Here is a 57,671-nt window from a genome sequence, read left to right as displayed (position 1 = left end):
CGTCAGGTGAAACAGAATATGACAACAAAGGAAATGTAAAGCGGGTTTATCAGCCCTATTTTCTGAATGATTGGCGTTATGTTTCGGAAAGCTCATCTCAGCTTAATCGTTTTGCTGATACTCACTACTATGACGCATTGGGTCGTTTATATCAGGTTATTACTGCCAAAGGTTATCAGCGTAATACCCTTGTGACACCTTGGTTTATTGTGCAGGAAGATGAAAATGACACTTTAACATAAGGTGATGAAATGCGGGTTATTGACTTCTCTCTCTCTAACCCGCTTAACGTAGGAATTTTATTATGCTGGTCTCAATCCCATCTGAAAGTGATGCACTCGCTTGGATGATTATCGGTGGATTTTCAGCCTGGGGAGGTATCGTGAGGTATTTAATGGAAATAAAACAGAAACAAATAAAGTGGTCTTGGTGTGGAATTACAAGCCAAGTGGTTATCTCAGTTTTTACTGGACTATTAGGGGGCTTGTTAAGTTTTGAAAGTGGTGCAAGCCGTTATATGTCTTACATGATTGCAGGACTTTTTGGCTCAATGGGGAGTACAACACTGATTTGGTTGTGGCACCGTATTTTGGGTGTGAACAACCTTAAGGAGCCGAAATGAATACCTATACATTGAGTCAACGAAGCCAAAATAACCTAAAGGATGTACATCAAGATCTTGTCCGCGTTGTCCATTTGGCACTGACATTCAGTCCATATGATTTTGTGGTTATTGAAGGCGTGCGTTCATTAGAACGTCAAAAAGCACTCATAAAAGAGGGCAAAAGCAAAACACTGAATAGTCGCCATTTAACGGGTCATGCAGTTGATATTGTGCCATTAGTAAATGGTGCGATCCCTTGGCAAGATTGGTCTGCATTTGAATCAGTATCAAAAGCCATGAAACAAGCATCTTCCCAATTAGGTGTTTCAATTAATTGGGGGGGAAATTGGGTTTCATTTCGCGATGGGCCCCATTACGAGTTATGCCGTGAGGCATACCCATGAATATAAGCACTTTTTTACGTTTGGGGGTTAAGTGGGGGGGAGCGCTCATTGTTGTTGTTACATTGCTGGTTATTCGTTATCAACATAACCAAATAAATCGACTTTCTGAGCAAAATAGTCAGCTTGAATATCAACAACGCACGTTGCAATCACAATTAGTGCAATGGCATCAACAAGCAGAAAAAGTTTCGGAAACATTAACGCGCCAACAAAAGGAGCAACACTATTTAGAGGAAGAAAATCATGCGATACGCCAAGAGTTACGGCAAATTTTGGCTCAAGCGCCTTGTGCTAATGAGTCTGTGCCTGACGCTGTTATCCAGTTGCAGCAAAACACCCTTAACCGTCGTTAAAGCGCCAGATAAGTTTGTGCCCTCACATTTGTTACAGCCCTGTTCAGCGCCGTTTTTTAATGTGCAATTGTGGGGGGATTACCCTGATTATGTGGCGCGTTTGATGTTTGTATTAGAGAAATGCAATACCGATAAAAAAGCGGTGGCAGAAATATTGGCAACAAAAAGTTAGCTCGGTACCAATGCGCTAGATAATAAAAAACATGCAAACTAAGGAATTATAGAAATATGCCAAATCAACAATTACACATAAGAACGCCAACGGTGGTGGTGCTTGATAATCGCGGATCAACAATCCGTGAAATAAACTATTGTCGTCATCCTGATACGGTTAACCAAACCGATGAGCGTATTACTCGTCACCATTATCATGCTCGCGGTTATTTAGAACGCAGCATTGATGCAAGACTGTATGACTCACAACAGTTAGACGCCAGCATTCAGCCTAATATTCAACAAACGGTGAGTTTAGGGAGGGCATTATCACTTTCACAAGGTGTTGATAATGGGAATAGCTTTAATTTGAATGATATTGAAGGCACAGTTGCACAGCAGATTAATGCAAAAGGAACAGTCACAGCTTATGAATACAGTGATAAACAATTTGAACGTTATTTAGAACAAGTAAAAGAGGGAAAACTGGATGAAGGCAGTATTGCCGTAGTACAAAAATTTAAATGGGGACAAGGAAACGCGAGTGAGTTAATCGATACCAACCAAGTTGGAAAATGTATTGAACATTTTGATACTGCGGGTAAAAAAACGTATCGCCGTTATTCGTTACACGGCGCAGTGATATCAGAAACACAACAGTTTGTGACAGATAATCATATTGATTGGGCTCCAAGTCGTGAAGCCAGTATTGAACACACCGAAAAATACACGACGGAATATCGTTATGATGCCACAGGTACGGTATTAACAGAAACCGACAGTACAGGCCATCAACGCCGTTTTGCTTATGACGTCGCCGGTTTTGTTAAACAATCTTGGCTAACCTTAAAAGGGCAAGCAGAACACGCTATTTTACGTTCACTCACCTATTCAGCCGCGGGGCAAAAACTGCGNAAAAGGGCAAGCAGAACACGCTATTTTACGTTCACTCACCTATTCAGCCGCGGGGCAAAAACTGCGTGAAGAGCAGGGTAATGGTTTAGTCACCACCTATGAATATGAGCCTGAAACCCAACGTTTGTTGCAGGTTAAAACAGAGCGCCCTCAAGGCCACGCTTTAGGGGCGAAGATCATGCAAGATCTGCGTTATGAGTACGATCCGGTCGGCAATATTATCTGTCTGAAAAATGATGCTGAAGCAACGCGTTACTGGCGTAATCAAAAAATTGTGCCTGAAAATCGTTATGTGTATGACTCGCTGTATCAATTAGTGAGTGCAACGGGTCGTGAATCTGCCAATCAACAAACACCCGCTTCAATGCAATCTCAGCCAATTACTACGTTAGTGAAAGATACACAAAGCTATACCAATTACTCCCGCTTATACGCTTACGATAGAGGCGGTAATTTAACGCAAATTCGCCATAATTCATCGATTGCACGGCAAAGTTTTACTCAAGATATTACCGTTTCAAATAAAAACAATCGCGCCTTATTAAAGTCACAATGTTCAGATCCAAAAAACGTGGATAGCTATTTTGATGAGAGTGGTAATTTAACCCAACTTCTTAATGGGGATGCGATTATTTGGGATAGCCGTAATCATCTGAAAGCCACTAAAGAGATAATGGAAAGTGGGCATCTGTCTGAGGGCGAAACCTATCAATATAACAGTGCGAGCCAACGTGTGACGAAAATACGCGGGCGCAAAGTTGCTGACGGTGATTTAGAAAAGGTCACTACGCACTATTTACCGAATATTGAACAATGGGAAGTGAGCACAAGTTCTGTGACAGAGAAATATACCGTTGTACAAATTCAAGCAGGCACGAGTGCAAAAGTCAGGGCGCTGTGTTGGGAGATTGGCTCACCGAAAGGGATTGAAAATAACTCACTGCGTTATAGCTATGATGATGGTATTGGCAACAGCGGATTAGAAACCGATGGTCGAGGGCAATTAGTTAGCTATGAAGAGTATTACCCTTATGGGGGTACAGCCATTTGGTCCAGCGAAAATGCGGTAGAGGCGGATTACAAAACCATTCGTTATTCAGGAAAAGAAAAAGATTCTACAGGACTTTATTACTACGGTTACCGTTATTATCAACCGTGGATTGGTCGTTGGCTAAGTGCCGATCCCGCAGGGACGATTGACGGACTTAATTTATATCGAATGGTGCGTAATAACCCAGTGACATTGCATGATCCGGATGGACGAGCGCCCACACCTTCAACCGCATCGACTTCTGCAACAACAAGTGAGCATTTTATCAATCGATTACCGACTTCATTTCATGAAATAAAAACAAATGATCGGGGGGAGAAGACTATTAAAAAGGCTGAGGCTTGGAATCAAAAAAATTCACGAGATTTTAAAAGAGAGACTCACTATACCGCCAGTAAGTTAGGTTCGTATTTTACGCTCTATTCAACCCCGGATTCTCCATCAAAACAACTTATTGTTACTGCCGATGGCGGTTTTACCTTAAACCGCGGCGCCGTTCCAATACCCGATGGGGTGACATTAAAATTCTTAAATCCACACAGGACTAACTTAAAGGACCCGAGTATTAAGAACCTCGCAATAAATAAGAAGTATACGTTATTTTCCATTTCCAATCATCGTCTAGATTTTCATAATCAATTCGCGGTTGAGCAAATGGAATTGTTGGGAATAAGGACAGTAACAGGCGCGTATAACGATACAATTTGGAAAGAAATTGAACCGTATAATAAAATGCATTGGGAAGCAGCAGAAAACGATAAGAATAGTGTAATTAATATTACAAATTATATATTAACCAAATATGCGGACGATACACCCGATAGAATAAGTGATGCATTGGCTGTCAATCGGGCGATTACACAAACAGTTCAAGATCAAACAGTAAAAACGGATATTGTCGCCGTAAATAACCGGACTCTTTTTGATGGGTTCACTATACCTTCAATAACGTCAATAGGAGCGCTTTTCAAGGAGTTAAAGAAAAATAATATTCACTATGACAATATTGTCTGCTCATTTTGTCGTGGCGAAGTTTGTAGATCCAATATGAATTATAATCCTAAACTGCAGAGACTAGAATAATCTTATTGTAACTCGATTAATAATGATTAGAGGCTAAGGACTAAGTGTGGTTAATTTAATCACAAGGTATTTAACCTATAAATAAATTAATAATATATCTTAATAAACAAAGGTATTTATTCCCCGTTAATGACGAATAAAATAATTATTAACGATAAAGAGAAAACCACAAGGAATTAAAAAGATGTCAAATCAATTATTACACACCCGAACCCCCAGCGTGGTGGTTTATGATAATCGCGGATCATCCATTCGTGAGATTAGTTATTGTCGTCATCCTGATTCACTGGATAAAACCGATGAACGCATTACGCGCCATCAGTATCATGCGCGTGGTTATTTAGAACGCAGCATTGATGCAAGACTGTATGACGCACAACAGTCAGACACCTCTATTCAACCTAATATTCAACAAACCATAAGCTTAGGTGGCGCCATTACTTTATCTCAAGGGGTTGATAATGGTACAAGCTTTAGTCTTAATGATATTGAGGGTACCGTTTCACAACAGATTAATGCACAAGGCACAGTGACAACGTACGAATATTCCAAGCAAAGCATTGAACGATATTTAGAGCAAGTAAAAGAAGGAAAACTCGGTGAAAGCAGAACTGCCGTAGTACAAAAATTTAAATGGGGACAAGGAAACGCGAGTGAGTTAATCGATACCAACCAAGTGGGAAAATGTATTGAACATTTTGATACTGCGGGTAAAAAAACGTATCGCCGTTATTCGTTACACGGCGCAGTGATATCAGAAACACAACAGTTTGTGACAGATAATCATATTGATTGGGCTCCAAGTCGTGAAGCCAGTATTGAACACACCGAAAAATACACGACGGAATATCGTTATGATGCCACAGGTACGGTATTAACAGAAACCGACAGTACAGGCCATCAACGCCGTTTTGCTTATGACGTCGCCGGTTTTGTTAAACAATCTTGGCTAACCTTAAAAGGGCAAGCAGAACACGCTATTTTACGTTCACTCACCTATTCAGCCGCGGGGCAAAAACTGCGTGAAGAGCAGGGTAATGGTTTAGTCACCACCTATGAATATGAGCCTGAAACCCAACGTTTGTTGCAGGTTAAAACAGAGCGTCCTCAAGGTCATGCATTAGGTGCGAAGCTTATGCAAGATCTGCGTTATGAGTACGATCAGGTCGGCAATATTATCTGTCTGAAAAATGATGCTGAAGCAACGCGTTACTGGCGCAATCAGAAAGTGGTGCCTGAAAATCGCTATATTTATGATTCACTGTATCAATTGGTCAGTGCAACAGGGCGTGAATCCGCCAATCAACAAACGCCTGCTTCAATGCAATCTCAGCCTGTGACAACGTTAGTCAAAGATACGCAAAGCTATACCAATTACACCCGTTTCTATACCTATGATAGAGGCGGTAATTTAACGCAAATTCGCCACACTTCTTCGATTGCACAACAAAGCTTTACTCAAGATATTATCGTTTCAAATAAAACTAATCGGGCTTTATTAAAATCCCAATGTTCAGATCCAAAAAACGTGGATAGCTATTTTGATGAGAGTGGTAATTTAACCCAGCTTCTCAATGGTGATGCCATTATTTGGGATAGCCGTAATCATCTGAAAGCCACTAAAGAGATAATGGAAAGTGGGCATCTGTCTGAGGGCGAAACCTATCAATATAACAGTGTGAGCCAACGTGTGACGAAAATACGCGGGCGCAAAGTTGCTGACGGTGATTTAGAAAAAGTCACTACGCACTATTTACCGAATATTGAACAATGGGAAGTGAGCACAAGTTCTGTGACAGAGAAATATACCGTTGTACAAATTCAAGCAGGCACCAGTGCAAAAGTCAGGGCATTGTGTTGGGAGATTGGCTCACCGAAAGGGATTGAAAATAACTCACTGCGTTATAGCTATGATGATGGTATTGGTAACAGTGGATTAGAAACGGACGGTCAAGGGAAATTAGTCAGTTATGAGGAATATTACCCTTATGGGGGTACAGCCATTTGGTCCAGCGAAAATGCGGTAGAGGCGGATTACAAAACCATTCGTTATTCAGGGAAAGAAAAAGATTCTACAGGAATGTATTACTACGGTTACCGTTATTATCAGCCGTGGATTGGTCGTTGGCTAAGTGCTGATCCCGCCGGTACGATTGACGGGCTGAATTTATATCGAATGGTGCGCAATAACCCCGTAACACTTCATGATCCTGATGGGCGAGCACCAACTATTAGCTCCATACCAAATGATACACCTTTGACAGAAATATTTCAGTGGGGGGATATTCTTTATGGCTTAGATGAGCCTCTAGAGAGCTTTGTATCTGTGTTGAACTCTTCCGGCTTTAAAAGAAAAGAAGCAATTAAACCATCTACTAATAATATTTTTAAATTAATTAGACGATTTTTCCGGAAAGCGAAAGAGAAAACTAATATTTTCATTCAAAGTGATGTCACTAATGCTGTCTGGGATATTAACAAACCTACGGAGTATTCTGATGACAAAAGGACAAATAAACGGTTAAACGATCCTGAGCGAGCCATTCAATTCAAACAATTTATTTCTTCTCATGAGAGATACAACGTCATAGCTCAGGATGAAGCGACTGAACTTAAGTTAAAACCATGGAGAAAAAAGCAATTGAGTATTCCTTTATGGAACAAGACGAGTAAAGCCGGGCTGGAGTTTCAGTTGTTAGTCAGAAAAAAACCGCTTCATTTTATTGCCGATATTATTGGAGATGATATTGGTGTGGTTGTATCAAAAAAGGGGTACGGGACGAGTATAACATCCAGTGAGCTTCGTTGGTTATACCGACATAGAGATCTCCCCGAAGTTCGCTCCAACCTGACATTTTACCGTGATGGTAAAAAAATATCTCATGAGGAAATTTTTGGAAAAAGTGAGTGGTCGAATTACCATCCCAAAAATCAATATAATAGAATGGAGAACAAACTATCGTCACATTTAAACGAGAAAGCCTAGACGTCAAGTGGTTCAAGATAAACTGAAAGATAGGTTATATTGATTTTCAAATACAAATTGCTGATTTGAATCGTTCGGCAATATCTCAAGGAGATTTTCGTATTTTTTGGGTAAACCCAAAACAGGCAACCCAGTGAGACAGTTTTCTTGTCTCATTTGGGTTGTTTTTACTTCATACCGATAATTTGAATCTTTTTAATAAAAGATAAAATAAAGTATTAAAAATAAATTTATTTATTGTTTTTATTATTAATAGTCATTTAATAAATATTAAATGACTGTTTTAGTTCCATTTTAATATTAAATTAAATATCGATATCGCTCACAAATATAAATAAATGAATATTTAATTATCTTTTTTTGACTAGTATATATTGTGATTGATGCAATCATTATATTTAAAAAAACTTATTAATAATTATGAGGCTTTATTATGAAGAAAAATAAACTTATGGTATTTACTGCGACGTTATTATTATCATCAGCGGGTTTTATTTCAACAGCGTCAGCTGATGTAACGTTAAAACATGGCTATATTGATGTGCCACCTAGCAGAGCTTTTCTTTGCTCATCAAAAGGAAACAATTTAAATAAAAACTGTGGTTCAATACAGTATGAACCTCAATCAATTGAAGGGCCTAACAAATTTCCTCAAGAAGGGCCTGTTGATGGTAAAATTGCCAGTGGTGGAAATGCGGCATTTTCTGAGTTAAATGAACAAAGTGCTGATCGCTGGCATAAAGTAGCAATGAAAAGTGGAGAGAATACATTTAAATGGACATTAACTGCGAAGCACAGCACAAAATCATGGCGGTTTTTTATTACTAAACCAGGGTGGGATGTTAATAAACCGCTGACTCGTGATGATTTTGATTTAACACCATTCTGCCAACAAAATGATAATGGTGAAATACCAAAAGAAACCGTAGAGATAAATTGTAATATACCAGAGCGTTCAGGTTATCAGGTTATTTTAGGTGTCTGGGATATTGCCGATACAAAGAATGCATTTTATCAAGTTATTGATGCAGAATTTAAAAACTAATCTATTTAATTTAAAATCTAAGTTTAGATTAGTTTTTTATTTATTAAATAAAGATAACGGTTATTTATTGTTGATATTTAATCAATAGCGCCTTTTCATGGGCGCTATTTTCATTAAATTGACTAGAAATCGACCGCTTACAATGTTATTTTCTATGTTATACCTATAATTATTTAGCTTAAAACCAACATCATTGAGGTGCGATTATGGAAATCTATTTAGATACCGCGGATATCGAAGAAGTCAGAAAACTCTCTCAAGTTCTTCCTATTGCAGGTGTCACCACCAATCCTTCCATTATTGCTAAATCGGCACAAAATATCGAAACCCTATTACCTGAATTAAAAGCGGCAATGGGTGGTAAAGGGCGCGTATTTGCACAAGTGATTGCCAGTGATGTCGATACCATGATTGAAGAAGCGCTACGTATTGGCAATATTGCTGATAATACGGTGATTAAAATTCCAGTTACTGAAGCGGGTTTGGTCGCCATTAAACAATTAAAACAAAAAAATATGTTGGTATTAGGCACGGCAATTTACAGTGTCTCACAAGGTTTAATGGCAGCATTAGCAGGGGCAGATTATATTGCTCCTTATGTACATAGAATGGATAGGCAAGGCTCTGATGGGGTAAGAGTGGTTAAAGAGTTACAAACTTTGATCACCATGCATAATTTACCGACCAAAATCCTCGCCGCGAGTTTTAAAACGCCACGCCAAGTGGTCGATTGTTTATTAGCTGGCGCTTCTTCGGTGACATTACCGATTGAGCTTGCTTACTCCATTATTCGCTCACCGGTTGTCGATGATGCAGTAAATAGATTTTCGGATGATTGGCAAACAGCATTCGAACGTCGTTTTTTATAATTAAATTAATAATATGAGATTAAGTGCTATAGCGCTATATAGCACTTAATTTATCAAATTTGGTATATGGAGTTATTAATCTTCATTTTTACTAATGTATTAATAACTAGGTTAATATAGCTTAAAATAAACGAATATTGATTTACATCTAATAATAAGCCACCTTTCTGGCAATCTAAATTCAGATCTATTACTATAATGTTAGTCTATAAATGGATTATTAATATAATCTATGTTTTTTATTTTGTTATTATAAATAAGTTATATATCAATCCATTATATTTTGTTTGTTACGATTTTTTTATATTTTTTAAATTTAATTGTTTTTTTGTTTTTACTCAGTTTAATTGTTATTACTTTGGTTTTAATAACAAAATAATAAATTGTGACGGGCGTGTTAATTAAAGAGTTTGGTTGTTAAAAAACTAATATTATATTAATGGGGTAGTTAAATTACCTAATTAACAGGGAAAACCGATACTCCGCGGTGCAATGATAATTAACATATTCAGTTATTATCTTTATTTAGCGATAAATAAAACTTTATTTGTGATACTGGAGTAAATATGTGTGAAGAATACATGAATAAGCCACTCTATCTGTCTATTGCTGATTGGGTTCAAGAGCAAGAGCGTTGGGTAAGTGCAAAAGAGATCGCGAAAAAATTCGATATCCCTCAATGCAATGCGATTAATATCGTTTCTTACATTCTTTCTGATGTAAAAGAAATTGAGTGTGAAACAAAAAGTGTTCCTAATCAGCTTGAAGGCCGAGGTTGCCAATGCCAACGAATGATCAAAGTCAGTCATATCGATCCTCAGCTTTATTCACGCTTAAAAGGTCATGTACAAGGCAAAAGTAGTCAAAGCTCACCTGAAAAATTAGCCAGCATGATCCCTCATGGATTAAACCATGAGCAAAAATGGCAATGGATGTTGTCAAAATCACAACGACGCTAATAGATCATGTTTGATCTAACGATAAAGAGAGTACGACAGGCGCAATGGCGCCTGTCGCTACTTGTTACTGACCTTTCGGTTTAACGTCTGTTATCCCACGTAAACGCGGACGATTAGGCTCAGGAGTAGTTAATGGCGAGGTTTCAACTAAGCTTTGACGACAACGTACCGCTAAATTTTGGTATTCACGGGTGTTCATCCGTTTCCATTCCATATCTTGGTCGGTAATATCACGGAAATGTTTGGCTGGGCTGCCCATTAACATTTGGCGAGGTTGTCCTTGAAAACCGGCTTTTACAAAGCTCATTGCAGCGACAATACTTTCGTCACCAATCACTGCGCCATCCATAATGACGCTATTCATGCCGATTAAGCTATCACGCCCGATAATACAACTATGAAGAATGGCACCGTGCCCAATATGTCCATTTTCTCTAACAATGGTATCCATATCGGTATAACCGTGCATGATACAACCGTCTTGAAGGTTAGCGCCCGCTTCAACAATCAAGCGCCCATAATCCCCTCTGAGTGAAGCGAGCGGGCCGATATAAACACCTGCACCAATCATCACATCGCCAATTAATACGGCTGAAGGGTGAATATAGGCCGTTGGATGTACCACAGGAACAAGGCCTTCAAACGCGTAGATACTCATCCGTTTTCCTCTTTGTTGCATTATCGAAACACTAGATCATTACCGACCTTTCCATTCAGGTGCACGTTTCTCCGCAAAGGCAAGTGGCCCTTCTGTGGCATCTTCTGAATGGAGAACACTTGGATAATGTTTTAATACACCACTGCGCATTAATTTGTAGCCATCTTCAATAGAAAGTTCGCTGGTAGCGCGATAAATTTCTTTTAAAGCAGCCACAGCTAGTGGTGCGCTATTAGCGATTTGATCAGCCAGCTCGCGAGCGCTATCCATTAATTCAGCGCCACTGACAACACGATTTGCAATGCCCCAACGTAATGCTTCGTCCGCATTCATGCGACGGCCGGTCATTAGCATTTCATTGACGATAGCAGGGGGTAAACGTTTAGGTAAACGCAATACGCCACCACTGTCAGGCACAATGCCTAGTTGTGCTTCAGGTAACGCAAAAGAAGCATTGTCTGAGCAGACCATCATGTCGGCAGCGAGTGCTAATTCAAATCCACCACCAAAAGCATAGCCGTTAACTGCAGCAATAACAGGTTTATCTAGATTGAAAAGCTCGGTTAAACCCGCAAAACCACCCGCACCGAAATCAGCGTCAGGGGCTTCACCTTCAGCCGCCGCTTTTAAATCCCAGCCTGCGGAGAAAAAGCGTTCACCTGCACCTGTAATAATCGCGACACGTAAGTTCGGATCATCACGAAAACGCAGGAAAACTTCGCCCATTTCATGGCTGGTTTTCGCATCAATAGCATTGGCTTTGGGTCTATCTAATATAATTTCAAGTACAGAACCACGAGTTGTTAGGTGTAATGACTGGCTCATGTTGTATTCCTTTTCGTCATCAAAAATAAGCATTTATGATTGAGGTTATTAATTTGTGGTTAAACTTACCTATGCCTTATTTCAAATGCTTTTTAATCACTTTTCCTGAGCAATTACGAGGCAAGCCATCTCTAAATTCAACTTCAGAGGGGATTTTAAACTTCGCCATATTTTGCTCACAGAAATGGAAGAACTCTTCTTCACTCAAGGTCTCATTTTCAACCAGTACCACAAAAGCTTTAATCGCTTCATCACGAATATTGTCAGGTACACCAATTACAGCCACATCTTGAATTTTAGGATGCGAAGAAATGATGTTTTCAATCTCAACACAAGAGACATTCTCGCCACCGCGTTTGATCATATTGCAACTGCGATCAACGAAATAAAAAAAACCTTCATCGTCACGGTAACCATAATCACCAGTATGTAACCAACCTTCTGGCTCTAGTGCTTTTGCTGTAGCATCGGGTCGGTTGTAATACTCTTTGAATAAGGTTTTTCCAGGCTCGCCTTTTACACAAATTTCGCCTACAACCCCATCAGGGACTTCGTTGTTTTGTTTGTCTCTGATTTGGGCTTGATAGCAAAAACCGGGTCTACCAATGGAGGGCCAACGGCGTTTATCGCCAGGTCTATCACCGATTAAACCCACTATAGTTTCTGTCATGCCGTAAGAGGTGAGTAATCGCACGTTAAAGCGCTCAATGAAAGCGTCTTTTTCTTCGTCTGCGAGATTGAGATAGAACATCACTTCGCGTAATTTGTGTTGTTTTTCTTCTGATGAAACGGGTTGTGTCATTAAAGTTCTCATCATCATGGGGATGCATTCTGTTACGGTTGCTTGATACTTAAGGATCTGTTTCCAAAAGGCTCTAGCACTGTACTTTTCGAGTAAGACAAAAGTGGCACCCACAGAAAAGGCAGGCAGTGATGCCGTGCATTGGCAATCAATATGAAATGCAGGCATAACGGTAAGAAAAATATCGTCTTCTCGTAATGCGTTTTGCCATGATGAGTAATAACCCGCAAAGCGTAAATTATAGTGAGTGATAACGACGCCTTTGGGTTGAGAGGTCGTTCCTGAGGTAAAAAGAATTTCAGCAGTGTCATCCACACTTAATGGGGTGTGATGATTAAGCGTAACAGGGTGCTTGGCTTTCTCTTTTAGAAAATCAATAACCCCTTTCTCAGTAGGAAGTGTGTTTTCTGTTATTAAAAACAACTGAGTTAAAGGATTTTGTTCATCCTGCAACATAGGTTGATAAATAGGATAGAAATTATCGCGTGTTACCACGTAATGAGCTTGGCAATGATTGATTATCCATGCGCTCTCTTCATACATAAAGCGCGCATTAATGGGCACCATAACAGCGCCTATTTTTGCTAGCCCAAACCAGCAAAAGAAAAATTCAGGACAGTTATCAAGATGTAAGGCAACGTGATCGCCTTTTTTTATGCCACCAGCATGGAAAAGATTCGCGGTTCTATTTATCTCTTCATTTAATTCACTGTAGCTAAATTGTCTCACGTGTCCTTGTGCGGATTCAAAAATTAGCGCTGTTTTTGTGCCATAAACCTCTGCCAAATCATCCCACATTTGACGTAAGTTTTGTTTGCCAATCACATCCATTAAACTATTACCCTATTCTTTCGCTGCAAATTCAGACGTGTTTTATGTCTATACAACGTCTGAATTTTACAGTGTTACTTTACAATTTTAGCCAGTCCCTTATCGACCAGCCCCCTGATTTGTTCGTCGCTATAACCGATATTTTTCAAAATTGCGTCAGTGTCCATGCCGTGAGATGGCATTCCACGCCAGATTTTCCCTGGGTTATTTTTAAATTTCGGCATCACATTTGGCCCTTTGCAGGTTTCGCCATTCATGGTTTGCCATTCGGTGATCGATTCACGCGCGATATATTGCGGATTGTCTTCAAGCTCAGGAATAGTCAGTACTTTGGCACTGGCAATATTAAGCTCTGAAAGTCGTTTAAGAACCTCAGTGATCGGTTGTTTTGCTAACCATTCGTCTAACTTGTCTTCAAATAATTGACCATGAGGGCAATTAATACGGTGAATAAGTTGAGTACCTTCTGGCACTTCAGGTGTACCTAAAAGATAAGCAAGGCCGATATCTTTGAAAATTTCTTCAATTTGAGTGATACCGACAACTTCCATCACGATAAAACCATCTTGGCAACGGTAAAGCCCACAGCCTGCGTAGTACGGATCTTTCCCTTTGGTCATTCGAGGGCAGATTTCGCCACCATTGAAATAATCCATCATGAAGTATTGCCCCATACGCAACATCACTTCATACATAGCAATATCAATACTTTCGCCTTTGCCTGTTTGTTGGACTTTATACAGTGCAGCTAATGCGGATGTGGTTGCTGTCATCCCTGAGAAATAGTCGGCGGTATAAGGGAAGGCTGGCATCGGCTGATCTTTGTCACCGTTTTGGATCAGGTAACCACTAAAGGCCTGAGCGATGGTGTTATAAGCGGGTAGGTTGGTATATTGCGGATCGCCGTATTGACCAAAACCCGATAAATGTGCAATAACCAATTTAGGATTATGCTCCCACAATACTTCATCAGTAATGCCACGGCGTGCAAAGGCAGGGCCTTTACTGGCTTCGATAAAGATGTCGGTTGTTTCCATTAATTTTAAGAATGCATCACGACCTTCGTCTTTAAAGATATTTAACGATAGCGCATGAAGATTGCGTCGAGAAAGTTGAGGATAGTGAGGTTGAACGCGAATGGTGTCAGCCCATGCAACGTTTTCAATCCAAATCACTTCAGCACCCCATTCTGCAAACATTTGTCCTGCAAATGGCCCTGCAATTTCAATTCCTGAAAACACAACACGAACCCCTGAAAGTGGGCCGAATTGTGGCATTGGTAAATGTTCTGTCATAGCGTCACCTCGTAAGTGGTTTAGTGAATACTCTCTCACCTAATCATGAGAGAGTTTTCGTGATTAATTAGCGATACTGTTTAAGTACTGAACGTCCTAATGTCAGGATCTGCATTTCATCAGAACCACCAGATACACGGTCAACACGAAGGTCACGCCAGAAACGAGAAATACGGTGCTCGCCAGCAATACCGACACCACCAAGCACTTGCATTGCACTATCAACTACTTCAAACGCGGCATTTGCACAGAAGTATTTACACATAGCCGCATCACCAGAAGTGATTAAGTTGTTGTCACTCTTCCATGCAGTTTCATATAACATGTTGCGCATTGAATTGAGTTTGATCGCCATATGTGCGAATTTTTCTTGAATTAATTGGAAACGGCCGATAGTTTCGCCAAATTGCACACGCTGGTTGGCATAACGAGCGGCATCTTCGAATGCACACATTGCTGTACCGTAGTTAGTGAGAGCCACTAAGAAACGTTCGTGATCGAACTCTTCTTTCACACGATTAAAGCCGTTACCTTCACGGCCAAACATGTCTTTTTCTTCAAGTTCAACGTTATCGAAAGTAATTTCACAGCAGCTATCCATGCGTAAACCCAGTTTTTCTAACTTGTTGACTTTGATGCCCGGCTTACTCATATCCACAAACCATTCAGTAAAGATAGGTTTATCTGGAGATGCTGAGTCACGACTCATCACAACAATGTAAGGGGTATAGGCACTACTGGTGATAAAGCATTTGCTACCATTGAGATAAACTTTGCCATTTTTACGGGTATAAGTGGTTTGTAAGCTACCAACGTCGGAGCCTGCACCGGGTTCAGTGATAGCCGAGTTCCACATCTGTTTACCTGTACCACGAAATGCCATGATTTTATCAATTTGCTCTTGAGTCCCTTCACGCAAGACGGTGTTAAAGCCACCTGGTAATTGATAAAGCACGTAAGTTGGTGCACCTAAACGACCTAATTCCATCCAGATTGCAGCAACAGTAACAAAACCTGCATTTAAGCCGCCGTGCTCTTCAGGGATAAGCAGATTGTCGATTTCCATATCCGCTAAGGCTTTGACAAAACGTTCTGGGTATTTACTTTCGCGATCACACTCAGCGAAATAAGCTTCCCAGTTTTCACTGGCCATTAATTCGCGGACACCGTCAACAAACAGTTCCTGCTCATCATTCAATCTAAAATCCATGTTAATAACCTCTTAATATGTCATTCTTTGCGTATAGCGGATCAGTCTTTCCAATGTACTTTGGCATCTTTAATAAAGGACAAGGTGACCATGATATTGACGAAAAATAGTGGGCATCCTCCGGCGATAATGGCGGTTTGAATAGGTTTTAAACCCCCAAGTGCTAATAGGATGATGCCGATAATACCGACCAGCACAGACCAGCCGATACGCACTAATAAAGGTGGCTCAGAGCCTTCTTTCATAGAGCGACAAGTGGACATTGCTAGTGTGTAAGAGCAGGCGTTAATTAAGGTGACAGTGGCAATAAAGCAGAGAATAAAGAAGCCCCACATTGTCGCTGTACTCAGTGGTAATGCCGCCCATGTTTCGATAATGGCGCGTGGAACACCATATTGCTCAATCAGTTGTGGAATATTGAGAATGTTTTGGTCAATCAGTTGTAAGGTGTTACCACCAAGGATTGTCCAAATTAACCAAGTTCCTGCGGTTAAGCCTGAAACCATTCCTAAACACAGTTCACGAACAGTACGGCCTTTAGAGATACGTGCTAAGAAGATACTCATTTGGATGGCGTAAATAACCCACCATGCCCAATAGAAGACAGTCCAGCCTTGAGGGAATCCACCTTTACCAATAGGGTCTGTATAGAACAGCATACGAGGCATATACATCAACAATGTACCGACAGAATCGGTAAAATAATTGACGATAAAGCTCGCACCACCAACGATAAACACCCAACCCAACATTAAGAAACTCAGGTAAGTACGCACATCACTGGCGATCTTCACCCCTTTTTGCAGACCAAATGCCACGCAAATTGCGTTTAATAAGATCCAGCAAGAGATAATGATGGCATCTAATTGTAGGGTATGAGGAATACCAAATAAGTATTGAATACACTCAGTGACAAGCGGTGTGGCTAAACCCAGACTTGTCCCCATGGCTAAAATTAAGGCGACTAAGTAGAAATTATCAACAATAGTACCGAATAAGCCATTAACGTGTTTTTCACCTACCAATGGGGTTAAGGTACTACTTGGACGGATAACTTCCATTTTGCGAACAAAGAAGAAGTAAGCGAATGCAACAGAAAGAAAACTATACGTTGCCCAAGGTAGAGGACCCCAGTGGAACAAGCTGTAAGCAAGGCCAATTTCTTTAGCTTGAGTCGAATAACCTTCCATTCCAAAAGGTGGGCTTGAAATGTAGTAGTATATTTCAATCGAACCCCAGAAAAGGACGGCTGCAGAAGTACAAGACGCAAACATCATAAAGATCCAGCTTGCGGTACTAAATTCAGGTTTGTCTTCCCCTAGACGTTTATTGGCATAACGACCGAAGACTAACCAAAACCAACCTCCGAACATGATAACCATGTACCATTCAAAGGCCCAACCCCAGACATTGGTAACATAGCTGAATACGGCATTAATCACTTCATTTGAAGCATCGAGATCGCGAACCGTTAACCAACATAAAATACCAACAATGATTAATGGCGGAAAAAAAACCTTCGGTTCTATTCCTGCCTTTTTATTATCTTTGCTCATAGGTAAATTTTCCAAATATATTTAGCGCAGAAGTTTAAGTAGTGTTAATTCCTAATAACTAATAAAACAGTTAAGTTTATTTATGAATATTTTGTCTATTGGTGATTCATCATAATAGAAAAATAAAGTCATTGGCTAATTCACAAATTCATTAATGATGAAGAATAATGGATATTATAAGAAATCTATTCTGTTATTCACTTCACACTATTCTTTTTGTCGATTTTATGTTACGGTTTATAACGTTTTATTTTCATTATAACTTATTGATAATTATTGATATTGCATTATATGTAATCGGCTTGTTATATTCCGTCTTTCAATATTGTTGATCTGAGTGGCAATATTGAATGTTAAATACCGTTATATTTATTATGTTCAATATTGTTGATCGAAGTAGCAATATTGAAAGTTGAACACTTCAATTAAAACTAATTTCAATATTGGTGATGTATTTAGCAATATTGAACGCTATCTCTTCTTTATTTAATAATGTTCAATATTGGTGACCTAGGTTTAATTTTTTAATCACTTAATTATGTTAATTCTATATTACATTGCCAGAGTAAATGACATTATTTATTAATTTCAGGAGATGTAATGAATATTATTACATGTTACAAGAGTGTTCCCGATGAGCAGGATATTACGGTAAATAGCGCGGACAGTTCGCTAGATTTTTCTCGCGCTAATACCAAAATCAGCCAATATGATTTAAATGCGATTGAAGCCGCTAATCAGCTTAAGACGCAACTTGATGGTATTCAAATCACGGCAATGAGTGTGGGTGGTAAAGCTCTGACAAATGCGAAAGCACGTAAAGACGTTCTTTCTCGCGGCGCTGACGATTTAGTTGTTGTGGTTGATGAGCAATTTGAAGCCTCTCTGCCTTATCAAACGGCGGTTGCACTGGCTGCGGCGGCGACCAAAAAAGGTTATGACTTAATTCTTTGCGGTGACGGCTCTGCAGATCTCAGTTCACAACAAGTTAGCTTGCTGGTGGGTGAAATTTTAAATATCCCTGCAATCAATGGCATTAACAAAATTGTTTCTCTCTCTAATGACTCAATAACCGTTGAACGTGAATTAGAAAATGAAATTGAAACACTGACCATTCCATTACCTGCTGTTATCGCGGTGTCTACTGACATTAACACACCTCAAATTCCTTCGATGAAAGCCATTCTTGGCGCTGCCAAAAAACCTGTTCAGCAATGGAGTGTTGCCGATCTTGGTCTGGATGTGATTACTGCGCGTTCAGAGCAAAAAGTCGCAGCACCAAAACAGAAAGTGCGTCAACGCATCATTATTGAAGGTGATGGTGACGATCAGATTGCTGAGCTGGCAGAACATTTACGTAAAATTCTTAAGTAATAGGGGGAGTTATGAGTCAGTTTTCAACTGTTTGGGTATTTAGTGATGCACTTTCCCGTTTACCAGAATTAATGGGTGGTGCTTCTTCAGTAGGTCAATCTATTAATGTATTTACCTTGAATGATGAACAAAGTGCGCTTGCCTTTAAATTAGGTGCAACAGCGGTTTTCCAATTAGAAGGCAAACCAGACGATCGCATTATTGAAGACTATGCACAAAGCATGGTTGAAATCATCAAACAAAACGATGATGCAGGTTTAGTGCTATTACCTAATACACGTCGTGGCAAATTACTCGCAGCACGCTTAGGCCATCGTTTAGAGGCAGTTGTTTCTAATGACGCACAATCTTTAAAAGCAGAGGGTGATGCATTAGTAACAAAACACATGGTTTACGGTGGTCTTGCCTTTGGTGATGAAACGCTGAAAACGCCTTATTGCGTAGTGACTGCAAGTGTAGGTGCCTTTGATGTTACACCAGAAACAGGGGCGACGGGGAATGCACAAAAAGTGGCATGGATTGCGCCATCTCAAACTATCGTTTGTAATTCAGTTCAGCCGCGTGCAATCAATGCCGTCGATTTAGATAAAGCACGCTTTGTTGTCAGTGTAGGTCGCGGTATTGGTAGCAAAGAAAATATCGTCATTGCAGAAGAATTAGCGAAAGCCATTGGTGCTGAAATCGCCTGTTCTCGTCCTGTTGCTGAAAACGAAAAATGGATGGAACACGAGCGCTATGTCGGTATTTCTAATCTGATGTTGAAACCAGAACTCTATTTGGCTGCCGGTATTTCAGGGCAAATTCAACATATGGTTGGTGCTAATGGCGCACAAACTATTGTTGCTATTAATAAAGACAAAAATGCACCTATCTTCCAATTTGCTGACTACGGCATTGTCGGTGATTTAATGAAGATTTTACCTGCATTAACTCGTCAATTATCTAACTGATTTATTTAAGCAGGGAAGGGGACTTCTCTGCGTTTATCGCAAATTCTGGAGATGTTATGTCCGATTCCGAAGATATTTTCGATGCCATTATTGTTGGCGCAGGATTAGCAGGATCTGTGGCTGCACTTGTTTTGGCAAGGGAAGGCGCACAAGTATTGCTAATAGAAAGAGGTAACTACGCTGGCGGGAAAAATGTAACCGGTGGTCGTATGTATGCACATACTCTTGAACGCATCATTCCTGAGTTTGCGCAAGAAGCACCCGTTGAACGCGTTATTACTCACGAAAAATTGTCATTTATGACTGAAACCGGCGCAATGACAATTGATTACCAAAATGCCGAAGGAAATAACCCCAAAACCGCCTCTTGGTCTGTATTACGTGGTGAATTTGATCAATGGCTAATGGAACAAGCCGAAAATGCGGGTGCGCAATGTATTACAGGTATTCGCGTTGATAAGCTCGTCGAGCGTGATGGCAAGATTGTCGGTGTGGAAGCTGATGGTGATGTATTAGAGGCTAAAGCCGTTATTTTAGCTGATGGTGTGAATTCTATCTTAGCTGAACAGTTAGGGATGACAAAACGTGTTGCCGCTGAAAATGTCGCAGTAGGCGTAAAAGAGATCATCGAATTGCCTGAAAGTGTGATTAAAGATCGCTTTAACCTAAAAGATAACGAAGGCGCGGCTTGGTTATTCGCGGGATCACCTACTGATGGATTAATGGGCGGTGGTTTTTTATATACCAATAAAACCACGCTCTCTTTAGGTCTTGTTTGTGGGCTTCACCATATTAAAGATGCGAAAAAATCCGTACCACAAATGCTGGAAGATTTTAAACAGCATCCTGTTGTTGCTCCGCTCATTGAGGGTGGAAAAATGGTGGAGTATGGTGCGCATGTCGTTCCAGAAGCGGGCTTAAGAATGCAAAACGAATTAGTACGCGATGGTGTATTAATTGCTGGTGATGCAGCAGGGATGTGTATGAACCTTGGTTTTACTATCCGTGGCATGGATTTAGCGATGGCATCTGGTGAAGCGGCTGCCAAAACGGTGCTTTCTGCTATGGCAAAAAATGATTTTAGTAAACAATCACTCAATGAATATCTCAAACATTTAGAAGATGGCCCATTGCGCGATATGAAAGCGTATCAGCGTATGCCTGATTTACTTGATAATCCTCGTATGTTCACTGCTTATCCTGAAATGGTCGTTGGTATCGCGAAAGATCTCTTTACCGTTACGGGTGAAGCACCCGTACCAATGCGTAAAACCATGCTGCGTCATACCAAAAAAGTCGGTTGGATGAATCTGATCAAAGATGGGATCAAAGGAGTAAAAGCAATATGAGTTCTCCCGTAAATGTCGATGTCAAACTAGGCATCAATAAATTTAATGTCGATGAAGAAAATCCACATATCGTTGTTAAAGAGCAACCCGATAGGCAGGTATTAGAAACCTTAGTCAAAGCGTGTCCTGCAGGTCTGTATAAAAAACAAGAAGATGGCACTATCAGTTTTGATTATGCAGGGTGCTTAGAGTGTGGAACGTGTCGAATTCTTGGTTTAGATAGTGCGCTTGAAAAATGGGAATATCCACGCGGAACTTTTGGCGTGGAATATCGTTACGGATGATGTATCGCTACTTTTCTCCCAGAGCTGTCTCCGGCCTGGGAGCTTTTCTTTTTTATTTTATTTAGAAAAATACCAGGACACAGTCATGCAACCCAGAAACTTTGATGATATTCGTTTTACCTCTGTACATCGTCGGGTGATGTTATGGGGGAGTGGCGGCCCTTTTCTTGACGGCTATGTGTTAGTGATTATCGGTGTGGCATTAGAGCAACTCACACCGTTATTACAGCTTGATGCACGATGGATCGGTCTGCTTGGTGCGGCAACATTAGCAGGGCTTTTTATTGGTACATCACTCTTTGGTTATATTTGTGACAAAGTCGGTCGCCGTAAAATGTTCCTCGCGGATATTGTGGCTATTGCGCTTATTTCGATTGCAACGATGTTTGTGTCAACGCCAGTGGGCTTGTTAGTGATGCGATTTTTGATTGGGATTGTGATTGGTGCTGACTACCCGATTGCGACATCAATGATCACGGAGTTTTCCAATAAAAAACAACGCGCTTTTGCTGTCGGTTTTATTGCCGCAATGTGGTATATCGGGGCAACATGTGCCAACTTAGTCGGTTATCTTTTATATGATGTTGCAGATGGCTGGCGCTGGATGTTGGGCAGTGCTTTTATTCCTTGCGTTATTATTTTAATTGGTCGCTTTGATTTGCCTGAATCTCCGCTTTGGTTAATACGTAAAGGGCGCATTCAAGAGTGTAATGAAATGATGATCAAACTCTTTGGCGAGCCAGTGGTTTTTGAAGCGGAAGATGCTAAAACAACGCGTTTTATCGAGCTATTTAATAAACGTCACTTCTCTTTTGTGTTGTTTGTTGCGGTGATTTGGACTTGCCAAGTTATCCCAATGTTTGCCATTTATACTTTTGGACCACAAATTGTCGGTTTATTAGGATGGGATACGGGACGAAGTGCGGCATTGGGTAATGTGGTCATCAGTCTGTTCTTTATGTTTGGGTGTATTCCCGCTATGTTTTGGTTAAACCAGACAGGACGACGCCCATTATTGATTGGTAGTTTTGCCATGATGACATTGGCATTATTCGTGCTGGGTGTTTTCCCTAATCTGCCTATTTTATTTGTGATCTTAGCGTTTGCGACTTACGCCTTTTTCTCTGGTGGCCCCGGAATTTTACAATGGCTCTATCCTAACGAATTGTTTCCAACCGATATTCGTGCATCGGCAGTGGGCATTATTATGTCGATAAGCCGTATTGGTACGGTCATTTCAACTTGTGCATTACCTGCCTTTATCGCTACTTACGGGATTAATACGACGATGCTAGTGGGTGCCGCAATCTCTTTATTCGGCATGATAGTTTCTGTGTTGTTTGCACCAGAAACCAAAGGATTAACGCTTAATCAGACTTCAACCATGCCAATGAGACGGGGTAAATAACACCTTTAATTGATAAGCAAGAAAATAAGTTAAGCAATTTAAATCATTTTTTATTTAGATGTTATAAAATCTAATTATTATTGTATTTATTTTTATATTATTTCAATTTAAATTATCACACCAATAATTATTGATAAGATTTGTTTATACCTTAAAGAGATGTGAGACTATTTATATTAAAGAGAGAGGTTTTATTATTTAAATAAAATGACTCTCTCTTTTATTTTTAAAAATAACACCTTTATAACGCCTTAGTTTCAAATTTATTTCATTGTTATTAATTCATCTTCAATTACGAATTATATTTAACTCATCAAATCTAGACCCCAATCACAAATCTCTCTCAGACTATTCAAATGACGAAAAACAGTTCGTTATTTACCAAGAATGAATAATTTCCCCTACCCAGAATAAGGTCATTACAGACGCAAACACCAGCAAAAAAGCGGTTGAGTAGGTATTTATGACCTTATTAGAAATAACAGTTAAAGAATGTCTAAACAATATTGTAAAGCAATATGCTTCACAAATAGCCTTGATTGAAAGCCAAAGTAAAAAGACACTTTCTTGGCAACAATTACAACAAGAAGTAGAAAATGTTGCGCGTGGTTTTTTAGCGATTGGTTTAAAAAAAGGTGATCGTTTAGGTATTTGGTCTGCTAATAGTAAAGAGTGGATAATTTGTTTTCTTGCTGCGGCTCAAATTGGTGTTCCTGTTGTTTGTATTAACTTTCATTTTAAAAAAAGAGAGTTATTAGATTTATGTCGATTAACCGGTATTAAAGCATTATGTTTTTCTGATGGGTTTAAAAGTAATGACTTTATTGAAGTGATTAATTGCCTTGCTAAAAAAGTAACTGAAAATAAGGATGTATTACCCCAGTTATTTATTAGCATGGGAAATAAATCGGCAGAAAAAAGCGTCTCATTATCTCAATTAAAAGCAATTAGCCAAACAATATCAGAGAAAGAATATCAACAGGCTATTTCACAAGTCAGTGTAAAAGATTTACTGACTATTCAAATGACTTCAGGCAGTACAGCGATGCCTAAAGGTGTCATGTTAAGCCAATATAATGTGATTAATAATGCCATGCTGTCAGCACAGCGATTAGGCGTAACGTATAACGATGTCATTTGTCTTGCGGTTCCTCTGTTCCACTGCTTTGGGCTCTCTTCTTGCCTCTTTTTTGCGTTAACAACCGGATGCCAATTAGTTCTTCTTGATAACTATTGTGCTGAAGATGTTTTAAACGTCGTTCAAGACTATCGTTGCACCGTTATGCATGGCGTACCAACGATTTTTAGCCGTTTAATGAAACACGAGCAGTTTTCTCACTACGATTTATCTAGTCTTGATAAAGGCATTATTGCCGGAGCAAGTTTTCCTCCTGCGTTAATTAATGAGATTGAAAATACGCTAGGAATGAAAGGGATCACCGTTTCTTATGGACAAACAGAAGCTTCGCCTTGTTGTACTCAAACATTACCAAACGATGCATTACCCATAAAACGCAGTTCTATCGGTAAACCATTACCTTTTGTTGAAATGAAAATCATTAGTCCAAAAACGGCTAAACCTGTGCCAGTGGGCGTTTTGGGTGAAATTTGTACCCGAGGCTTCCATGTGATGATGGGCTATGACAATGCCCCAGATAAAACCAAGGAAGCTCTAGACGAAGAAGGTTGGTTACATACAGGGGATATTGGTTATGTCGATGAACAAGGAAATTACCACTACGCCTATCGCATGAAAGAGATTGTCGTTCGTGGTGGTGAAAATATTAGCCTTTGTGAAATAGAAGAGGCCATTGCGGAATATCCCGGTGTTGACGCAACGAAAGCGTTCGGCATTCCTTCTGTCGATTTAGGCGAGGAAGTGATTGCCACCATTTGTGTGCAAAAAGACTGCACCCTAAATGAAAGCGAATTACGTGCATTTCTACAAGAGCGACTAGCTCGCTACAAAATCCCCAAAGAACTCCATTTCTTTACGCAGTTTCCTCATACCCCTTGCGGAAAAATTGATGTGCAAGCCCTGAAATTGCAATTGGGTTATGGCGTTTCAATCAAGGATGAAAAAACCAAAGTAGCGGGTTAAGTGACAACGGATTTATCCACATTCTGACAACAGCAGTATGAAGTCTAAAAATAATTAGGAGAAAAAATGACAAGTCGTAAAGCACTAGAAGGCGTCACAGTAGTTGAGTTGGCGACCTTTATTGCCGTACCCGCAGCGGGTCGTATTTTAGCTGATATGGGGGCGAACGTAATCAAAATTGAATCCCCAAGTGGTGATAACTTACGTTACACCGCACCGACTGAAGGCCGTCCGTTAGATCAACATGAAAATACCAGTTTTGATTTAGAAAACGCCAATAAACGTGGCATCGTGTTGAATACGAAAACAGAAGCAGGGAAAAAAATTCTGTTTGAGCTGCTAGAAAAAGCGGACATTTTCTTAACTAACTGGCGTCCTGGGGCAAGAGAACGCGCAGGGTTAGATTATGAAACGTTAAAACAACGCTTTCCAAAATTAGTTTACGCCAGCGTGACAGGCTATGGTGATGAAGGTCCAGATAAAGACTTACCCGGATTTGACTACACGGCATTCTTTGCTCGTGGCGGCATTTTAGGTTCGCTGTACCAAAAAGGCACAGTGCCGATGAACGTGATCCCAGGCCTTGGTGATCACCAATGTGCGTTAGGTTTAGTGTCTGGTGTGCTAGCTGCTTATATTCGCGCTAAAAATATTGGTCAAGGTGAGTATGTTTCAACTAACTTACTGCATACTTCAATTTATACCCAAGCAATCATGATCCAAGCGGCACAATACCCAGATTATGGTCAGCCGTATCCAATCGATCGTCGTAATACCACCAGCCCATTTATTCTGGCTTATAAAACAAAAGATGACCGTTTTATTCAAGTCTGTATGCCTGTTTATGACGCCTACTATCCAACCTTTATTTCTTGTATTGGTCGTCCAGATTTAGCGGAAGATGCTCGTTATACACGCCTACAAGAAGTGGCAAAAAATAATCGCTCCCCTGAATTATATGATCTGATTTGGCAGCAAGTTGAGCAAAAAACAGCGTCAGAGTGGGCCGATATTTTCACCAAAAACGATATCCCATTCAGTATTGCGCAAACTTGGGAAGAGGTACTGGAAGACAAACAGGCTTGGGCAATTAACACCTTCTACAACATGAAGTACAAAAATGGCAGTGAAAAAGCCTTAGTTCGTCCACCAATTGATTTCTTAGAGAGTGGCTTACCTGAATATCGTCGTGGTCCTTTGTTAGGTGAAGACACACCGTCTGTATTAGCTGAATTAGGGTATAGCGCAGAAGAAATTGCCAGCCTTGAAGCCAATAAAGACGTGATGACGTGGAAAGAATAATCCACTTATTTTTTTAATTTTCAGGAGAGCAAAGGCATGCAACAAGACATTTTCACAATGGGCGTTGATATCGGATCGTCTGCATCAAAATGCATCATCATGAAAAATGGTGACGCGATTGTCGCTAAATCACTGGCATCAGTGGGTGCAGGAACTTCTGGGCCTGAAAAAGCGATCGCTGAAGTATTAAGCCAGTTTGGTGGCTCCCTCAGTCAGATTAGTTGGATCTGTGCAACAGGATATGGCCGTAATTCTCTGAAAGAAGCCAATAAAGAAGTGAGCGAACTGAGCTGTCATGCCAAAGGCGCGCACTTTCTTTTTCCGGGCGTAAAAACAGTGATTGATATCGGTGGTCAAGACGTTAAAGCACTTCATATGGATGGTGTGGGCCGTTTATTAAACTTTGTGATGAATGACAAGTGCGCTGCCGGTACAGGACGCTTTTTAGATGTCATGTCGAGAGTATTAGAAACCAAGATTTCTGATCTCGCTCAAGAGGGCGCTAAGTCCACTAAAAAAGTCACGATTAGCTCAACCTGTACTGTGTTCTCTGAATCAGAAGTCATTTCTCATCTCGCGAATAACGAAACAATACCCGACGTGATTAATGGTATTCACCGCTCTGTGGCTAGCCGTATTGCTGGTCTTGCAAAACGAGTGGGGGTTGAAGCCCCTGTCGTGATGACAGGCGGTGTTGCCAGTAATTTTGAAGTTGTTCGTTATGTAAGCGAAGAGCTGAACGCCTCTATCGCTACCTCACCTTTATCACAATACAACGGGGCGATAGGTGCCGCCATTTATGCCTTTGAAGCGTACCGCCATCAACTGGAAGACGATGCGTTAACAATAGGAACATCAAAATGAGCAATGTAGATATGAATGCGCCGGATTATATTCCTGCGAAAAAACGACTGCAAAAAATCGCTGCTGATGCTTATCAGCGTGCGTGGGATGCTAAAAATAGCGGTGAGAAAATAGGGTGGTGTGCCTCTAATTTCCCTCAAGAAATCGCTGAAACATTAGGTTTATGTGTCGTTTACCCCGAAAACCAAGCTGCTGCGATTGCAGCAAAAGGCGCGGGTTTAAAAATGTGTGAGCATGCAGAAAGCATGGGATATTCCAATGATATTTGTGCTTATGCTCGGATCAGCCTCTCTTACATGGATATTAAACAGTGTGAAGAGATGGATATGCCTCAGCCTGACTTCTTGCTGTGCTGCAACAATATCTGTAACTGCATGATCAAGTGGTATGAAAATATCGCATACGAATTGAATATCCCAATGATCCTTATCGATATTCCTTATAAAAATGATTATGACACTGATGACGTGACAGTGAAGTATGTTCAAGCGCAATTTGATGATGCGATTAAACAACTTGAAAAAGTCACTGGCAAAGTCTTCTCTGAAGAGAAATTTAAAGAAGTCTGTGAAATCTCACAACGCACAGGGCGTGCATGGCTAAAAGCCGCAGAATATTGCCAATATGAACCGTCTCCAATGAATGGTTTTGATCTGTTTAATCACATGGCTGTTGCTGTTTGTGCTCGCGGTAAATTAGAAGCCGCACTGGCTTTTGAGCAACTGTGTGAAGAGATGGAACAAAACATCAAAGAGAAAAAATCGACTTACCGCGGTGAAGAAAAATACCGTGTTCTCTTTGAAGGTATCGCCTGCTGGCCTTATTTGCGTGCCACATCTACCCCGTTAAAAGAGCAAGGTATCAACGTTACCGCTACTGTTTACGCCACTGCATTTGGTGTGATTTATCAAAATAGTGACGAGATGATGCGTGCTTACTCTTACGTTCCTAACTGTGTCTCTGTTGAGCGTGCGGCAGATATGCGTATTGATGTGAGCCGTCAAAATAAAGTTGATGGTGCAATTATTCACGTTAACCGCAGTTGTAAGCTCTGGAGTGGCATTATGCCCGAAATTGAGCGCCGTATTCGCCATGAACTTAAGATCCCAACGGTGACGTTTGATGGCGACCAAGCAGATCCTCGTGTTTTCTCTGAAGCGCAGTATGTCACCCGTGTTGAAGCATTAACAGAAATTATGGCTGCGAATAAAGCAGATATGAAAAAGGGAGACATCTAATGAAAACATTAACGGATAGATTTGATGAGCTGCAAGCGGTGGTGGATAACCCCGTTGCGCAATTAGAAGGTTTTATTCGTAGTGGCAAAAAGGTGATTGGTTGTTTTCCTGAATATACTCCGAATGAAATTGTCTATGCGGCAGGTATGGTGCCTTTTGGCATTTGGGGCGCGGAAGGACGTGAGATCTCAGAAGCGAAGAAATATTTTCCGCCATTCTATTGTGCATTGGCACTTTCTTCACTTGAGATGGGATTGGATGGTGCGCTGAATAAGCTGTCAGCAGCCATAATTCCTTCTTTGTGTGACACCTTAAAATGCTTAGGGCAAAACTGGAAAGCCGGTGTGCCACAAGTGCCTTTTATCCAATTGGTGCATCCACAAAATCGTAAAACCCCAGCGGGTATTGCTTTTTTAACCGAACAATACAAAAAAATTGCACTGCAATTAGGGGAAATTTCAGGTCAGCCTGTGACAGATGATGCACTAAAAAATGCGATCCATCTGTTTAATCAGCGTCGTGCCGCGTTACGCGAATTTTCAGAGATGGCTGCGCTTCATCCAAACTTAATCACGCCACAACGTCGTAATACTGTGATCAAAAGTGGTTATTTTATGGATGTCGTTGAACATACAAAAGCCGTTGAATCCATTGTTGCACAATGCAAAACCTTATCTGCAGAACCGTGGAAAGGACACAAAGTTGTTGTGACAGGCATTATTGCGGATAGCCCTTCTATTCTACAAATTTTGGCTGATAACAAGATGGCGATTGTGGCAGATGAAGTGGCACATGAGTCTCGTCAGTTCCGTCAAGATATCCCAGAAAATAACGCACCTTATGAAGCAATGGCAGAGCAAATCGCCCAGCTTGAAGGGTGTTCACTTTTATATGATCCAGAGAAAAAACGCGGGCGTTTAATTGCCGATATGGTGAAAAGCACAGGCGCTGATGGTGTTGTCTATTTGCTAACAAAATTCTGTGATCCTGAAGAATTCGATGCCCCGATAGTGAAGAAATTCCTCGATAGAGAAGGCATTCCTTCCATCATTATCGAAATCGATCAGCAAACTAAAACGTATGAACAAGCTAGAACGGCACTGCAAACTTTTGCTGATGTGCTTTCTGCTTAACAACATTAATCAATAGTCACAAAAGACCTGTGTGGATAGCACAGGTCAATTGAACCCTAACACATATAAGTGGGGCAATCATGGGTATTATTTGTTTAATCATTGGGCTAGCGATATTAATGATCATGTGTATGAAAGGCATACATATCTTCATTTCTGTCTTTACCACTAGCCTATTTCTTGCTGTGACTGCATGGCTTGTATCACCCGATATGCTTAATCCTGTCGATGCACTGTTACAAGTGTATACCGGTGGGTTAGGTGGCTATTTTGGTAGCTTCTTCTTCATTTTCGTACTCGGTGCGATTTTTGGCAAATTAACCGCTATCAGTGGCGCTGCTGATAGTGTTGCCTCTTTTATTATTGGTAAATTTGGTGAAAGAGCGGTTATTCCTTCATTAGTCGCAGCTTGTGCCATTTTAGCCTACGGCGGTGTGTCAGTGTTTGTTGCACTGTTTACCGTCTATTCAATGATGGTGAGTTTATTCCGCAAAGCCAATCTTCCTCGCAGACTTATTCCTGCTGTCTATTTTGCCGGTGCAGGTACGTTTGTGATGATCATGCCAGGATCACCACAAATCCAAAACCTTATCCCAATGAAGTTCTTAGGTACGTCAGCTACGGCCGGTTTAGTACCGGGTATGTTGACAGCATTGTTCCAAATCACCTTAGTGATTATTTATCTCACTTGGTTATTTAAGCGTGTAAAAGCGAAAGGTGAAGGCTGGGTTGAAGACGAAAAAACAGCGAAGGCAGAGGAAGGTAAAAAAGATCGTCAATTACCCAATGTGCTCGTTGCATTACTCCCTATGCTTATTTTGCTGGTCGTGCTGAATATCCTGAAATGGGACCCTGCTATTGCACTATTCTGCGCCATTATCGCCGCCTTGATTGTGTATTTACGCTATCTCGATTGGAAAAAGCTCGTACCTAATTTGGCTGCAGGAACAATGGAAGGGGTGACCTCTCTCTTTAATACGGCGGTTATTGTTGGGTTTGGGGCATTAGTGATGACCTTACCTTCGTTCAAAGAATCATTCCAAGCGATTGCTCAATCGGGGCTGAATCCACTTGTTGTGACTGCAATTTCGGTCGGCGCTTTGGTGTTTATCAGTGGCTCAGGCTCCGGTGCGTTAAGTATTGCTATGCCAATGATTGCTGCAATGTTCCCTGCAACTGTGGTTGATCAAGGCTCCTTACACCGTGTGGCCACCATGGCATCAATGAGTACAACTCCGCCATTTAACGGATTGATTATTACTGTCTTTAGCGTTTGTGGTGTCAGCCATAAAGAGGGCTATGGCCCTGTAGGAACGTTAACTCTCGCTATCCCACTGTTAGCCATGATGTTTATGTTGCTGCTGTACACCTTCTTACCTGCATCCATAGCGACGATGTAGCAATAACGTTAACCGATTAATGCGTGCGATAAGACGTCAAACGTGAAATCGCACGCCATAGAGATACCCCTATCTATTCACAGAGGAAGATAAACATGGATTTTCAGCTAACAGAAGAACAAGTCCTGATCCGCGATATGGTCAGAGAGTTTGTTGAAAATGATATTAAGCCTATTGCTGGCGAAATTGATAAAGAACACCGTTTTCCAAGTGAAAGCGTTGCACCTATGGCTGAATTAGGACTCTTTGGTTTCAATATTGATGAAAATTATGGTGGAACAGAAGCTGATGCAATTAGCTATGTATTAGCAACAGAAGAAATGGCAAAAGTCAGCGCTGCACACGCCATGATCATGGGGTCACAGTGTTCATTAACTGGCCCTGTTATTCAAAAATATGCTGATGAAGAAACCAAAGCACGTATTTTACCGGGAGTGGTTTCAGGTGAACAAATGGGTTGTTTCTGTTTATCCGAACCAAGTGCGGGTTGTGATGCCGCAGCTCAACAAACAACTGCAGTTCGTCAAGGTGATAATTATGTGATCAATGGCTCTAAATTGTGGATCACAGCAGCCCCTCAAGGTGCATTCTTTATCGTATTTGCCATGACTGATAAAAGTGCGGGCGTTAAAGGGATCACGGCATTCTTAGTTGAGCGTGATAACCCAGGGATCAGCATTGGTTTACCAGAAGAAAAAATGGGTATGAATGGTTCTGAAACCTGTTCTGTCAGTTTTAGTGATTGTGTTGTACCTGTTAGCGCACGTTTAGGTGCTGAAGGTAAAGGCTTTAGTATTGCCATGGAAACCTTAGATGGTGGCCGTTTAAGCTGTTCAGCGATTGCGTTAGGTATCGCACAAAGTGCATTAGATGCCACGATTGATTACACCAAAGAGCGTATTCAATTTGGAAAACCTATTGCAGCCAACCAAGGTGTGCAATGGATGCTAGTGGATATGGCTACCCGTGTAGATTGTGCTCGTATGTTGGTGTATCGCGCAGCTGCGGCAAAAATTGCTGGGCTTCCTTATACCCGCGAATCAGCACAAGCCAAATTATACGCTTCTGAAACAGCAACCTATGTAACTCAAAAAGCCGTTCAACTCCACGGCGGTATGGGTTACACCAAATCTTATCCTGTTGAACGCCTAATGCGTGAAGCAAAACTCACTGAAATTTTTGAAGGCACAAGCGAAGTGCAACGCATGGTGATCGCTAAACATATTTTAGCGTAATGACATTGGGATTTTATTAATTTGCTCCCTTGAGCAAAACGGAGAATGTGAATTATGAAACTTATTGCCTGCTGTAAGGTTGTTCATGACGAACAAGACATCACAACGCGGCCTGATCGTACACTCGCAACTGATAATGCGGGTTTAAAAATTAGTTTATATGATTTAAATGCAATTGAAACCGCAGTAGAAATTGCCTCGGCTATAGGGGATAGCACCGTAACCGCATTAAGTGTGGGGACAAGTGCCATGGTAGAAAACGCGAAAATCAAAAAAGATATTTTATCGCGTGGCCCTGATGCATTAACACTTGTTGCTGATGATGCTTGCAATGCTCTTTATTCAACAGATACCGCCAATATTATTGCGCAAGCCGCACAAAAAATGGGTTTTGATTTATTAGTTTTCGGTGAAGGTTCGGGTGACTTATACGCTCAACAAACAGGTTTAGCGGTAGGTGAGTACTTAGGCTTACCTTGTGTTAATGCCGTTAATAAAATCACCGTTGAAGGTGACAAAATCATTGTTGAACGTGATCTAGAAAATATCACTGAAGAGCTAGAGCTGACACTACCTGCTGTTGTCTGTGTGACATCAAGCATTAACACACCAAAATTACCATCAATGAAAGCCATTTTAGCGGCGAATAAAAAGCCGGTTGAGAAACTTGGGTTAGGCGATATTGGTGTTGATATTTCAGCACTGACTGTAGTGCAAACACAAGTGTGCGCACCAGAACAGACTGATCGCCTTGGTATTATTTTAGAAGGTGATTCAGATGAAAATATTGCCACGTTTGCTGAGCATTTACGCCAAGCGGTTAATCAATAAGGAGATTAAAAATGGCTAGTTTACTACCTACTACCTTTGTTTATGCCGAGAAAGCGGATGATTTAGCGAAGCTGATAGCGTTTGCTCGTGGTCTTGGCGAAAAAGTGAATGTGTTATTTATCGGTGATGATGAAAGCACGCGTGAATGTGTCAGCCTTGGCGCTGATTGTGTCTATTGCTTTGCGCCACAAGAAGGTGTGATTGCTGAAGATTATGCGGCCTCTTTTGCTGAAATTATTAAAGAAGCAGGTGCTAATGCATTGGTTTTATTAGCATCATCAAAACGAGCAAAAGCCATTGCGGCTCGCCTAGGTGTGACGTTAAAAGCGGGTGTTGTCAGTGATGCATTAAGTCTGACTGTTGAAAACAATACTGTGATCGCAACACACCAAGTTTATGGTGGTTTAGCACATGCTAAAGCAGAAATTCGCTCACCTTATGCTATTGCTACCGTTGGTGGTGCATTAGATGTGGAGGTCATTACAGATGCGCCCAATGCATCAGTGGTACAAGGTACCTTTATCGCCCCAGCACATACATTAAAAGTGTTAGCTCGCAAGCCAAAACAAGGTAGTAGCGTTGATTTAGGTAAAGCGCATTGTGTTGTTGGTGTTGGACGTGGCTTTGGTAAGGCGGATGATATTGCGTTAGCGTCAGCATTGGCGAAAGCCCTTCAAGGTGAAGTGGGTTGTTCACGTCCAATTGCAGAAGGCGAGGGCTGGATGGAACACGACCGTTATATTGGTGTTTCAGGCGTGACCTTAGGTGCGGATGTATATGTTGCTGTCGGTATTTCAGGACAAATTCAACATATGGTCGGTGTAGATAGAGCAAAAATTATTGTTGGTATCAACAAAGATAAAAATGCGCCTATCTTCAATATGGTGGATTACGGGATTGTCGGCGACCTCTACAAAGTGTTACCTGCATTAACAGCAAAACTGGGCGGCTAATTCCCGTCGGTCGCTTAGTGAACGTATGCTAAGCGACCACACATAATAAAAGGATAGAAAAGTATGTCAGACGATATTTTTGACGCCATTATTGTGGGTGGTGGACTTGCTGGTGGTACTGCTGCCTATGTTTTAGCGCAAGCAGGATGTGATGTATTAGTGGTTGAGCGAGGTAATTTCGCTGGCAGTAAAAATATGACGGGTGGGCGTTTATACGCACACAGCCTTGAAAAAATTATCCCCAACTTTGCCGAAGAAGCCCCAGTTGAGCGCCTTGTTACGCGTGAAAAGATCTCCATGTTAACACCGACAGATGGTGTGACGTTAGATTATCAGCATAATCAGCAAGAAGAGGAAGCTGCACGCTCTTATACTGTATTGCGCTCTTCATTTGATCAGTGGTTAATGGAAAAAGCAGAAAATGCTGGCGCACAAGTGATCACGGGCGTTCGTGTCGATGAAGTATTAGTAAAAGATGGCAAAGTATGTGGCGTTAAAGCGGGTGATGATGAAATTGAAGCCCATGTGGTTATCCTTGCTGATGGTGTTAACTCGTTATTAGCAAAACAATTAGGTATGACGCAGAAAGTTAATCCTCATACTGTTGCTGTTGGTGTTAAAGAATTACTTGAATTTACGCCTCAACAAATGGAAGACCGATTTGGTTGCACCAATGATGAAGGGTTAGCTTGGCTTTTTGCGGGCGCACCATCAGGGGGATACTTAGGTGGTGGTTTTTTATATACCAATAAAAATACCGTTTCTTTAGGCCTAGTTTTAGGGCTACATAACGTCGATAAATTCGAAAAAACGGTTCCTCAATTATTAGAAGATTTTAAACAACATCCTGTTGTTGCACCGCTTATCAAAGACGGCAAATTATTAGAATATTCAGCCCATATGGTGCCAGAAGGTGGCATGAATATGGTGTCTGAATTAGTGAGAGATGGTGTATTAGTGGCGGGGGATGCTGCTGGTTTTTGCCTCAATGTAGGTTATACCGTAAGAGGGATGGATCTGGCGATTGCTTCAGGCGAAGCTGCCGCAAAAGCGATATTAATGGCGAAAGAACAAAACAGCTACAGTCAAAAAGAGCTGAGTTGTTATCAATCTTTATTAAATGACAGTTTTGTTATGAAAGATATGAAGCTATATAAAGATCTACCTGCTTTTCTTGATAACACCAGATTCTTTACGGATTACCCGCAAATGGCAGCCAATGTTATGCATGATTTATTCGTGATTAATGGCCCAGAAAAACCAGTACGTAAGAAAATACTGTCTCAAGTTAAGAAAGTCGGTGTGATGAACTTAATTAAAGATGGCTTTAAAGGAGTACGTTCTTTATGAGTCAAGTAAACGTAGACGTTAAATTAGGCGTTAATAAATTTAATGTGGATGAAGAAAATCCGCATATTGTCTTAAAGGATGATATCGATCCTGCACAATTTGAAATCTTAATGAAAGCTTGTCCCGCAGGGTTATATAAAAGAGATGAAAAAGGGCAATATCTTTTTGATTATGCGGGGTGTTTAGAGTGCGGTACTTGTCGTGTGTTATGTGGCGAGACGATTTTAAAGAAATGGGAATATCCGTGTGGCACACTAGGCATTGAGTTTCGTTACGGTTGATGTGATAACTTTTATTTCCCCTCTCTAGAATAACCTCCCAAATAGAAACTAGAGGGGGGAGATAATTAATCTATTTATCTCAATGAATGTATTTTTCGATACTCTGAAGGTGTCATAAAAAATTCAGATTTAAATTTTCGACTTAAATTAGAAATATCACTAAATCCACATTCATAAGCCAGTTGTGTAATATTTTTCTCTGCTAAAAGTGGATTAACTAACGCCGCTTTATAATTCTCAAGACGTTTTTGGTAGATCCAACGAAGTACAGAGGTATTTTGTTCTTTAAATAACATCTGTAAATAGCGTACTGAGATCCCACATGCATTAGCACATTCATTCACACTGAGATCAGGATCGGAAAGATGTTGCTCAAGATAGTGCTGAGCAAAATAAAACAGTGTTGATCTTCCTAAGCTTTGCGGTGGTGTCGCAATACTGAATTCGCTAAAGGCTGAGGTAATTAAATTCAATAAAATATCAGCAAGTTGTTGTGCATGTTGTGGTGGCATTGAATCCAAGAATGGAATATAACGCATCACAAAACTATAAACGAGAGAGCCGGTAATGCTATTACCACGTATCGCCCTTGCAGTAAGATTTTGGGTATTACCTAAACGTGATGCCAGTTTCTCCCTTGGGATCAGGATTTTAAATAACGAGTAGTCGTTATCAAAAGACCAGGATACGGGTCTTGCCATATCAAAAATACAAAAGTCGCCTTGTCGCAGAAATGCGGTTCTTCCATCTTGAGTTAGATGGCTGGTTCCTGAACGCTGTATCTCAATTTGAAAATGTTCTTCTAAGCTCAGTTTATGGCTCAAAGGACGGCTACTTGCCCAGTGCCCATTAGACTCTAACTGAATAAAGCGAATATTTGTCACCTTTTGCTCGACAATATTGGCATAAAATCGAGAATGAGGAGGCAATTCGACTTCATTGCATTCATAAGACGATAAAAAGCGGTCTTTTATTGTATCCCTGAATACGGAAAACCGATCTACGTCAGGGAGCTCCCGAGTCGTAAACATGCTTTTCATAGTACGCCCACTTTTATTGAAAGTATTTTTGTTGTGTAGCTACTCGTCGAGTATAAAAATGTCTTAACTCAGACAGAAATAGAATAATTTTTTCGATAACGTTAATCTAAACATTAGAATAGTACGTTTAAATAATTATTAATGAAGATATGTATTATCTTGCTTGTTAATAAATTGAAGACAATATATTTAAAAATTTTTAATTTATTTAAACTAAAGTCATGTAAATTATAGAACTAATTTATTGTATTTTTTATGCTATCATCTCTATGCTATTAATCCTAAGTTAATTTCCTATCTTTAGAGAGAGATCTCATAAATAGATTAAGAGTGATTCTTATTAATATCTTATTTATTTCATTCTTTTCAGAGTGTGAGTTAATATGGATTTTATGTACGGGGTATAATCGTTTGTTAAATAATATTGTTATTTATTGTTAATCATGACGTTATTAATTTTAGAAAATTAAATTTCTATAAATTTAATTATTAATAGAATTCATAATATATATTACAACAACTCTTCCTTTGGATGGTAATATCTTTGTTATATTAATATCTCTTACCATACTTTAATACGCTGAAAAAATATGTAGTTATAATCACATTCTATATTTAGTTTTCTATTTTATTTTTTATAGGTGTCAATATAACTTATTGAGATAAAGATAAATAAAAAAGCTGATTAATGAGATGATATAAGGCGATTGAAACAGTGCAACAGGTGAAGGTGTTAACAATAGACTAAAAGAGGAAAAGAAATAGCCTATAAAAGCAAGAATGCAGATGACTGAAAGAAAAACAAATGATAGCTATCGTACTGAAAAACCCCATTATTAAACTAGCATTTTATTAATAGTGTTGTATTTATTTTGATCTACTTTTTAGTAGATAGGAATGAAATAGGCAGAAAGGGGAACGGTATTTGTTAAGAATAACTATTAAATTAGTCTATAAAAGCAAAAAACCAGCCCTAAGGCTGGTTTTTCTAAAGATGGTGCCCGAACTCGGAATCGAACCAAGGACACGGGGATTTTCAATCCCCTGCTCTACCGACTGAGCTATTCGGGCTAACGAGGCGCATTAAACCGTATTCAGCCGGATGCGTCAACGTCTTTTTAATAAAAAATGCAAAAATAAGTTTGTTTGCTTTCTTTTTATTCTATTCAAGTTTAAATTTTCATCATAAGCTATTTTTTAGTAAAAAATGCTTAAATAACAATCAGTAAAGATATCCATTTTTTTGCATATCAAAGAGAAAATTTTCTCTTTTTTTGATGATTTAATTTCTTTTCCGCTACGCTATAGAAAGAAATTGAGGGAGTGCGAGAAAATAACTCATTTCTTTCGTTTTCTAACTCTCAACACTAACTTAATGCGCCATTTTTACGGCATTGAGCTATCTTAAGAATATCTTCTGCCAATAATTTTGCTGTAATAATATCATCAGCATGATGATTCACCATTAAACGGCTTAAACAGCCTTCTAAGATGAGTTCCATCTGTTTAGCAACTAACTCGCTGTCTTCGATATCAAGCTCGCGTAGTAGCGTTCTGGAGTAATCAAATGAGCTTTGTTTTTGACGTTGGCTTAATTGGTGGATTTGAGCGTGTTCATCAGGGTATGCGCTACATGCTGCAACAAATAAACAACCAGGAAAACGGTTTTTCTCTAAACGTATGGCGAGCTGATCATAACGTGCCAGTAATTTTTGTTCGATAGTCAGTTCTTCATCTAACATCACTTGGCGTTGCCAAATATCAATTTGTTGCCCATGATGGCGAAGACAATCAAAAATTAAGGCATCTCTATCCGGCCAGAATGGGGAAAGTTGAGATTCATTGATACCCGAATCTTGAAGAAGCTCTGGTAAAGTCGCCGCTAAGCCATATTGCTCTAACTGGATAAGTACGTGGTCTAATAACGCTTCACGTTGCACGGAAATCTCCTTAAATCACGTTGTCGCGAGAACATCATAATTAGCAGACTTTAACTAAAAATGAAAGCAAGAGGCGACAGGGTAAAATGAAAATACCCCATCTTGCGACGGGGTATTTTCTTGTTTTTTATTTTTTGTAAGCGCTAGGCGCTTTTTTGCAATGTTTTAATTTTTTACTTCAAACTACAGGATCATACCGCCGAAGAGGAAACCAAATCCGACAGCTAATACCACACCAATTGTACCAGGGATAAAGAATGGGTGGTTGAAGACTAATTTACCGATACGGGTTGTACCTGTGTCATCCATTTGAACTGCCGCAACCAGTGTTGGGTAAGTTGGCAGGATGAACAGACCAGAAACCGCAGAGAAAGATGCTATTGCAGTTAATGGAGATACACCTAGCGCTAAAGCCATTGGCATTAATGCTTTTGCTGTTGCTGCTTGTGAATATAACAGTGCAGAGCAGAAGAAGAAGATAACGGCTAATAACCAAGGATGGCCAGTGATTAAATCACCCGCAGTCAGTTTGATCCAATCAATGTTACTTGAAACAAAAGTATCACCTAACCATGCAACACCCAGAATACAGATACATGCACTCATACCTGCTTTAAAAGTACTTGAGTTGAGGATGGTGTCAGTTTTCACTTTACAGAAAACAGTGATAAGTGTTGCAACACTCAGCATGATGATCAGAATAGCGTTAGTTGTGTTCATTAACGGTTCTTTCACAATGCCTAAGCTTGGGCTGTTGATGATTGCATAAGTAACAACACAGACAACACCTAGTAAGAACAGCATTACAGATGATTTAGCACCTGGTAATGTTTCTCTGCGCGCTTGGCTACCACGTAACTCAACCAGACCTTGTTCTAAACGCTCACGATAGACTGCATCATCAGACAGTTTTGAGTTAAATACCCAAGACACGATGAATGACATCAGAATAATAGCAAGGAAAGTCGCTGGTAATAAGATAGACAGCAGAGTGATGTAGCTTACTGTGTTACCTTCACCGACCATTGCAGGGTTTTCCATGACAGATGCCATGTAGACAACCGCTGCAGAGATAGGTGATGCAGTAATACCGATTTGAGCTGCAACAACACCCGTTGATAAAGGACGGCAAGGTTTGATGCCTTGTTCTTTTGCAACTTCAGCGATAACTGGTAGTGTTGCTAAAGAGATGTTCCCTGTACCTGCAAATAGAGTTAAGAAATAAGTCACAATTGGCGCAAGAATTGTGATGTATTTTGGATTACGTCTTAACAGTTTTTCAGTTTGGCCAACAAGATAATCCAAACCACCAGCAACCTGCATCGCAGAGATTGCGGCAATAACAGCCATAATGATGGAGATAACATCAAAAGGGATTGAACCAGGTTTAACACCGATAGCGGCTAAAACTAAAACCCCTAAACCACCGGCAAACCCGATACCAATTCCCCCAAGTCTCGCACCGAGGAAAATGGCCAGCAGAACGATAATCAATTCTACGGCTAGCATAGCGTTTACTCCTTGAGATAATTAAATAAATGAGAAAGATAAGTTAAATTTTTGTTTTTACAATCAAGTAAAAAGGCACGTCTCTTAAAGAGTCCGTGCCTTGTATTTTTAAGAGCTCATTTTTATGTTTAACAGTGTCATGTTATAAAACATAATTATTAATCATCGAAGCGTTTTGCTTTGTAAGCCGGGTTTTTTAAGTTCTCGATAGAGAAGATATCATCCAGTTGTTCTTCGGTTAATAAACCACGTTCTAGAACAACTTCACGTACGCTCTTACCTGTTTCTGCACAAATCTTACCAACGATGTCGCCGTTATGGTGACCAATGAATGGGTTCAGATAAGTAACGATACCGATTGAGCTAAATACGAAGTGTTCACAAATTTCTTTATTCGCAGTGATACCATCAACACATTTTTCTACTAAGTTACGGCAAGCGTTGCTTAACAGAGAAATTGATTCGAACATTGCTTGACCGATAGCGGGTTCCATTACGTTTAATTGTAATTGACCTGCTTCTGCAGCCATAGTCACACAAGTGTCATTACCGATAACTTTAAAGCAAGCTTGGTTAACAACTTCTGGAATTACTGGGTTTACTTTAGCTGGCATGATTGAAGAACCTGCTTGTAGTTCTGGAAGATTGATTTCTTTCAGACCTGCACGAGGACCAGAGGACAGTAAACGTAAGTCATTACAGATTTTAGACATTTTCACAGCTAAGCGTTTTAACGCGCCGTGAACCATCACATAAGCACCACAGTCAGAAGTTGCTTCAATTAAGTCTTCTGCTGGAACACAAGCTAAACCAGTTACTTCTGCCAGTTTTTCAACCGCCAGTTTTTGGTAACCCGGTGCTGTATTCAGACCAGTACCGATAGCAGTTGCACCTAAGTTCATTTCTAACAGTAACTCAGCAGTGCGTTTCAGGTTTTTGATTTCTTCTTTCATCAGTACAGAGAAAGCATGGAATTCTTGACCTAAAGTCATTGGTACAGCGTCTTGTAATTGAGTACGACCCATTTTCAGGATGTCTTTGAACTCAACAGCTTTTCTATCAAAACCTGCTTTCAGCAGTTCGATAGATTCAGTTAATTTGATAACAGAGTTATAAACCGCTACACGGAAACCACAAGGATAAGCGTCGTTTGTTGATTGGCTCTTATTGACGTGGTCATTCGGGTTCAGGTATTGGTATTCACCTTTTTGGTGGCCCATTAATTCCAGACCGATGTTTGCGATAACTTCGTTGGTATTCATATTTAATGAAGTACCCGCACCGCCTTGGAATACATCAACTGGGAATTGATCCATGTGTTTACCTGTTTCTAATACTACGTCACAGGCTTTGATAATCGTATCAGCGATTTCACGAGGAATAGTGTGAAGTTCTTTGTTTGCTAATGCTGCGGCTTTTTTCACCATTACCATACCGCGGATGAATTCTGGAACATCATTGATGGTACGATCACTGATGTAGAAGTTTTCAATTGCACGTAAAGTGTGGACGCCATAGTAAGCATCAGCAGGAACTTCTCTTTTACCTAACAGGTCTTCTTCGATACGAGTTTTATTTGACATGAGAACCTTCTTATTAAAATTTTAACTGTCTAGTTATGCGCTTGTTAATAAAATATATCGTTAACGGTTAATAATGTAATATAACTTACCGTTTTGCTTGGTACTGACACGATCATATTCGGGTTGTGAACAAATACCTTTAAGCTGGATCACTTTATACGTAAATAACCTCTAAATATTTTCTTTTTGTGATCTATCTCATGGATTTTACCGTTCTAACTCTCTTTTTAACGCCCCTTGAAAAGGAGTGTTAGGCTCCCCATTATTATGTAGATAAACTAAGAAAAAGCGAGTTCGTAAACCATCACCTTAGATGTAGTTCACACTACTTTCTATTAATAATATGAATCTTTTTTTATAAAAAGGAGAACCAAGTGCGTTGGCTCCCATTAATTGTTATCTGTCTTCTTATCTATATAGAAGCTGTTATTTTCGTCAATGTAGCATCTTCGATTGGCGTGCTTACAACACTATTCCTTGTGGTGCTGACTTCTTGTGTTGGTGTCTCATTGGTAAAAAATCAGGGCGTAAAAAATATTGCTTCAATGCAGCAAAAACTTGCCGTGGGTGAAGTGCCTGCTGCTGAAATGGTGAAAAGCGTTTCGTTAATATTGGCGGGTATTTTACTGTTGATCCCAGGCTTTTTTACGGATTTCTTGGGCTTGCTGTTGTTGTTACCACCGTTGCAAGCACTGTTAGTGACTAAATTGATTTCTCGTATTCGTGTTTATTCAGCAGGTCATGGTCAAAGTGGATTTTCGTCTGATCAAAATGGAACAACATTTGAAGGCGAGTTTCAGCGTAAAGAGGATTCACCGAGTAACCAACTGAATAATAAGGCTGAAGATCAGAATAACGACCATTTTTCTGATAAAAAATAATCAGCCGAAAGCATAATCAACTGAAATGGGGAAAATTTGAAAAAAAATCACACTTCTCCCCTTGAAGTTTTACTTGATGCCCCCACCTGTATCGTCATGGTACTGGTTCATTTTGGGCACTGGTATCAACCTTAATCCTGATATGGACTTTTTTATAGGAGCACTATTAATGAAGATTCGTCCATTACATGACCGTGTTATTGTTAAACGTAAAGAAGTCGAAGCTAAATCAGCAGGCGGTATCGTTCTTACTGGCACAGCAGCGGGTAAATCAACTCGTGGCGAAATTTTAGCCGTGGGTCAAGGCCGTATTATGGAAAACGGCGACGTTAAACCACTGGATGTTAAAGTCGGCGATATCGTAATTTTTAACGACGGTTATGGCGTTAAAACAGAAAAAATTGATAACGAAGACGTGCTTATCATGTCTGAAAGCGACATTTTAGCAATTGTAGAAGAATAATTTTTCTCTTTTAAGATCTTCTTAAACTGAACGAATTCAAAGGAAATATACGATGGCAGCTAAAGACGTCAAATTCGGTGTAGATGCTCGTAATAAAATGTTACGTGGTGTTAATGTTCTTGCAGATGCAGTTAAAGTAACTTTAGGCCCTAAAGGTCGTAACGTTGTTTTAGATAAATCTTTCGGCGCACCTGTTATTACTAAAGATGGTGTATCTGTTGCACGCGAAATTGAACTCGAAGATAAATTCGAGAACATGGGTGCACAGATGGTGAAAGAAGTTGCTTCTAAAGCCAATGATGCGGCAGGTGATGGTACTACAACTGCAACAGTATTAGCACAATCAATCATTGCCGAAGGCTTAAAAGCAGTCGCCGCAGGTATGAACCCAATGGATCTGAAACGCGGTATCGATAAAGCTGTTATTGCAGCAGTCGAAGAACTGAAAAAACTGTCTGTTCCATGTTCAGATACTAAAGCGATTGCTCAGGTTGGTACAATTTCAGCAAACTCTGATGAAACCGTCGGTACTCTGATCGCGCAAGCGATGGATAAAGTAGGTAAAGAAGGTGTTATCACCGTTGAAGAAGGTACTGGCTTAGAAGATGAGCTAGATGTTGTTGAAGGTATGCAGTTTGACCGCGGTTATCTGTCTCCTTACTTCATCAACAAACCTGAAACGGGTACAGCAGAATTAGAAAACCCATTCATTCTGTTAGTTGATAAAAAAGTTTCTAACATCCGTGAATTACTGCCTGTTTTAGAAGCTGTTGCTAAAGCTAACAAACCTCTGCTTATCATTGCAGAAGATGTTGAAGGTGAAGCATTGGCAACATTAGTTGTGAACAATATGCGTGGTATCGTTAAGGTTGCCGCTGTTAAAGCTCCTGGCTTTGGTGACCGTCGTAAAGCAATGCTGCAAGATATCGCAACATTAACTAACGGTGCAGTGATTTCTGAAGAAATCGGCATGGAGTTAGAAAAAGCGACATTAGAAGACTTGGGTCAAGCAAAACGCGTTGTTATCAACAAAGATACAACAACGATTATTGATGGTTTAGGTGATCAAGACGCAATCAGTGGTCGTGTAGCTCAAATTCGTCAACAAATCGAAGATGCGACTTCAGATTATGACCGTGAAAAATTACAAGAACGCGTTGCTAAATTAGCAGGCGGTGTTGCAGTCATTAAAGTTGGTGCCGCAACTGAAGTTGAAATGAAAGAAAAACGTGCTCGTGTTGACGATGCTCTGCATGCAACTCGCGCAGCAGTTGAAGAAGGCGTTGTTGCTGGTGGTGGTACTGCTCTGGTTCGTGTTGCTAACGCTCTGCGTGAGATGGTTGGCGATAACGAAGAACAAACAGTGGGTATCCGCGTTGCATTACGTGCAATGGAATCTCCAATGCGTCAAATCGTTGCTAACGCAGGTGAAGAACCTTCCGTTGTTGTAAACAAAGTGAAAGCAGGTGAAGGTAACTACGGTTATAACGCTGCAACTGATGATTACGGCGATATGATTGATATGGGTATCTTAGATCCAACTAAAGTTACTCGTTCTGCACTGCAATTTGCTGCATCTATCGCAGGTCTGATGATCACAACAGAAGCGATGATCACAGATTTACCTAAAGATGACAAAATGGATTTAGGTGGCGCTGGTGGTATGGGCGGCATGGGTGGAATGGGCGGCATGATGTAATTCATCAGCTAACTATTTTACAAAGAAAACCCGAGCTTAGGCTCGGGTTTTTTTATATCTAAATACAATCGAGATTAAATATTACTATATTTGAATTAATTTATAGCAATATAATCGTCAGATGATGACTGATTATCTAACGATTTTTAAAAAATGAACAAATAGTGTGTTCATTCTCGCACTGTGTAGGCTGAAAATAAGACAGATCATTTTAAAAGCATAAAAGCAGTGTAGAATAAGAGCATTGTTGCTTTGTCTATCTCAAAGCCGAATTTATACATTAAAATAAGTTTGAAGCGAAAATAATATCTTAAAGCTATTGGCTAACGTTGAGATAGCAATGATGATTTATTTTTGCGCATAATAGGGATGACAAGGTATATTGTTGTCATGACTAAACGGACACTCAAATAAATGAGGGGATCATGCGAATTAAATTGTTATTGGGAGCTACTGCAGCATTGTTACTAGCAGGCTGTTCTGCAACAAACACATTAAGCACTGCTGGCTCACAGGTACAAATCACTGATACGCAACCAGGCAGTGAATGCCAATTATTAGGAACAGTGACAGGTGTTCAAAATAACTGGTTATCAGGTTCCCGTACTGAAAGCCAATCACTGCGAGGTGCTGCTAACGACTTACGTAATAAAGCAGCTGCAATGGGTGGTAACGTTATTTTTAACGTGGGTACTGGCGCAGGTAGCTTTGTTGATAGCTTTGCACCATTAGATAGCAAAATGAGTGGGCAAGTTTATAAGTGCCAATAAGGCATTTAATTTATTCACTATTTATTAGTCTGCTAATAGATAAAAAGCTGTAGTCACTTCATCTATTTTGAATTGAGCTACAGCTTTTTTGTTTTTGTGATATGGATTATTGCTGGCGTAATCCAAGATCTAACAATGTCTTACTTGGTTCACCACCTATTTCACGCGTGAGTTTAGGCACCATATAACCTGATACTAAGCTCATTAGTGCTTTCATAATTTCTCTTGCTTCACTGTCTGGCACCATAAAGTGAGCCGCACCTTGAACTTTATCTAGAACATGTAAGTAATACGGCATAACGCCAGCATCAAATAGTGCGCGACTTAAATCTGCAAGGACTTCAGCACTGTCATTAACCCCTCGCAATAACACACCTTGATTCAATAGCGTGACATTGGCTTTTTTTAGCTTTGAACAGGCTTCTCTCAATGCGTCATCAATTTCATTAGCGTGATTGGTATGCAGTACCATGATATTTTGCAAACGTGATTGTTGTAAGCGCTGACATAGCGCATCAGTGACGCGAGCAGGAATAACTACAGGTAAGCGAGAGTGAATGCGTAAACGCTTAAGATGAGGGATCGCTTCTAGTTGTGTGATTAACCAATCAAGTTCATCATCTTTCGCCATAAGAGGATCGCCCCCAGAGAAGATGATTTCATCGAGTTTTGGGTTATTTTTGATATACTCTATTGCCTTTTGCCAATTAGCCTTGTTTCCTTTGTTATCTTCATAGGGAAAATGACGACGAAAACAGTAGCGACAATTGACAGCGCAACCACCTTTGACCAGAAGCAATGCACGATTCTGATATTTATGTAATAAACCTGGCACCGCATTTTGTTGCTCATCTAACGGATCCGTAGAAAATCCTGGTGTTATGATAAATTCAGCATTTGCAGTTAATACTTGTAAAAGTAATGGATCGTTAGGATCGCCTTTTTTCATGCGTGCAACGAATTCACGGGGAACCCGTAGCGGAAAAAGCCGTCGCGCCTGAGCTCCTTTTTGGAGTTCTTCGTGATGTTCCAACGCTAAAAGTTGGAGTAATTCAACAGGATCACTGATTGCCTGCGCGAGTTGTGTTAACCAGACTTCTCTGGTGGGGTGATTATGAGTTACAATGTGTGCCATTTTTTGGCTATGCCATTTTAAATTAAAAAAGTTAGAGGATATTCATGGCTTCTTATAATACCAACGATTTTCGTTCAGGTCTTAAAATCATGTTAGATGGCGAGCCAGCCGTCATTACTGAATGTGAATTTGTTAAACCAGGTAAAGGTCAGGCATTTGCTCGTGTACGTCTGCGTAAACTGATCTCTAACAAATTACTGGAAAAAACATTTAAATCTACTGATTCAGCAGAAGGTGCTGATGTCATGGATATCAACTTAACTTACCTGTACAACGACGGTGAGTTCTGGCATTTCATGAACAACGAAACTTTCGAACAATTAGCTGCAGACGAAAAAGCCGTTGGTGATAATGCTAAGTGGTTGATCGACCAAGCTGAGTGTATCGTAACACTGTGGGATAATCGTCCTATCGCTGTTATTCCACCAAACTTTGTTGAATTAGAAATCGTTGATACTGATCCAGGTCTGAAAGGTGACACCGCAGGTACAGGTGGTAAACCAGCAACATTAAGCACTGGCGCTGTTGTTAAAGTTCCACTGTTTGTGCAAATTGGTGAAGTCATCAAAGTTGATACTCGTTCAGGCGAATACGTATCACGCGTAAAATAATTGCGTAGATTATTTTACTAAGTACAACGTTAAGTATAATAATTAATTACCGCAGATAATGTTAACTATCTGCGGTATTTTTTGTTTTAATTTATAATAATTGAATAAACAACGCTATTTTTTTCTAAAAAATTGATTAATTTGTATTACTGCATTATTTAATTTTTCATGTTATTATTTTGTTCCTAATTTATTTATCCCTTCATTATATTTTAAATGCCAAAAATGAATGCTCTATTCAATATTGGAATTGGTAAAAAATAACCATTTTCTTAGAATGAATGTGTAGGTTATTTTGGTAAAGATAATCCACAGCAATATTTATTTTAAGTTATTTTGACTTTCCTTTAAGAGATATTGAAGAGTATAGATAAAAACATTAATCCTGTAATATTATTGATCTTTATTTTATATTTTAGTTATACTAGGGAAACCCTTTCAATATAGATATTTACTTTGATATATCTCTTTTATTTTTTATCAATTCAATTATTAACATAATAAATTTAGCTTATTTTATAGGTTAAATATCTTCTTTATGGAATGAATTTCCATTTCTTTATTTCTTCTTATTTTTTGTAAATTTCCCATACTTAAACACAAAAATAGAATTTTAATCTATACTTTATCTAGGTTAAATATAAAAAATAGTCTTTGAATTTATTTTAATTTTAAATTTTATCAATGACTTATATTTATCGGTAGTGATTAAGTTAATTTAGGAGGCTATATGGAAAATAGAACGATTATTATGGGTGCTGATCCTTCAGGATTTGAACTTAAAAATGCGATTAAGTCATACTTGTTAGAAAAAAATTACACAATAAAAGATCTCACAGAATCAGGCCCTATTGGCTATTGTGATGTAGGGGATAAAGTTGGTTCAATTATTTCTGAACATCCTGAATATATTGGTTTTGTTTTCTGTGGTACAGGAATGGGAGTAAGTATTAGTGCGAACAAACATAAAAATGTTTATTGCGGTGTTTGTGAAAGTGTGACTAGCGCTCGTTTTTGTAAAATTATCAATAACTGTAATATTCTTGCTATGGGTGGGTTATTAATTACACCATTTAAAGCCAAAATGATGGTTGATGCTTATTTATCAGCAACCTTTACAGAAGGTTTTTCTGAAGCAACACCAGAAGATTTACAATCTGGCTTAAATTCAATGAAACAAGTAGAAAAGAAAATTTATAAAAATTAACTCATTCTTATTATTCACTTTTATAAGCCTGAATTATCAGGCTTATTTTTTCTTTGTACTCCGCCATTTTTGATACCTAGTCATAGTGACGACGAAATTGTTGTTTAGAACTCACCACTTACTGTCAACGTCATAATTGTCGACACGTCATTTATTGTTTCCTTTTTGTTTTTTAATATATTGATTTTAAATGAAAATAAAATAAATCATCTCTTGGCACGAAATATGCTTCATCTAAAGAAAAATTGACGACAGTAATGCTGTTAAACGTTTTTCTCGGAGGATGTGGCGAATGAATCGCTTTGTAATTGCAGAGCCACAACGATGCATAGGGTGTAATACCTGTATGGCAGCTTGTTCAGAAGTTCACCAAGCTGTGGGATTACAGGCGCATCCGCGTCTTACAGTGGTAAAAGTGGAGGATCAGACAGCACCGATGCTTTGTCGGCACTGTGAGGATGCTCCTTGTGCTCGCGTGTGCCCAGTCAATGCCATTACTCATGAAGATAATATGATCTTTCTTAATGAGAGCCTGTGTATTGGCTGTAAGTTATGTGGTCTGGTTTGTCCTTTTGGGGCAATTACACCATCAGGTAGTAAACCCGTTAACTTACCAGCTGTCTTTGAACATTTTGTTCCAGAAGAGATGTTGGCCGATGTGCCAGCAAGTCTTCCAACAACCAACCCATTTCTTGCGTGGAATGTGGGGGTTCGTGCAATTGCAGTGAAATGTGATTTGTGTGCTTTCTCTGATGAAGGCCCTGCTTGTGTCAAGGTGTGTCCAACCGATGCATTGCATTTAGTTGAAGATGACAAACTTGAAGAGCAGATGAAAACGCGTCGCTTAGATTCTGTGATGGAACCTATTACGAGTCTTGACGATTTATCTACTTTGACACAGGAGCGGAAGTAATATGGAACCTCTTCAGTTACTGCTGTGGTCAGTCATCCTGTATGTTGTTGGTGGCGTTATTGCACTGTTTTTAAAGAGACAGGAAGGGTTGGCAATCCTTATTTCAGGGATCAGCGCAATCATCGGCGGTGTATTAGGTGTTTTAAGTGCATTACCGGTTATTTTTGGTGGTGAAATCGCCACTTTTACCGCGGCAGGCCCATTTGAATTTGCAGCCTTCGTGGTACGTATGGATATGTTAGGCGCCTTTATGGTGTTCGTCATTTCATTATTGGTCAGTGTGTGCGCGCTTTATTCTCTTGCTTATGTGCAAGAATATAAAGGACGTGGCGCTTGGAGCATGGGATTCTTTATGAATCTGTTTATTGCTTCTATGGTTGGCTTAGTGGTGATGGATAATGCGTTCTACTTTATTATCCTATTTGAAATGATGTCATTGGCTTCTTGGTTCTTAGTTATTGCTGACCAAGATGACGAATCTATTCACGCAGGTTTACTTTACTTCTTTATCGCCCACGCAGGCTCCGTGTTAATCATGATTGCCTTCTTCTTGATGTGGCGTGAAAGTGGTAGCCTTGATTTTGATTCATTCCGTCAACTCTCTCTTTCTCCTGCAATGGCCTCTGTGGTGTTCTTACTGGGTTTCTTTGGTTTTGGTGCCAAAGCCGGTATGTTGCCATTACACAGTTGGTTACCAAAAGCCCACCCCGCAGCGCCTTCACACGCATCGGCATTAATGTCAGGTGTCATGGTTAAAATTGGTATCTTTGGGATAATCAAAGTCGGTATCGATTTATTAGGTGCCACAGAAATGTGGTGGGGCATTGTTGTTCTTGGGTTTGGTGCTGTTTCTTCTGTATTAGGTGTTATGTACGCCTTAGCAGAGCACGATTTAAAACGCTTACTTGCATGGCACACCGTTGAAAATATCGGCATCATTTTAATGGGTGTGGGTGTAGGCATGGTAGGAATGGCCACTGATCATCCTGTTATAGCCGCACTTGGCTTGTTAGGCGCTTTATATCACTTATTAAACCATGCGGTGTTCAAAGGATTATTATTCCTTGGTGCGGGTGCCATTATTAACCAAATTCACACACGTGATATGGATAAAATGGGTGGCTTAGCCAAACTAATGCCTTATACCGCAACAGCCTTCCTAATTGGTTGTATGGCGATTTCAGCGTTACCACCATTAAACGGTTTTGTTAGTGAATGGTATACCTATCAATCTCTTTTTTCGATGAGTTACGAAGGTAACTTCGTGATGCGTTTAAGTGGTCCTATTGCCATTATTATGTTGGCGATTACAGGGGCATTAGCGGCCATGTGTTTCGTTAAGGTTTATGGTGTTAGCTTTTGTGGTGGCCCGCGTAGCGAGCAAGCAACGAAAGCGAAAGAAGTGCCTTTACCAATGACGATTGCAATGGGCTTATTAGCACTATTCTGTGTTGTATTAGGTGTGGGAGCGGCTTTTGTTGCGCCAATTATTGCCAACATTGCAATGTCACTTAGCGAAACCAGTGCATTAACCGTGACTCAAGGCGCAATGCTTGTTCCTGATACCGCATCACAAGCAATGTTCTCTCCAGCATTAACATTTGTTTTATTAATTGCTTTACCGCTTATCCCATTCCTGATTTATCTCGGCCTGAAAGGTAATCAACCTGCGTTTCGTCGTAAAGGTGATCCTTGGGCGTGTGGTTATGTATGGGAAAAAGACATGGCAGTATCAGCAGGAGGCTTTACTCAAGCATTACGTAGCATGTTTGCACCACTTTATCGTATGCGTAAACAACTTGATCCATCTCCATTGCTGTCTCGTGGTTTTAATAAAACACAGCTCGGTGCTGAAAAGGTCGAACCATTCTGGGATGAACGCATTATTTATCCTCTGGTTCGTGGTATCCAACGTTTTGCAAAACGTATCCAATGCCTACAAGGCGGGGATTTCCGACTCTATTGTCTATACGTTGTTGCAGCGCTGGTCATCTTGCTTTTAGTCATCGCAGCGTAAGGAGAGGGACTTATGACTTTCCAAGAAGCACCTACGTTAATGATGGGAATATTCGCACTCATTCAAGCACTCTTTCTGCTGGCGATAACCCCATTATGTACAGGTATTTCGCGCACAATTCGCGCCAAGATGCATTCGCGTCAAGGCCCTGGAATTTTGCAAGATTATCGAGATATCTTTAAGTTATTTAAACGCCAATCAGTAGCGCCCGAGCAATCTGGTGTGATCTTCCAAGTGATGCCGTATGTGTTACTCGGAAGTATGTTAGTGGTTGCTATGGCACTGCCTGTCTTTACTGCAACGTCACTGTTTGCGGGCGCGGCAGATCTTATCGCACTGATTTATCTGTTTGCACTTTATCGTTTCTTCTTCTCTTTATCTGGTCTGGATTCAGGAAGCCCATTTGCGGGTATTGGTGCTAGTCGTGAATTAACACTGGGTGTGTTAGTTGAGCCAATTTTAGTGTTATCACTGATTGTGGTGGCTTTAATTGTCGGTTCAACCAACGTTGGCACCATCAGTGCGACACTGGCTCAAGGTTGGGTATCACCCACTGCCACACTGTTAGCCTTATTAGCTTGTGCTTTTGCGGCATTTATAGAAATGGGCAAAATGCCATTTGACGTTGCAGAAGCTGAGCAAGAGCTACAAGAAGGGCCATTAACGGAGTATTCAGGCTCTGGTTTTGCCATGGTGAAGCTGGGTCTTGGCTTAAAACAAGTTGTGGTGGCTGAACTGTTCTTAGCCATATTTATTCCTTTCGGTAAAGCAACAGAATTCACCTTTATTGCACTGATCATTGCGTTAGTTTTAATGGCAGTGAAATTGTTAGTGGTGTTTGTATTAGCGTCATTGGTTGAAAACAGTTTAGCGCGTGGTCGCTTTCTGCTGACTCACCATGTGACATGGTTAGGATTCGGTGTTGCGGCACTGGCTCTTGTTTTCTATTTAACCGGTCTATAAGGAGCGATGATTACAATGGAAAATATAGCTCTTGCGACCTTACTCATCCCATTTGCGGGGGCGTTGATTACGTCCTTAATGCCAAATCGGATGGCGAAGTGGTTATGTACACTGTTCGCTTTATTAGCCACATTAGGAACGGTTGTTTTAGGTTGGCAGTTCCTCGCTGAAGGTAAAGTCGATACCACAATTACGCTAGTACAATATGGTGATGTTGCGCTCTTTGGTTTTACCATTGACCGTGTCAGTACTTTGATTGCTTTCGCTGTTGTGTTCTTAGGATTGTTAGTAAGTTTTTACTCTACTGGCTATCTAACTAACGGCAACCGTGAGCATCCTCATGATGGTACTCGTCGTTATTATGCCTTCTTGCTGATTTTTATTGGAGCAATGGCAGGTTTAGTCCTTTCATCGACTATTTTGGGGCAACTCCTATTTTTCGAAATCACTGGGGGATGTTCTTGGGGATTAATCGGCTACTACCAATCTGAAAAATCACTCCGTTCAGCAATGAAAGCGTTGTTGATCACTCACGTTGCTTCAATCGGTCTTTATCTTGCGGCAGCAACCTTGTTTGTGAGTACAGGTACCTTTGAGTTAACCGCCATTGCCACCTTAGACGAACCAACCAAACTGATTGTGTTTGGCGGTATCCTCTTTGCTGCTTGGGGTAAATCAGCTCAACTACCACTACAAGCTTGGTTACCTGATGCGATGGAAGCACCAACACCTGTGAGTGCTTACTTACACGCAGCATCAATGGTGAAAGTCGGTGTTTATATCTTTGCTCGTGCGATTATGTCAGCAGATGGTGATGTCCCTCATCTTATTGGGTGGGTGGGTATTACCATGGCAGTTATCACATTGATTTATGGCTTTATGATGTATCTGCCACAAAAAGATATGAAACGCCTGTTAGCATGGTCAACCATTACTCAGCTCTCTTATATCTTCCTCGCATTATCTATCTCTATCTTTGGACCGCGTGAAGCATTTGAAGGCGGTATTGCTTATATCTTTAACCATGCCTTCGCTAAAAGCTTGTTCTTCTTAGTTGCCGGTGCATTGAGTTATAGCTGTGGTACTCGTATGTTGCCGCGCTTAAAAGGGTTAATTAATAAATATCCATTATTGGGTGTGGGTTTCTGTGTCGCCGCACTGGCAATTGCAGGTGTTCCACCACTTAATGGCTTCTTTAGTAAATTCCCAATTTTTGCCGCAGGTTTTGAACTGTCGAGTGTTTTCTGGGTGATGACACCAATTATGGTGCTAGTGCTGATTGAGTCTGTGGCTAGCTTCACTTGGTTTATCTACTGGTTTGGTCGTGTTGTTCCTGGCAAACCAAGTACAGAAGTTGCACAAGGGCAACCTGTTCCTATGGCAATGCAAATTGTGATTGGAATACTGATTGTGATGTCCTTTGCATCCAGTGTTATCGCAGTCACTTGGCTAGGATAAGGGAGATAAATCATGACTGGAGCACTTATCGTAAACAATTTGGCGGGGTTAATGATGATAACTTCGCTATTGGTAATTGGCGCGAAAAAGCCGATTGCTTCATGTTGGTTCTATGCATTGCAATCTTTCGTCTTGGTGATGATTTTTGTCACCTTGGCCAATATGTTAGATGCACACCAACTGACACTTTGGGCGATGACCGCCTTCTTTACTAAAGTTCTGCTTGTTCCACTTATTTTAGGATTTGCATTCCGTAAGTTATCCGATCCTAGTGCGAATATCAGTGTTATTAGCCCCGCACTATTGATGTTGCTGGCGGCTGTTATCGTTATTTTAAGCTGGTTTGTGGTTGAACCAATTCAAATACCAATGGTTGTTGATTTGAAACCTGCACTGGCAGTTTCTTTGGGACACTTTATGTTGGGTCTGCTTTGTATCGTGACTCAGCGCAATATCCTAAAACAAGCTTTTGGTTACTGCTTAATGGAAAACGGCTCTCACTTAACACTGGCATTATTGGCTTGGAGAGCACCAGAACTGGTCGAAATCGGTATCGCCACTGACGCCATCTTTGCTGTGATCGTGATGGCAGTGTTGGCTCGTAAGATTTACCGCACGCTCAACACACTGAACGTGGATCAACTGACCGCGCTGAAGGGGTGAGGAGATGAACCAAACAACCATGTTAACAATTTTAATGTTTGCGCCGTTGGTATTTTCAATATTGGCGTTTCTGAGTCCGTTATTAAAAGCAGGTGCGCGTCCTATTGTGACAGGCATTCATGCAATTGGTATCACCGTCTTGTTAGTCGCAGCATTAGGAACTGTGGCAGATGTCATGTCTCATGGCGAAATATTGGCGGCTGCTAATTGGGTTCACGTGGATAGCCTAGGCGCATTATTCCTAGCTATTTTAGGCATTATTGGCTTTTTAACGGGGCTTTATTCTATTGGCTATATGAGCCACGAAGTGGATGAGGGTGAGATCTCAGTACGTACTTTATGTAACTACTATGGCTTCTTCCACCTGTTTTTATTCACCATGTTATTAGCAATCACCAGTAATAACTTGATTTTAATGTGGGCAGCCATTGAAGCAACAACCCTAAGCTCTGCATTCTTAGTCGGAATTTATGGTCAACGTTCTTCTCTGGAAGCAGCGTGGAAGTACATCATCATCTGTAGTGTCGGTGTCGCGTTTGGTCTTTTCGGTACTATTTTGGTTTATGCCAATGCCGCAAGCTTTATGCCTGATCCAGATCAGGCCATTTTCTGGACTGAAGTGTTGAAATATACAGACCAGTTAGATCCAACTCTGATGCATTTAGCTTTTGTCTTTATTTTAATCGGTTTTGGTACCAAAACGGGGTTATTCCCAATGCATGCTTGGTTACCAGATGCGCACAGTGAAGCACCAAGTCCTGTCAGTGCCTTGTTATCGGCAGTGTTACTGAACTGTGCTCTATTAATCATCATTCGTTACTACATCATTATTGATGCAGCAATTGGTACTGAATTTACACGTAACTTACTGTTAATCTTTGGTTTCCTCTCTGTTGCTATCGCGGCGTTCTTTATTCTTATTCAGCGTGATATGAAACGTCTTTTAGCGTATTCCAGTGTGGAAAACATGGGATTAATTGCCGTCGCATTAGGAATTGGCGGACCGATTGGTATTTTGGCTGCTTTATTCCACACCTTAAACCACAGTTTAGCGAAAGCATTGTTGTTCTGTGGCTCTGGTAACGTGTTATTGAAATACGGTACTCGTGATTTAAATGTCGTGAAAGGCATGTTTAAAGTGATGCCATTAAGTGCCGCTCTGTTTGCTGGTGGTGCTTTAGCGTTAGGGGGGATGCCTCCTTTCAATGTCTTTATCAGTGAGTTTATGATTGTTGTGGCAGGTTTAGCTTCTCAGCACATTGTCTTAACTATCCTATTATTATTGTTATTGACCGTAGTATTAGGTGGGCTAGTTCGTATGGTGGCTAAAATTGTCTTTGGTCCAAAACCTGATGTTGTTGCTAAAGGCGAACTGGGAATTTTAACCACATTACCAATGGTCATTCTGATTGCACTTATGCTGTTAATGGGAACTCATATTCCTAAGCCTGTCAGTGAGTTGTTAGAAAATGCCGCTAATATCGTGATGAATATTGATAAAAGTGAGTCACCTACTTATACATGGCCAACGGCTTTAATCAGTAATCCATCCACATCGGTTCAGGAGATGTAACGTGAGCTACCAAAATTATGTCAGTAGAAAAGAGGGAAAAGAACTAGGTGGAGATTATGTTGCCAAAGTTCGTGAAAAATTCCCATCAGCTGTTCTTGATGAAGAGCGACAAACCGCTGATCAATTGACGATAACAGTAAAAACGGAATCACTTCCTGAAGTGGTGGAATACCTGTATTACGGTTTAGGCGGTTGGTTACCTGTTTTATTCGGTAACGATGAACGTAGTTTAAACGGAGACTATGCTGTTTATTACGCATTATCAATGGAAGAGGGTGAAAAATGCTGGGTTGTTGTAAAAGCCCATGTTAGCCCAATCACTTTAGAATTCCCATCAGTGACACCGCGTGTACCCGCTGCCGTGTGGGGGGAACGTGAAATTCGTGATATGTATGGTCTTATCCCTGTTGGTCTACCTGATGAACGCCGTTTAGTGCTTCCAGATGACTGGCCTGAAGAGATGTATCCATTGCGTAAAGATGCGATGGATTATCGCCAACGTCCGACACCAACGACTGAAGTTGAGACTTACCCTTTTGTGAATGAAGGTAAGCAAGACGCACGTGTTGTACCAATCGGCCCTATGCACATTACTTCGGATGAGCCTGGACACTTCCGCTTATTTGTAGACGGTGAAAATATTGTCGATGCTGATTACCGCATGTTCTATGTTCACCGTGGTATGGAAAAGCTGGCTGAAACCCGAATGGGTTATAACGAAGTGACATTTTTATCAGATCGCGTGTGTGGTATCTGTGGTTTTACTCACAGCGTGGCCTATGTGACTTCTGTTGAAAATGCGTTAGGCATTGAAGTGCCTCGTCGTGCGCATACCATTCGCTCCATCTTATTAGAAGTTGAGCGCCTTCATAGCCATTTATTAAATATTGGTTTAGCGAGCCACTTTACAGGTTTTGATACTGGCTTTATGCAATTCTTCCGTATTCGTGAAAAATCAATGCAGATTGCAGAAATGCTCACGGGTGCGCGTAAAACCTACGGCTTGAATTTAATTGGGGGTATTCGTCGCGATATCTTAAAAGATCAGCGCCTTAAAACTATTCAATTAATAAGAGAAATGCGTCGCGAAGTGACTGAACTTGTCGATGTTCTTCTCTCTGCTCCTAATATGGAACAACGTACTGTGGGTGTGGGTATCTTAGACAAAAAAGTGGCTCGTGATTTTAGCCCTGTCGGCCCAATGATAAGAGCAAGTGGTTTTAAACGTGACGTACGTTTTGACCACCCATTTGCCGATTATGGCAATCTTCCTTTGACTCTCTTTAGTTATGAAGGCGGTGACGTATTCTCCCGTGTAATGGTACGAATTAAAGAAGTTTTAGATTCAATGGCAATGATTGAATACGCCTTAGATAACCTGCCTGAAGGCCCGCTATTAACGGAAGGCTTCACTTATCAACCTTATAAATTTGCACTGGGCTTTACAGAAGCACCACGCGGTGAAGATGTTCACTGGAGTATGTTGGGTGATAACCAAAAACTCTTCCGCTGGCGTTGCCGTGCAGCTACTTATGCTAACTGGCCTGTATTACGTTATATGTTGCAAGGAAATACCGTATCCGATGCGCCATTG

The 57,671-nt window shown here is 40.4% G+C and carries 49 protein-coding genes and 1 tRNA gene (2 of these 50 cut by a window edge); 38 read left to right on the top strand and 12 right to left on the bottom strand.

Going from position 1 to position 57,671, the window contains the following annotated elements; genetic code table 11:
• From DK861_RS10680 to caiF, 9 genes are all read left to right on the top strand, one after another.
• Positions 1–242 carry the end of a SpvB/TcaC N-terminal domain-containing protein gene (locus tag DK861_RS10680; protein ID WP_109400067.1) on the top strand. It extends 4,090 nt beyond the left edge of the window, so only the last 242 of its 4,332 coding nucleotides appear in the window; the start codon falls outside the window, past its left edge; the stop codon is at positions 240–242.
• Between the two features lie 62 nt (positions 243–304).
• A complete protein-coding gene (locus DK861_RS10675) occupies positions 305–622 on the top strand; it encodes a phage holin family protein (RefSeq protein WP_109400066.1) in 318 nt (105 codons plus the stop codon).
• A complete protein-coding gene (locus tag DK861_RS10670) occupies positions 619–1,008 on the top strand; it encodes a M15 family metallopeptidase (protein ID WP_072064414.1) in 390 nt (129 codons plus the stop codon). The genes DK861_RS10675 and DK861_RS10670 overlap by 4 nt, the downstream gene beginning before the upstream one ends.
• Positions 1,005–1,361 (top strand): DUF2570 domain-containing protein, encoded by a 357-nt coding sequence (locus tag DK861_RS10665; protein WP_109400065.1) that lies wholly within the window; start codon positions 1,005–1,007, stop codon positions 1,359–1,361. The genes DK861_RS10670 and DK861_RS10665 overlap by 4 nt, the downstream gene beginning before the upstream one ends.
• A 1,246-nt stretch (positions 1,362–2,607) precedes the next feature.
• Complete coding sequence (locus DK861_RS10655; RefSeq protein WP_109400063.1) at positions 2,608–4,563, top strand: RHS repeat-associated core domain-containing protein; 1,956 nt, start codon at positions 2,608–2,610, stop codon at positions 4,561–4,563.
• Between the two features lie 184 nt (positions 4,564–4,747).
• Positions 4,748–7,549: an RHS repeat-associated core domain-containing protein gene (locus DK861_RS10650; RefSeq protein WP_109400062.1), complete on the top strand. Its 2,802-nt coding sequence runs from the start codon at positions 4,748–4,750 to the stop codon at positions 7,547–7,549.
• A 433-nt stretch (positions 7,550–7,982) separates the two neighbouring features.
• Complete coding sequence (locus DK861_RS10645; protein ID WP_006536210.1) at positions 7,983–8,594, top strand: lytic polysaccharide monooxygenase; 612 nt, start codon at positions 7,983–7,985, stop codon at positions 8,592–8,594.
• Positions 8,595–8,800: 206 nt separating this feature from the next.
• Positions 8,801–9,463, top strand: coding sequence for a fructose-6-phosphate aldolase (gene fsa / locus DK861_RS10640; RefSeq protein ID WP_006536209.1), 663 nt, complete (start codon positions 8,801–8,803; stop codon positions 9,461–9,463).
• A 566-nt stretch (positions 9,464–10,029) separates the two neighbouring features.
• Positions 10,030–10,422, top strand: coding sequence for a carnitine metabolism transcriptional regulator CaiF (gene caiF, locus DK861_RS10635; RefSeq protein ID WP_072064411.1), 393 nt, complete (start codon positions 10,030–10,032; stop codon positions 10,420–10,422).
• A gap of 64 nt (positions 10,423–10,486) precedes the next feature.
• Here caiF and caiE read toward each other — a convergent pair whose 3' ends face one another.
• The 6 genes from caiE to caiT form a co-directional block, all read right to left on the bottom strand.
• On the bottom strand, positions 10,487–11,080 hold the full coding sequence (gene caiE, locus DK861_RS10630) for a carnitine operon protein CaiE (RefSeq protein ID WP_109400061.1): 594 nt from the start codon (positions 11,078–11,080) through the stop codon (positions 10,487–10,489).
• Between the two features lie 39 nt (positions 11,081–11,119).
• Positions 11,120–11,905, bottom strand: coding sequence for a crotonobetainyl-CoA hydratase (gene caiD / locus DK861_RS10625; RefSeq protein WP_109400060.1), 786 nt, complete (start codon positions 11,903–11,905; stop codon positions 11,120–11,122).
• Positions 11,906–11,981: 76 nt separating this feature from the next.
• Positions 11,982–13,538: a crotonobetaine/carnitine-CoA ligase gene (gene caiC / locus DK861_RS10620; RefSeq protein ID WP_072064409.1), complete on the bottom strand. Its 1,557-nt coding sequence runs from the start codon at positions 13,536–13,538 to the stop codon at positions 11,982–11,984.
• A gap of 74 nt (positions 13,539–13,612) precedes the next feature.
• On the bottom strand, positions 13,613–14,833 hold the full coding sequence (gene caiB / locus DK861_RS10615) for an L-carnitine CoA-transferase (RefSeq protein WP_006536201.1): 1,221 nt from the start codon (positions 14,831–14,833) through the stop codon (positions 13,613–13,615).
• Between the two features lie 67 nt (positions 14,834–14,900).
• On the bottom strand, positions 14,901–16,043 hold the full coding sequence (gene caiA, locus DK861_RS10610; RefSeq protein WP_109400059.1) for a crotonobetainyl-CoA dehydrogenase: 1,143 nt from the start codon (positions 16,041–16,043) through the stop codon (positions 14,901–14,903).
• A 41-nt stretch (positions 16,044–16,084) separates the two neighbouring features.
• Positions 16,085–17,599 (bottom strand): L-carnitine/gamma-butyrobetaine antiporter, encoded by a 1,515-nt coding sequence (caiT, locus tag DK861_RS10605; protein ID WP_109400058.1) that lies wholly within the window; start codon positions 17,597–17,599, stop codon positions 16,085–16,087.
• A 600-nt stretch (positions 17,600–18,199) separates the two neighbouring features.
• On the opposite strand from caiT, the gene DK861_RS10600 reads away from it, so the two are divergent.
• From DK861_RS10600 to DK861_RS10525, 16 genes are all read left to right on the top strand, one after another.
• Positions 18,200–18,973 (top strand): electron transfer flavoprotein FixA, encoded by a 774-nt coding sequence (locus DK861_RS10600; protein WP_006536198.1) that lies wholly within the window; start codon positions 18,200–18,202, stop codon positions 18,971–18,973.
• Between the two features lie 11 nt (positions 18,974–18,984).
• A complete protein-coding gene (locus tag DK861_RS10595) occupies positions 18,985–19,923 on the top strand; it encodes an FAD-binding protein (RefSeq protein WP_109400057.1) in 939 nt (312 codons plus the stop codon).
• A gap of 56 nt (positions 19,924–19,979) precedes the next feature.
• On the top strand, positions 19,980–21,272 hold the full coding sequence (gene fixC, locus DK861_RS10590; RefSeq protein ID WP_109400056.1) for an FAD-dependent oxidoreductase FixC: 1,293 nt from the start codon (positions 19,980–19,982) through the stop codon (positions 21,270–21,272).
• The gene (fixX, locus tag DK861_RS10585; RefSeq protein ID WP_109400055.1) at positions 21,269–21,556 is read left to right on the top strand and encodes a ferredoxin-like protein FixX; all 288 of its coding nucleotides are present in this window, start codon (positions 21,269–21,271) and stop codon (positions 21,554–21,556) included. The genes fixC and fixX overlap by 4 nt, the downstream gene beginning before the upstream one ends.
• A gap of 85 nt (positions 21,557–21,641) precedes the next feature.
• Positions 21,642–22,964, top strand: a complete 1,323-nt coding sequence (locus tag DK861_RS10580) for an MFS transporter (protein WP_109400054.1) — start codon at positions 21,642–21,644, stop codon at positions 22,962–22,964.
• Positions 22,965–23,427: 463 nt separating this feature from the next.
• Positions 23,428–25,065: an AMP-binding protein gene (locus DK861_RS10575; RefSeq protein ID WP_109400053.1), complete on the top strand. Its 1,638-nt coding sequence runs from the start codon at positions 23,428–23,430 to the stop codon at positions 25,063–25,065.
• Positions 25,066–25,131: 66 nt separating this feature from the next.
• A complete protein-coding gene (locus tag DK861_RS10570) occupies positions 25,132–26,367 on the top strand; it encodes a CoA transferase (RefSeq protein WP_109400052.1) in 1,236 nt (411 codons plus the stop codon).
• 36 nt (positions 26,368–26,403) lie between these two features.
• A complete protein-coding gene (locus DK861_RS10565; RefSeq protein WP_072064401.1) occupies positions 26,404–27,231 on the top strand; it encodes an acyl-CoA dehydratase activase in 828 nt (275 codons plus the stop codon).
• A complete protein-coding gene (locus tag DK861_RS10560) occupies positions 27,228–28,469 on the top strand; it encodes a 2-hydroxyacyl-CoA dehydratase family protein (protein ID WP_109400051.1) in 1,242 nt (413 codons plus the stop codon). The genes DK861_RS10565 and DK861_RS10560 overlap by 4 nt, the downstream gene beginning before the upstream one ends.
• On the top strand, positions 28,469–29,602 hold the full coding sequence (locus tag DK861_RS10555) for a 2-hydroxyacyl-CoA dehydratase family protein (RefSeq protein ID WP_109400050.1): 1,134 nt from the start codon (positions 28,469–28,471) through the stop codon (positions 29,600–29,602). Before DK861_RS10560 ends, DK861_RS10555 begins: the two co-directional genes overlap by 1 nt.
• 80 nt (positions 29,603–29,682) lie before the next feature.
• A complete protein-coding gene (locus tag DK861_RS10550; RefSeq protein ID WP_109400049.1) occupies positions 29,683–31,002 on the top strand; it encodes a GntP family permease in 1,320 nt (439 codons plus the stop codon).
• A 95-nt stretch (positions 31,003–31,097) separates the two neighbouring features.
• On the top strand, positions 31,098–32,237 hold the full coding sequence (locus DK861_RS10545) for an acyl-CoA dehydrogenase family protein (protein ID WP_109400048.1): 1,140 nt from the start codon (positions 31,098–31,100) through the stop codon (positions 32,235–32,237).
• Between the two features lie 54 nt (positions 32,238–32,291).
• Positions 32,292–33,068: a putative electron transfer flavoprotein FixA gene (gene fixA, locus DK861_RS10540; protein WP_006536184.1), complete on the top strand. Its 777-nt coding sequence runs from the start codon at positions 32,292–32,294 to the stop codon at positions 33,066–33,068.
• Between the two features lie 11 nt (positions 33,069–33,079).
• The gene (locus DK861_RS10535; protein ID WP_109400047.1) at positions 33,080–34,021 is read left to right on the top strand and encodes an FAD-binding protein; all 942 of its coding nucleotides are present in this window, start codon (positions 33,080–33,082) and stop codon (positions 34,019–34,021) included.
• A gap of 63 nt (positions 34,022–34,084) precedes the next feature.
• On the top strand, positions 34,085–35,371 hold the full coding sequence (locus DK861_RS10530; RefSeq protein WP_109400046.1) for an FAD-dependent oxidoreductase: 1,287 nt from the start codon (positions 34,085–34,087) through the stop codon (positions 35,369–35,371).
• Positions 35,368–35,652: a ferredoxin ydiT gene (locus DK861_RS10525; RefSeq protein ID WP_006536179.1), complete on the top strand. Its 285-nt coding sequence runs from the start codon at positions 35,368–35,370 to the stop codon at positions 35,650–35,652. The genes DK861_RS10530 and DK861_RS10525 overlap by 4 nt, the downstream gene beginning before the upstream one ends.
• 74 nt (positions 35,653–35,726) lie before the next feature.
• Here DK861_RS10525 and DK861_RS10520 read toward each other — a convergent pair whose 3' ends face one another.
• The 5 genes from DK861_RS10520 to aspA form a co-directional block, all read right to left on the bottom strand.
• Complete coding sequence (locus tag DK861_RS10520) at positions 35,727–36,692, bottom strand: helix-turn-helix domain-containing protein (protein ID WP_006536178.1); 966 nt, start codon at positions 36,690–36,692, stop codon at positions 35,727–35,729.
• A gap of 995 nt (positions 36,693–37,687) precedes the next feature.
• Positions 37,688–37,763, bottom strand: a tRNA-Phe gene (locus DK861_RS10515).
• Between the two features lie 296 nt (positions 37,764–38,059).
• Positions 38,060–38,632: a transcriptional regulator gene (locus DK861_RS10510; protein ID WP_109400045.1), complete on the bottom strand. Its 573-nt coding sequence runs from the start codon at positions 38,630–38,632 to the stop codon at positions 38,060–38,062.
• Positions 38,633–38,815: 183 nt separating this feature from the next.
• Complete coding sequence (locus DK861_RS10505; RefSeq protein ID WP_006536176.1) at positions 38,816–40,141, bottom strand: anaerobic C4-dicarboxylate transporter; 1,326 nt, start codon at positions 40,139–40,141, stop codon at positions 38,816–38,818.
• Positions 40,142–40,299: 158 nt separating this feature from the next.
• Entirely contained in the window at positions 40,300–41,724 is a 1,425-nt protein-coding gene (gene aspA, locus DK861_RS10500) for an aspartate ammonia-lyase (RefSeq protein ID WP_036934358.1), read from the bottom strand.
• A 374-nt stretch (positions 41,725–42,098) separates the two neighbouring features.
• Between aspA and DK861_RS10495 the strand changes: the two genes are divergently transcribed.
• The 4 genes from DK861_RS10495 to DK861_RS10480 all read left to right on the top strand — a co-directional run bounded on the left by DK861_RS10495 (position 42,099) and on the right by DK861_RS10480 (position 45,537).
• Complete coding sequence (locus DK861_RS10495; RefSeq protein ID WP_006536174.1) at positions 42,099–42,605, top strand: FxsA family protein; 507 nt, start codon at positions 42,099–42,101, stop codon at positions 42,603–42,605.
• Positions 42,606–42,774: 169 nt separating this feature from the next.
• Positions 42,775–43,068 (top strand): co-chaperone GroES, encoded by a 294-nt coding sequence (locus tag DK861_RS10490; protein ID WP_036914050.1) that lies wholly within the window; start codon positions 42,775–42,777, stop codon positions 43,066–43,068.
• A 52-nt stretch (positions 43,069–43,120) separates the two neighbouring features.
• Positions 43,121–44,767, top strand: a complete 1,647-nt coding sequence (gene groL, locus DK861_RS10485; protein WP_109400044.1) for a chaperonin GroEL — start codon at positions 43,121–43,123, stop codon at positions 44,765–44,767.
• A 425-nt stretch (positions 44,768–45,192) separates the two neighbouring features.
• Complete coding sequence (locus DK861_RS10480) at positions 45,193–45,537, top strand: DUF4156 domain-containing protein (protein WP_006536171.1); 345 nt, start codon at positions 45,193–45,195, stop codon at positions 45,535–45,537.
• 106 nt (positions 45,538–45,643) lie between these two features.
• Here DK861_RS10480 and epmB read toward each other — a convergent pair whose 3' ends face one another.
• On the bottom strand, positions 45,644–46,672 hold the full coding sequence (gene epmB / locus DK861_RS10475) for an EF-P beta-lysylation protein EpmB (RefSeq protein WP_109400043.1): 1,029 nt from the start codon (positions 46,670–46,672) through the stop codon (positions 45,644–45,646).
• A gap of 44 nt (positions 46,673–46,716) precedes the next feature.
• Here epmB and efp point away from each other — a divergent pair, with 44 nt between their 5' ends.
• From efp to DK861_RS10430, 9 genes are all read left to right on the top strand, one after another.
• Positions 46,717–47,283, top strand: coding sequence for an elongation factor P (gene efp, locus DK861_RS10470; protein ID WP_006536168.1), 567 nt, complete (start codon positions 46,717–46,719; stop codon positions 47,281–47,283).
• A gap of 730 nt (positions 47,284–48,013) precedes the next feature.
• Positions 48,014–48,490 carry an RpiB/LacA/LacB family sugar-phosphate isomerase gene (locus tag DK861_RS10465; RefSeq protein ID WP_006536167.1) on the top strand — a complete coding sequence of 159 codons (477 nt, stop codon included), beginning with the start codon at positions 48,014–48,016 and terminating at the stop codon, positions 48,488–48,490.
• Positions 48,491–48,782: 292 nt separating this feature from the next.
• Positions 48,783–49,403 carry a 4Fe-4S dicluster domain-containing protein gene (locus tag DK861_RS10460; RefSeq protein ID WP_109400042.1) on the top strand — a complete coding sequence of 207 codons (621 nt, stop codon included), beginning with the start codon at positions 48,783–48,785 and terminating at the stop codon, positions 49,401–49,403.
• 1 nt (position 49,404) lies between these two features.
• Positions 49,405–51,420 carry a hydrogenase 4 subunit B gene (hyfB, locus tag DK861_RS10455; RefSeq protein WP_109400041.1) on the top strand — a complete coding sequence of 672 codons (2,016 nt, stop codon included), beginning with the start codon at positions 49,405–49,407 and terminating at the stop codon, positions 51,418–51,420.
• A gap of 12 nt (positions 51,421–51,432) precedes the next feature.
• Positions 51,433–52,383, top strand: coding sequence for a respiratory chain complex I subunit 1 family protein (locus DK861_RS10450; protein WP_006536164.1), 951 nt, complete (start codon positions 51,433–51,435; stop codon positions 52,381–52,383).
• Positions 52,384–52,389: 6 nt separating this feature from the next.
• Positions 52,390–53,841, top strand: coding sequence for a hydrogenase 4 subunit D (locus DK861_RS10445; RefSeq protein WP_109400040.1), 1,452 nt, complete (start codon positions 52,390–52,392; stop codon positions 53,839–53,841).
• Positions 53,842–53,853: 12 nt separating this feature from the next.
• Positions 53,854–54,504, top strand: coding sequence for a hydrogenase 4 membrane subunit (gene hyfE, locus DK861_RS10440; protein WP_006536162.1), 651 nt, complete (start codon positions 53,854–53,856; stop codon positions 54,502–54,504).
• A 4-nt stretch (positions 54,505–54,508) separates the two neighbouring features.
• A complete protein-coding gene (locus tag DK861_RS10435; protein WP_109400039.1) occupies positions 54,509–56,077 on the top strand; it encodes a hydrogenase 4 subunit F in 1,569 nt (522 codons plus the stop codon).
• A gap of 1 nt (position 56,078) precedes the next feature.
• Positions 56,079–57,671, top strand: the 5' portion of a protein-coding gene (locus DK861_RS10430; RefSeq protein ID WP_006536160.1) for a hydrogenase large subunit. It continues 141 nt past the right edge of the window; the window shows 1,593 of its 1,734 coding nt (coding positions 1–1,593); its start codon is at positions 56,079–56,081; the stop codon falls past the right edge of the window.

It is taken from the genome of Proteus sp. TJ1640 (genome assembly GCF_003144445.1).
Lineage (GTDB): Bacteria > Pseudomonadota > Gammaproteobacteria > Enterobacterales > Enterobacteriaceae > Proteus > Proteus penneri.
Note: the sequence above shows the minus strand (reverse complement) of the source record. Positions and strands in the feature narration are given on the sequence as shown.

Coding starts and splice junctions, on each gene's coding strand:
- DK861_RS10675 (WP_109400066.1), top strand. CDS start 305: ATGCTGGTCTCAATCCCATCTGAAAGTGATGCACTCGCTTGGATGATT.
- DK861_RS10670 (WP_072064414.1), top strand. CDS start 619: ATGAATACCTATACATTGAGTCAACGAAGCCAAAATAACCTAAAGGAT.
- DK861_RS10665 (WP_109400065.1), top strand. CDS start 1,005: ATGAATATAAGCACTTTTTTACGTTTGGGGGTTAAGTGGGGGGGAGCG.
- DK861_RS10655 (WP_109400063.1), top strand. CDS start 2,608: ATGCAAGATCTGCGTTATGAGTACGATCCGGTCGGCAATATTATCTGT.
- DK861_RS10650 (WP_109400062.1), top strand. CDS start 4,748: ATGTCAAATCAATTATTACACACCCGAACCCCCAGCGTGGTGGTTTAT.
- DK861_RS10645 (WP_006536210.1), top strand. CDS start 7,983: ATGAAGAAAAATAAACTTATGGTATTTACTGCGACGTTATTATTATCA.
- fsa (WP_006536209.1), top strand. CDS start 8,801: ATGGAAATCTATTTAGATACCGCGGATATCGAAGAAGTCAGAAAACTC.
- caiF (WP_072064411.1), top strand. CDS start 10,030: ATGTGTGAAGAATACATGAATAAGCCACTCTATCTGTCTATTGCTGAT.
- caiE (WP_109400061.1), bottom strand. CDS start 11,080: ATGAGTATCTACGCGTTTGAAGGCCTTGTTCCTGTGGTACATCCAACG.
- caiD (WP_109400060.1), bottom strand. CDS start 11,905: ATGAGCCAGTCATTACACCTAACAACTCGTGGTTCTGTACTTGAAATT.
- caiC (WP_072064409.1), bottom strand. CDS start 13,538: ATGGATGTGATTGGCAAACAAAACTTACGTCAAATGTGGGATGATTTG.
- caiB (WP_006536201.1), bottom strand. CDS start 14,833: ATGACAGAACATTTACCAATGCCACAATTCGGCCCACTTTCAGGGGTT.
- caiA (WP_109400059.1), bottom strand. CDS start 16,043: ATGGATTTTAGATTGAATGATGAGCAGGAACTGTTTGTTGACGGTGTC.
- caiT (WP_109400058.1), bottom strand. CDS start 17,599: ATGAGCAAAGATAATAAAAAGGCAGGAATAGAACCGAAGGTTTTTTTT.
- DK861_RS10600 (WP_006536198.1), top strand. CDS start 18,200: ATGAATATTATTACATGTTACAAGAGTGTTCCCGATGAGCAGGATATT.
- DK861_RS10595 (WP_109400057.1), top strand. CDS start 18,985: ATGAGTCAGTTTTCAACTGTTTGGGTATTTAGTGATGCACTTTCCCGT.
- fixC (WP_109400056.1), top strand. CDS start 19,980: ATGTCCGATTCCGAAGATATTTTCGATGCCATTATTGTTGGCGCAGGA.
- fixX (WP_109400055.1), top strand. CDS start 21,269: ATGAGTTCTCCCGTAAATGTCGATGTCAAACTAGGCATCAATAAATTT.
- DK861_RS10580 (WP_109400054.1), top strand. CDS start 21,642: ATGCAACCCAGAAACTTTGATGATATTCGTTTTACCTCTGTACATCGT.
- DK861_RS10575 (WP_109400053.1), top strand. CDS start 23,428: ATGACCTTATTAGAAATAACAGTTAAAGAATGTCTAAACAATATTGTA.
- DK861_RS10570 (WP_109400052.1), top strand. CDS start 25,132: ATGACAAGTCGTAAAGCACTAGAAGGCGTCACAGTAGTTGAGTTGGCG.
- DK861_RS10565 (WP_072064401.1), top strand. CDS start 26,404: ATGCAACAAGACATTTTCACAATGGGCGTTGATATCGGATCGTCTGCA.
- DK861_RS10560 (WP_109400051.1), top strand. CDS start 27,228: ATGAGCAATGTAGATATGAATGCGCCGGATTATATTCCTGCGAAAAAA.
- DK861_RS10555 (WP_109400050.1), top strand. CDS start 28,469: ATGAAAACATTAACGGATAGATTTGATGAGCTGCAAGCGGTGGTGGAT.
- DK861_RS10550 (WP_109400049.1), top strand. CDS start 29,683: ATGGGTATTATTTGTTTAATCATTGGGCTAGCGATATTAATGATCATG.
- DK861_RS10545 (WP_109400048.1), top strand. CDS start 31,098: ATGGATTTTCAGCTAACAGAAGAACAAGTCCTGATCCGCGATATGGTC.
- fixA (WP_006536184.1), top strand. CDS start 32,292: ATGAAACTTATTGCCTGCTGTAAGGTTGTTCATGACGAACAAGACATC.
- DK861_RS10535 (WP_109400047.1), top strand. CDS start 33,080: ATGGCTAGTTTACTACCTACTACCTTTGTTTATGCCGAGAAAGCGGAT.
- DK861_RS10530 (WP_109400046.1), top strand. CDS start 34,085: ATGTCAGACGATATTTTTGACGCCATTATTGTGGGTGGTGGACTTGCT.
- DK861_RS10525 (WP_006536179.1), top strand. CDS start 35,368: ATGAGTCAAGTAAACGTAGACGTTAAATTAGGCGTTAATAAATTTAAT.
- DK861_RS10520 (WP_006536178.1), bottom strand. CDS start 36,692: ATGAAAAGCATGTTTACGACTCGGGAGCTCCCTGACGTAGATCGGTTT.
- DK861_RS10505 (WP_006536176.1), bottom strand. CDS start 40,141: ATGCTAGCCGTAGAATTGATTATCGTTCTGCTGGCCATTTTCCTCGGT.
- aspA (WP_036934358.1), bottom strand. CDS start 41,724: ATGTCAAATAAAACTCGTATCGAAGAAGACCTGTTAGGTAAAAGAGAA.
- DK861_RS10490 (WP_036914050.1), top strand. CDS start 42,775: ATGAAGATTCGTCCATTACATGACCGTGTTATTGTTAAACGTAAAGAA.
- groL (WP_109400044.1), top strand. CDS start 43,121: ATGGCAGCTAAAGACGTCAAATTCGGTGTAGATGCTCGTAATAAAATG.
- DK861_RS10480 (WP_006536171.1), top strand. CDS start 45,193: ATGCGAATTAAATTGTTATTGGGAGCTACTGCAGCATTGTTACTAGCA.
- epmB (WP_109400043.1), bottom strand. CDS start 46,672: ATGGCACACATTGTAACTCATAATCACCCCACCAGAGAAGTCTGGTTA.
- efp (WP_006536168.1), top strand. CDS start 46,717: ATGGCTTCTTATAATACCAACGATTTTCGTTCAGGTCTTAAAATCATG.
- DK861_RS10465 (WP_006536167.1), top strand. CDS start 48,014: ATGGAAAATAGAACGATTATTATGGGTGCTGATCCTTCAGGATTTGAA.
- DK861_RS10460 (WP_109400042.1), top strand. CDS start 48,783: ATGAATCGCTTTGTAATTGCAGAGCCACAACGATGCATAGGGTGTAAT.
- hyfB (WP_109400041.1), top strand. CDS start 49,405: ATGGAACCTCTTCAGTTACTGCTGTGGTCAGTCATCCTGTATGTTGTT.
- DK861_RS10450 (WP_006536164.1), top strand. CDS start 51,433: ATGACTTTCCAAGAAGCACCTACGTTAATGATGGGAATATTCGCACTC.
- DK861_RS10445 (WP_109400040.1), top strand. CDS start 52,390: ATGATTACAATGGAAAATATAGCTCTTGCGACCTTACTCATCCCATTT.
- hyfE (WP_006536162.1), top strand. CDS start 53,854: ATGACTGGAGCACTTATCGTAAACAATTTGGCGGGGTTAATGATGATA.
- DK861_RS10435 (WP_109400039.1), top strand. CDS start 54,509: ATGAACCAAACAACCATGTTAACAATTTTAATGTTTGCGCCGTTGGTA.